This window comes from Elizabethkingia bruuniana (genome assembly GCF_002024805.1).
Lineage (GTDB): Bacteria > Bacteroidota > Bacteroidia > Flavobacteriales > Weeksellaceae > Elizabethkingia > Elizabethkingia bruuniana.
In genome coordinates this window covers 1,903,161-1,960,831 of the sequence record NZ_CP014337.1, presented here as the reverse complement: position 1 = coordinate 1,960,831, position 57,671 = coordinate 1,903,161, and the positions used below count along the sequence as shown (strand labels likewise).

The window sequence follows — 57,671 nt, the reverse complement described above, 5'->3', positions numbered from 1 at the left end:
GGTTTTTCCAGCCAATATAAGGTCTGGCTATTTCATTTAGTTTTTCTATAGTCAGTCCCAGGTTGTTAACATCCGGAGAAATGCCACCATGCATGCATAAGTTATCACCGATTTTTTCAATCAGGTTCTTACTTCTCAGCCACCGGCCCAGTTCTGTTTTTTCACTGTATAAGTCAGCGTATGAAAGATTTAGTTTTTCAGCATTCAGGAAATATTTCTGATCTACGTACTTAAAATTCCCTGCCAGATTCATAATGTCGTGATTGCCCAAAATAGTATGAACGTAGCCTCCCTTCAGTTTAGCTTCCTCTTCCAGTTTATAAAGCAGCCACATCGTAGCAGGTACTTCGGTTCCTCTGTCAAACAGATCTCCGCAAATCACCAGATGTCCGTCTCCATAGATCCATTCGTATTTTTTATTAATGACTTTGTTCGCTAGTAACAGATCTCTCAGTGCATCGAATTCACCTTCAATATCCGAGAGTACCAGCATTTTCTTAGGTTGTGCTGTTACAGAAGGTTCATTCGAAATATTTTGTTTTAGCTTTACTTCAAAGTTTTTCTCCGGTGCATCCGAAAAACTGATACGCAGTTTTATAGCTTTCTTATTTTTCTGAAGGTAATGCTCTTTTTTCTGGCTGCCAGCTTCAATTTGCTGCACAAGAATACTGTCGCCTTTATAGCTTACATATGGGCCATCGGAGGAATTGACTGGTTTTTTTTCCTGTCCCTGAATAAGGCTTATGCTGACTGAAAATAATAATATGGCTACAGATTTTACGGAAGAAAACATCATGATATAGTATTAATCGGAACAAATATAAGGGATAATGAGGAATTGGTTGTCAGTTCTTAGTCGTGAAATCGCGGAATTGTTTAATCGTGGAACCGTGAAATTAGTTAATCGTACAAACAAATTCACTTATTATAATTGTAAAATCGTTTAATCGTGTAACTGTTTAATCGTATAACCATATAAGCAAATTAACGATTACACGGTTTAATAAATTCACCCATTGACCCATTGACATATTGATTAATCTTTGTAAAATCGTGAAACTGTAAAACCGTATAAGCAAATTAACGAATTTACGATTACACGAATTCACCCATTCACCCATTCACCCATTCACATATTGCTACACTATTACATTATTAAATTGTTACATTAATTTTTTATTTTTATATTGAATTTGAACGGATGTCTATGACGGAAAAGAGTACAGAAGAATACCTGATTGATATATTTAAACTGAAAGAGGTTCCTCAGGATTTGGAATGGCGGGGATTGCTGGAAAATGCAGAGGTGAGAACCTATAAAAAAAATGAGGTTATTCTGAAGCAGCATCTGAGATTCACCGATGTCCTGTTTGTTGCGGAAGGTATACTGGCTTCGGAATTTACGATGAAGGATAAGACGGTTATCGGAAGGTTTTTTACGCCCGGAAATCTTTGTACCAATTTCGACAGCCTCCTTAATCAAACCGTTTCTCAATATCAGGTTATGAGTATGACAAGCTGCAGAGTAATTGCCATTTCAGCAGCACAGTTTATGGAATATTATTACAATGGTAATAGTGTAGGGAAAATACTCCGCAAAATTGTCCTGGAAATTATTACTGAAGATATCTGGATAACCAATGTAAAGCTGATGTACCAGAAACCAGAGATGATTGCTTTTATGCAACAATATTATCCCGAAGTTGTCCGCGATGTTCCGTATAAATATGTTGCCTTATTTCTGGGCATTACCCCTGAAGCCTACAGCCGAATTCTAAAGAAAGGACATAGTCGTATTCTGCCAAAGTCTTAACCATAGTTAAGTTTTTCTATTTGCTTTCGCTCCTACATTTGAGGTATAAATAACCCCAAAAAATAAAGTTATGATAGCGGAAGAAAAAGAAACTGAAACCTTGTTTTCAACGATTGATCAATTGCTTTCACCAAAGCCCATGATGCTGGAAACAGGAGTAAAAAGACTGGACAATGGGATGCTTCTGGTCTCAGTACGTACAGATTTGCATGGCTGCAAAAGCCGTATGCTGGACTGGTGGTTCAAATATTTTGAGACAACGGAGCATCTGAAATGGTGGCATCCGCATGATCATGTTTCGCATGGCGGCTGGGACGGCTTTTGGATAAAGAATAAAAATTATATCGGAGCTACAATACGGGCTACAGAGTCCTTGGGCGATATTCCGCCATTACCGGCGGTTATCAAATTCCACGACCCTGCAGAAATATTTAATCCGGTATTATTAGACCAGGCCTATGATAGCGAAGATGTAGGCGCTGTAGTATATGCACGAATTGGCTTTGGAACGAATGCACCTGTAGACCATAATGGTGATCCTGCAGATGGTTATATGTTTCATGTTGCCCGCGATACTCCATTTGGTTGTGTGCTCAGAAGTCAGTTTTATTTAGGCGCTACGGTAGCCGATACAGACAATCCTTTACCTGAAGAAATTGGATTGGGACTGATGCAGCATTGCTATTCAGAATTTACATACCTGTCTCATTTTCTGGCTTCTGTTTATTATGCTGAAAACCAGGATGGCGACAAGGCTCCGTTACCATGGTGAAAGCAAGTACGAAGTTAGAAGTTAGAAGTTAGAAGTTAGAAGTTAGAAATTGGAAAAAAGGAAATTGGCTACATGCACTAAGTGATTTCATATGATCAGTCAAAAACGCCCGACTATGTCGGGCGTTTTTGATGAGATCATTCAATGCATTTAAAATTATCCATTAGAAACTGCGCTTCATTATTTGAAATATTTTCAGAAATAACAAGTACTATCTTGTTCTTATTATTGCATTTTATGGTTTTTATAAAATCACTGTCAGGGTATTTTTTTTGACCTACGGAAATATCAAAGAAGTGTTCAAATACAGTAGCGTTATTATGATAAGTTGTAAAGGCATATAATAATTTGTTCCGACTCTTAAAAGGTATTTTATTGGTTATAGACTTATCATTCATTATCTTCTTGTATTGCTGCATATTTTGTGCATAAACAAAATCTCCAAACATAAGCATCGTAATTTTATAATATTCATTGGTATACCGATAGTAATTACCATTTGAATAAAATTCAGATTTTTCCGGGATAGAGTTATAGGAAGCGTATTTACTATACGATGTACAATTGGTTAAAAATAAAATTAAGGCAAACAGGAGATACCCTAATTTTTGTACACCTTTAGCGGGATAAAATTGTAATAACATATTGTCAATTTATTTAATTGTTATATCACTTCATTTTCAAATCTTCAAATTAGCAAATTTTCAAATAGCTATCCCTTCAATTTGAAATAATTTTATCTTATTTTTGCCCTGATATTCATTAATACGGGCATTCATGGAATTAAATTATAAGCTAGAGGAACAGGATTATTTACAATTGTATATGTATGCTGCATCTAAAAATCAAGTTATAAGGCAGCAGCGACAAAGGGTGTTATGGCTTCTGATTATAATCTACATCATTTGTTCGTTGCTTATGTTTAGTATGAGTATCATTTCTTTGTTTGTTTTTATAGCAGCAGCTATTACTGTTACACTTATTTATATATATTATTATGAACGTAAGCGCTATGAAAAGTTTTACCTAAAGAATATAAGAACTAATCTTAAAAACAGAATAGGCGTTAACTATAAGACTGTATTTGGCTCTCACGATGTTATTCTGACAGAGCCTAATGCCGAAGCAAAGTTTAAATATCCCAATATAGAACTTGTAGAGGAAATTAATACCTATTATTTCTTTAAAATGAAAACCGGAGAGCGATTCATTGTACCTAAAAGTGCTATTCAGAATTCTCAGGAATTTAATCAGGTAATCAGCAGATTGTCTAAAGATTATAATATTCAGTTACAACAGGAACTCAACTGGAAGTGGAGATAGGGTTGGTTGCTGGTTGTTAGTGGTTAGTTGCTAGCTAATTGTGAAACTGTAAAATTGTTTAACCGTGTAACCGCGTAACTGTTTAATCGTAAAAGCAAATTAACGATTACACGAATTCACTCATCTGTAAAATCGTTTAACCGCGTAATCGTTTAACTATTTAATCATATAATCAAATTAACGAATTAACGAATTAACGAATTCACAAATTCACAAATTCACGATTACACGAATTCACTCATCTGTAAAATTGTTTAACCGCGTAATCGTGAAACTGTAAAACCGTAAAAGCAAATTCACGATTACACGAATTCACAAATTAACATATCTGCCTGTCCATAAATCTTATTTTTTTTCTTTTGGCTTATAATTTGTAGTTGTTTTATTTTAAAATAAGAAATATTTACTTTATTTTAAATGATTGAAATAAAAATATACTGAAACTAACTTGTGAACATCATACGGGTTGACATCGAAAATAGGATTCTAATTAATATCAGCAACTTGTAATGGTTCGGATTAATAAAAACACTAATGAGATCTCAAGATGAAAAATTTAATTACAAGAAAGAGCGAAACCTGTCACCGGAGGATATATTAAAGGTCTTGCTGGATGCACTGAAAAATTACGAAACCTCGGGAGAGAAGTTTTACGATAGTGCCGATCTGAAGCGTCTGTTGAATATTAGTGACAGTACGCTTTACCGGTTGCGTAAAACCAAGAGTATTCCTTTTATACATTTTGGGAAAAAGTACTTTTACCCTAAATCGTTTTTTGATAAGAAGGCTGAGGGGTAGCTTTTTAAATTATTGAATTTTAAACGCAAAGAACGCAAAGCGTCATTTTCTATTTATGCTGCTTTAAAGGTTCGCAAAGCCGCTAGCGCTTAGCAAAGTATTTTATTTCAACACCAAGGCACAAGATCTGTTTATCTGCCTTGCTTTTTAAGGCACGGATTGCTTCGCAATATTCAGTTTTCAATTGTGGCAGTTCGAGTGAAATTATTAAAGTTTAACCGCAAAGAGCGCAAAGCTTCATTTTCTTTTGTGCTGTTTTTGAGTTTCGCGAAGCCATTAACGCTTAGCAATGACCACTAGAAACTTAACTATCTTAACTCCTTGTTTATTATATTTTCAGCGTCAGTTCGAGTGGAATTATTTGACGTGAAGCGGAGAATAATTGTGTATCGAGAACTCTTTTAAATTATTGAATTTTAAACGCAAAGGACGCAAAGCTTCATTTTCCTTTATGCTGTTTTTAAGGTTCGCGAAGCCGCTAACGCTTAGCAATGACCATTAGAAACTAAACTATCTTAACTCTTTGTTTATTATATTTTCAGCGTCAGTTCGAGTGGAATTATTTGACGTGAAGCGGAGAATAATTGTGTATCGAGAACTCTTTTAAATTATTGAATTTTAAACGCAAAGGACGCAAAGCTTCATTTTCCTTTATACTATTTTTAAGGTTCGCCAAGCCACTAACGCTTAGCAATGACCACTAGAAACTTAACTATCTTAACTCTTTGTTTATTACATTTTCAGCGTCAGTTCGAGTGGAATTATTTGACGTGAAGCGGAGAATAATTGTGTATCGAGAACTCTTTTAAATTATTGAATTTTAAACGCAAAGAACGTAAAGCGTCATTTTCTATTTATGCTGTTTTAGAGTTTCGCGAAGCCGCTAGCGCTTAGCAATGGACACTAAAAACTTAACTATTTTTTTATTCCGTAGAATCTTCGATTTATGCTTAAACAACTTCCCGCCAGGTTACGTACTAATGTACTTTAACAGCACTTTTGTCTCACTCTTGTTCGGGGTTTGTTCGGGAATACCCCCATTTTTAGGCAACATTCCCGAAGCATCCTCGAACGATCCTCGAACAAAACCATTAAAAAGCATGGAGCATATACTTTGTAAAAGCCTTTATGTATGGTGTTTTTTAGTGTTTTCAGACAGGGCATTGTATCACTTTTTAGAGGCTTATACCGGTCAAAACCAGTCAAATGCAGTCATAAGCTGTCAAAACCAGTCACGAAAACTGGAAAACGACTTTTGAAAGCATTAAGTCTATACCTTGGCTCTGAAACTAAAATTTTATTTATTATGGCAACAATTAGTAAAGGAATCCTTGGTGGATTCTCAGGAAAAGTAGGCACCGTAGTTGGTGTTAACTGGAGAGGGATGGACATCATCCGAAGTGTACCGAAGCGGTCGCGAAAACGGCCGACAGATAATCAGATGTTGCAACAGTACAAGTTTAAACTGGTCGTTAGCTTCCTACAGCCCCTGCGCAGTATTCAGGAGTTGTATTTCGGAAGCCCGCAGGGAAGCTTGTCGCGGGTAAACCTGGCAACATCGGAAATGCTGAATACAGCTCTGGAACTGGTGAACGATGTGCCGGAATTGGTATTCGAAAGAATACTGATTACCAAAGGCGAGCTTACCGGATTTCAGAATCTGAAAATTAGTCCGGAAGCGGGGAGTATCCTGAATCTGGAATGGGAGGACAACGGCACACAAGGCAATGCTAAAGAAGCGGATTTGGTGAACCTTATCTGTTATCTGGAAACTCAAAATGCTTTTGTCATCTTTGAAGGACTGGCAGCCCGTAAACTTATTAAAGCTACTGCAAAACTGCCAGACGTGTATAAGGGCAAGGAGGTGCATACCTGGGCTTTCCTGAACAACGAGAAGAAAACACAGGCCAGCACAAGTGCTTATCTTGGCAAAATTACCTTAACCTAAACAAAAGACCACCCGAAAGGGTGGTTTTGTATATCATTGTGAAAATAAGTTTCTTGTCTGATATTTTTGGTATAACTTATATAGCCTATTTTGTAAATGATATTTATTTAATATTAGCAATCCCAAATGGAATATGTACCAAAGGAATATTTTCGAGTTTAGGGTCTAAATGTGAAATTTGGTCATCAAAAAATAAATGAGGTTTTATAATATCTAAGATCCTCGCTTTATCAATTCCACCCAGTAAAAACATTTCATCAACAGAAACTCCCCAATCTTGTAATGTTTTTATTGCTCTTTCATGAGATGGAGCATTGCGTGCAGTAACAATAGCTGTCTTTACGATTTTCTTATAGTTGCTGTCTTCAATTTCTTTTTTTGTTTCTAATTGTTGAAAAAAAGAAAGTTTTTTAAAAAAATCAGCTAAGGGCCCGGGGTTATGAGTCTCTTCAACATGAGTTTGTTCGTGTTCATGGAATAAATCTAATTGACCAGTTTCTTTAAAAATTTTTTCTGCTTGATCATCGGCAATTACACCATCAAAGTCAAAGGCTACTCTAAGTTCCATATCATCATTATCGTCATTAACATTGGTTTTTAATATTCGCCCTGCTCCATAATTAGAATTAATAGCATTCTTAACATCAACTTCATTAGTTGATAGAAATAAAGAAATATTATAGGCAGGTATATATTTATATGGTGATTTTCCCGAGGTAAATGCTGCACGCGTGATATCTAAATTATGATCTTTAATAGCATTAAATATTCTTATTCCTGTTTCGGGACTATTTTTTGATAATAATACAACTTCTACTGGAGCTTCATTAGGATAAATATTATTTATATTTAAAAATCTTTTAATAAAAGGCATTGCAATGCCACTATTTAAGGGTTTTGTTTTGTTTGCTATTTGGTAGTTTCGATATTTCTCAATGCCTTCACTTACAAAAATATTATCCTCAGTCTCAAGATTAAAAAGAGCATTTGATGAAACTCCAACGACTAATTTTCGTTCAATAGGATAAGGCATAAGATTTAATTAATATTATTTAATAGTATATATATTCTATTTTGTATTAGAATGTTTGATAAAAAAATTAAAGTGGGCACGAATAAGTTATTCTATTCCTATCTCGTACCTTACTTTTAGTTGTTTTAAACATCCTGAGCATTTCCCACATGCTAAATTAGAAATATGGCATGAATGAGCAATTGTTAATAGATCAATAGGTACATTATATTTCGTCACTAGTTCATGACTATAGTATTCTAAAGTTGGGCAATATATGTTAATTGATCCTTCTTGATATGAAACAAGGTTATGTATCAATTGGTAAAATATAGATGTTCCATCTTTATGAAAATTATCAGATTTTACTGAGGCTAAAAATAATGAGCTAACTTTATCTTTAATTGCTTGCATAGAAGCGAAAGTTATTAAAAGTTGATTTCTATACGGCCACCATTCCTCAGATGGAGCTATATTTATATTTTCTGTACCTGCTAATGAACCTGTTCCTAAACTGCTACAATTAATATGAATAATTTTATGTTCTATACCTAATTTTTGACATATGTATTTAGAAACATAAATTTCTCTACCTGCTACTCTTTGACCATAATCTATCGTATAAGCTATATCTGGTTTTATACCATATGTTAAACATATCGAATCAATTCCTCCAGATAATAATACTGCCTGTTTCATAAACTCCATATAGTTTGATAAATAGCAGTAGTTAAATTCTCATAAACTTTAGCATTACCGGGTTTTATCATTAAAAGTTTATTTTCATCACAGGTTCTTTGATATCCAATTATTTTTTTATTTTTAGCAATTGAATACCCAGCTTCTACTAGTGTGCCAGAATCTAGTCCATCAAAAACGCAGAAAATAATATCAGAATTATTGATCGCATCAATGTCTTTATTAGCTATGGTTATGTCATTTCCTATACCGATATCATGGAACGGTGAAAATACATTTACATCGAACTCTAAGAAGGAATTTCTTATTTTATCCACTAATAATAATTCCGAAATAGAAAAAAACGGAGAAGCTAAATATATTTGTTTGTTATTTAAATTGCTAGGATGATATTCTTTATAAATTAAATTTTCAATGTTAGAAGTATCAATATATATTTTTTTGTCACAAAAATAAGACGTTGATTTTGAGGCGTTATATGCACAATCTTCCAAACTTATTTTTTTTTCCATCCAATAATAAGCAAAACTAGCTGTAAAAATATCACCAGAGCCTATTTTGTGTACATTTTCTGTGATGTATGATGGGATTTTTACTTCTTTATTATCATAAAGGAGAGTGGCTCCATGAGGACCATTTTTGATAATTAAAGCAGTAACTTTTTCCTCTTCAAAGAAGAACTTTTTTATATCTTCTAACTCAGTACATTTAGAAATGACTTTAGCTTCGCTGAAATTGATTATATATATAAGTTCATCTGCTACACCAAATTCACTAAATTTAATTGGATTAATAGAATTTTGAGTATCATAAACAACTCTACATCCTTCAACTTTAAAATCAGTTTCTAACATTCCATAACAGATAATATTATAATCTTTAAATTCAATATTTTTTGTCTTTCTTATTTTTAGAGGATTTGGTAATATATCTGGCTGGTCCAAGGCATAACTATATTTAAAAGTTATGAGCTCATTATAATCAATTCTTGAAAAAGAAAAACTTGGATAAACTTTTTTATATTCTTTTAAATAGTCTTCTATTTCAGAGTTTCCAGCAGTATGAAAAATTACATCACACTTGTTCTCTAATAAAAATTTGGTGCATCTAAGGCCAGAACCATATATTTCAGTAGATAAATCATCTAGATTGATTTCTCTATATACACCACCAATAACAGAAATCATGATTCTTGATTCTTGATTTTAATTTTACATGTATGAGAGTCGATATTCATTATTGTTGCAATGTATTTAGAGTTTCGTTCCATTATGCATTCAATAATTTGAGATGTATTTATATGTAATATTGATCCTAAAATTTCACCATTATTATTTTCAACAACTAAAGATGAATTTTTGCTAATAGTAATAGTTAAAATATCTCCTATTTTATGTTTTTTTAAAATTTCAATGTCTATAGAAGAAATATTAGTATTAATTATGCTTGTTTCACAATCGAAATCTGTTCGTTTAGGTGGGATATACCCACTACTGCCTGATCCACTCATTTTTTTATTTTAGTAAGTGCAATCTACTGTTTTTTTTTCTATTTAAATTACGGATTACCGTAAAAAAAACATTATTATTTATTATATATAGGTTTTATGAATTGTTTTTTTGAAATCCCCATTTCTTTCTTATAGCTTCCAATGAAATACTTTTCTTATCAACATTGATTTCTTTGTTATGATACTGTTCATACTCTGTTCCTTTGAGTTTATCGACAATAATAATTCTTAGATTTTCAGGATTTATTCCTAATAAGTTAAGATCAAACAGGGTATGTATATCAGCTCTTAACAATAGTCCGTTAGAGACATGGTTGTCCTGATTACCTTTGTAGGGATTAATATGGGCTGCTTCCAAGATGTCAGTAATTTTACAACCTGTAATTACGCAGGTATTGTTGTATTTTTTTAGTAGTTTTTTTCTGAAATTTTGTTGACCTCTTCTTAGTTTAATAGCTCTTTGTATTACTTCACGTTCATCTTGGTCACTTATTGTATATTGTTCAGCTTCTTTTTTTGTATAACCCTCATCAGGAGTGATGGAGGGAAGTATAGAGTCATCAGAAGAGATATTAAACAATGATAAAGCATCAATATCAAGTCTTTGCATTGACATATTCGGGTTGTAGTTACTGCTGTAGTACGGGCGAAGCTGTTTCAAATCTCGATTTTTACTGTTGATTGGATTGAAAGAGCCAAATACAGCACTATATTTGGTTACAGTTTTAGTTTCCTCAACAGGAATTTCAAACTCGTGCCCTTTGCTACAGCGATATTTAGGAAGCTTTCGCTTACGTATATCAATAGTTGTATTTGCACATATAGAACATTTTCTAATAATTTTTTCGCCTATACTTTCTTTGACTTGTGCAATAATAGCATATCCTAGTATTTGTTTCTTATCAATTATAATTGCTTGATCTCCGGCTTTTATTTGTTTAGAATTAGCAACATTACTGTCGTAATTATAATACTCGGTAAGACTGTCCTGATAACTGTCAATAAGTGATGTAATATGATCTTCATGGACAGTTTTAAGCACCCATAGATTTTCGGTCATTGTTATTTATTTGTTGCTCAAATATCTAAAAATATTTAACGAAGACAATGCAGATTTTTATTTTATCTCATAGGTGGGGGAAATATTAATGTCTTTTATAGTCATCATAATTTATGATGAGATAAAATTCTGCATCCTAAAATCGGAGTATACAAAGGATTTCACGTCTTTTTACTCCATAGAGTTTGATCCTATTTTCTCGACAAATGTCATTTAAACAAAAAACCTTTCAGTACTCCTGAAAGGTTTTTTGTATGGTTTAGGTTTTTAATTTTAATCATGCATTTCACTTTCGACATAGCCTTCATCTTCGATTTGGAAGGTAGTATGGCTAATTTTGAAATTACTGGTCGCCTGATCGGTGAGTATCCGAAGCATTTGATTATGCGGAATGCTCTGATCAGAGACAACATGGGCACTCATAGCATTGATACCCGAGGTTAGCGACCATACATGGAGATCGTGCAGGCTTTTAACACCCGGAACTTTTTCCATGGTACTGCGCAGCTCATTAATATCTACATCTTTGGGAGTACCCTCCAATAATACATGAATAGCTTCCATCAGGAGTCGCCATGTTCTTGGGAAGATTAGTAGACCAATACCCGCAGAGATCAGCGGATCGGCATAATACCAGCCGGTGGTAAGCATAACCACACCAGCAATCATTACCCCGACAGAGGTCAGCATATCCGATAATACTTCGAAATAGGCACCCTTCATATTCAGGCTGTCGCCAGAACTTTTCCTAAGGATCATCATCCCGGCAATGTTTACTAAAAGTCCGATTCCGGCTACGATAAGCATGGCTTTACTCTGTACTTCCGGCGGATTGAGAAAGCGCTGATAGGCTTCGTAAAGCACATAAATGGAAATTCCTAAAAGGACAACAGCATTGATTACTGCGGCTAATATCTCGGTACGGTAATAGCCAAAAGTTTTGGAGGATGTAGCTTTGCGTTCACCAATTCGGATGGCTATATAAGCCAGCAAAAGACCTACAACATCGGTAAGCATGTGGGCTGCATCGGCTAACAAGGCCAAACTGTTGGTGATAATTCCGCCAATGACTTCAGCGATAAGGTAAAGACCACTGAAGGAAAGTACAATCAGTAAGTTTTTTTTGTGCTTACTGGAGGCTGAGGCTGTTTGTATATTCGTTTCACTCATGGTATTGGGGATTACATTTCGTAGTATAACGGATTTCTCTTTTTCTGCGGCACGTTTTGTTCACCAATCATTTCCCTCAGGTTGATTTCTATGGTCTGTGCCAGAGAAGTCATCGGGGTGTCTACAGGAGTGTTTTCAAATGGATCCTGCATGATAATAGCTGTTTTTTCAATCGCGATAAAGAGGGTAGGGATCAGGATGGTGATTCCAATTTCTATGATTAACAAAGAAAGCTGAGAATCGTCGAATCCAAATGGCAGAATGGCAGCGAATACATAGATAAGGCTATGTACCAAAATGCTGTAAGAACGTGGAAATACCGTGTTTTTGATTCTTTCACATTTTCCCATGCTGTCGCATAAACGTGCTAATGTTTCATTCAGTTGTATGAGTCTGAACTCGCTAATCAGTCCTTTGTCCGCCAATTGCTTTAGCTGCAGGGAATGCTCATCCAGTAAAGCATTGGGAATATTAGTAGCTTCTATTCTGTGGTCGATAAGATAATCCTGAACACGATCCGAAAAAGGAAGCTTTCTGAGGGATTCCCCAAGAGCATAGTTCCAGATAATCTGACGCTGTGCAAATTCCTGAATAATAGTTTCGCTTCCTGACGGAAGTGCCTGGGTAATCTGGCGGATAAATGTGCGGGAATCATTGACAATGGCTCCCCATATCGTACGGGCTTCCCACCATCTTTCGTAGGATTGTGAAATCCTGAAAGCCAGCAGGAGAGAGACAGCTGTACCTACCAATGCCGGAATAGCAAGGGGAAGTGATATTTTCTGAAAGGCCGGAAGCTGATCTAAAATACCAATAGCGACAGCAAACATGGCGATCAGTAATAACTGGGATTTGATTAAATTAATGAAATACCAGATGGATATTTTCTTTTTTAGCAGCATAGTGTGTTTTGTTATTGTTTGTGATGTATAAAATGAAAAAGCGTTTTTTTATTAAAAAAATGTCAGTCCGGATGTTTAATGGAAATGACGATAAATGATAATTATAGCGTAATAATTAATAATACTAAACAATATAAAATTAAACTTTTGAAACCATATTCAATTATAAAAATGCTTCAAAATATTACACCTGGTTTATCCGGACTGACGTGTTTACATTAGCGTGTGTTTTTGGGTTAATGTAAATTTATTTTAATGTTCGTGCTCACCAACATTGGTAAGCTTAGCATTCACAAAGAAGGCTCCTTTTACAACAATTTTAGCATCAGGCGCAAGCTGCCCTACAGGCGTTATTGCCGTATAGCCCATGTCGGATGTTCCTTTTACGACCTCTACTTTTTCGAAGTTGATGGTTTTAGCATGTGACTTCTCGGCAGGAGCAGCTTCTTTTTTATCATCTGATGCTGCTTCTTCATGTGCTTCCGGCTTTTTATTCGTTTGTATAAAGACATAGAATTTACCATCAGCTTCTACAATCGCTTCGGTTGGAATAGCAGGAGTTGTGCTGTGATCCAGACTCACCACTCCGGTAATGTTCATACCATCGATAAGTCCGGTTTTGTTACCGATTACAGTACAGTGTACTGCAATTGTTTTGCTTTCGTTCTCAAAGGAAGACCCAATGCTGTATACCTTCGCATCGTATTCTGTTTCAGGATTGTTGGTGAGTTTGAAATGTACAATCTGACCAATACGCATTCTTGGGAGGTCTTTTTCAAATACCTGTAAATCCAGGTGAAGCGAAGTGTTGTCTATAATTTCGGCAACGGGAGCAGATACATCTACATAACTGCCAATCTGCGCTCTGATATTACTAATCGTCCCGCTGATAGGAGCGGTAATAGTCAAACCTGTTCTCATACTTGCGTTGGTAACAGAAGCCGGGTTGATACCCATCATTTGCAGTTGTCGGGCTAAAGAAGCCTTTTGGGTAGACAATGTTCTGAGTTCGGAAGAAGAACTCTGCAAATTCTTTTTGGTTCCCGCATCATTAGTATACAATTCATTTTGTCTTCTATATTCCTGTTCGGCAAAAGCTATTCTGCTGATAGTGGTAAGATACTGCTCCTGTACGCGGATGTATTCCGGATTGGCAATGGTGGCAATAACCTGACCTTTGCGAACATAGTCGCCTTCCAGGATATTAAGTGTTTTTACAACCCCGCTGAAAAGAGCTGCTACAGTTGCTTTATTGTTGTTGGGAACACGAAGCAGACCATTGGCTTTTACAGTAGCCGTTAGTTCCTTCATTTCTATTGGACCTGTAGTTACGCCTACTGACTGTATCTGGTCTTCGGTAAGGCTTGCAATAGTCGGCGCTGCCTCTTCATGGTCCTTAGCTTTTGCCGGCTGTTCGGTCTTAGCCTCGGGAGCAGCTTCTTTTTTGCCACAGCTGGTGAAGATTAAAGAAGCGGTTATCAGGTAAATTATGGTTTGTTTCAGTTTCATTTTATTGATTAATTATAGAATTAATAATAACCACAGATTGGTTTACTTGCTGTATGGATTCCAGATATTTTAGCTGGATATTGGTTGTTGTCTGCAGGGCGAAAAGATATTCTACATAAGAAATATCTCCGGTACGGTAACCGAGTTGTGCTGCTTTAGCAATTTTTTCGGCATTAGGAATGGCTTGTTGTACATAGTAATTGTACTGATCCACATCCTGTCGGTATTGGCGCATAGCGGTATCAAACTGTGTGGTCAGCTGTTGCTGCTGCAATTTGGCATTGTTTTCGGCAGCCTGTCTTTGGTATTCCAGTGATTGTATTCTGGCTTTGGTCGCACCAAAAGTAAGCGGAATGCTTACACCAACGTTTACCGAATTAAAACGGTTCCAGCCATTATAGTATTTTTCGCCGCCATTATTGGTAGGATGCATACCCGTAAGGGACTGGCTGGTAACACCTAATGTAAATTCCGGTAAGCCCTGAGCTTTTTCTATTTTTTTGTTTTTCTCAGCAATTTCCATTTCCTGATAAAAAGCTCTTACCGAAGGATTATTGGCAATTACACTACTGTCCAGCACATAGTCTATTTTTAAAGGGAGATACGCCTCTTTAGGAGCTACTTCTATAGACTCTGAAGTGTTCAGCAAGGTTTTCAGATTCTTGTAAGCATTGTCCAGATAGACCTGGTTCTGTTTAAGCAATAAGTTAATTTCTCCTTTTTGGGTTTCTGCAGTACTGATTTCAATTTTCTTGATATCGCCGGCATTATACCTTACAGTGGCAATACGGATGAAGTCCTGATAGAGATTGTCCAGGCTCTCCAGTTTGGTTTTGTTAAACTGCAGGTATTCAATCTGGTAATAATAAGATCTTACCTGTCTCAACAATTCATTTACAGAGACTTCTTTCTCAATCTGTCTGCTTTTGATATTGGACTCTATCAGCTCCTTTCTCGCCTTGAAGATCGTAGGGAAGGGCACAGTCTGAGAGATCGCAAATGAATTGTCGAACTTCGGACTGTTGTATTGCCCCAACTGTGCAGATACACTTAGTTGTGGCAGTTCTTTAGCCGTTGGCCTTAGTGCTTTGGAAGTCATAATATTCAGATCTTTGGACTTCATGAGCAGATTGTTTTCTACAGCCATTTGTGTGGCCTGCTGAATATCGATGGTTCTGGTCTGGGCTTTCAGACCTTGTCCTGCCAATCCTGATAACATAATGAATAGTACAATTACAGTTGCCTTAGGCTTCATCTTTAGAATACGGCCTTTTACTTTTTCACTGAAAATAATATATAACATAGGAAGTACAAATAGGGTAAGGAAGGTTGCTGTAATCAGTCCGCCGATAACTACTGTGGCCAGTGGTTTTTGTACTTCGGCACCTGCTCCTGTAGATATAGCCATTGGCAGGAAGCCTATAGAAGCCACGGTAGCGGTCATCAGAACCGGACGCAGTCTGGTTTTGGTGCCTTCAATAACTCTTTTCAGCACATCGGTTTCACCTTCTTTTTTCAGCTGATTAAAGGTGCCTATAAGGACAATACCATTAAGAACCGCAACACCAAACAGGGCGATAAATCCGATTCCGGCACTGATACTGAAAGGCATTCCCCGAACCAGAAGGGCAAATACACCTCCAATAGCACTCATCGGGATCGCTGTAAAAATTAAGGCAGCCTGTTTGAAGGAGTGAAAGGTGAAGTATAACAGCATGAAAATTAAAAGTAATGAGATGGGTACAGCAATCATCAGTCGGTCGCTGGCTTCTTTAAGGTTCTCGAACTGACCTCCATAGGTAAAGTAATAACCGGATGGCAGTTTTATTTCTTTATCCAGTTTTTGCTGAATATCTTTTACAACGCTGGCAACGTCGCGGCCACTTACATTGAATCCGATTACAATTCTTCGTTTTCCGCCCTCACGGCTTATCTGTGCTGCGCCTAATTTGTAATCGATATTGGCCACCTGCGAAAGCGGAATTTGTAAACCGGATTTGGTAGAGATCATCAGGTTGTTGACATCGTCTATATTGGTACGGCGAAGGCTGTCCAAACGTACGACAAGATCGAATCTTCTCTCGTTTTCATAAACCTGTCCTGCTGCTTTACCGGCAAAGGCGGTACTGAGGACATCGTTGACATCCTGAATGCTGAGTCCGTAGTTGGCCATACGAGTACGGTCGTATTGTACATTGATCTGTGGCAGGCCGCTTACTCTTTCGATTTGTGGTGCGGTAGCTCCGGGAACGGTCTGAATCACTTTGCCTACTTTATCGGCATATACAGCAAGGGAATCCAGATTCTCACCAAATATCTTTACCGCTACATCCTGGCGGATACCCGTCATGAGTTCGTTGAAACGCATCTGGATAGGCTGGTTCTTTTCGAAGAATACCCCCGGAATAGTTTCCAGTTTCTCACTGATCTCATCAGCCAGTTCATCATAAGATTTTTTAGTTTTCCATTCGCTTTGTGGTTTCAGGACCACAATCATATCTGTGGCCTCAGGCGGCATAGGGTCGGTAGGTACTTCGGCGGCACCGGTTTTTCCGACTACCATTTTTACTTCATCAAAGCTTTTGATAATTCGCGATGCCTGCATAGAGGTTTCGATACTCTGGCTGAGTGAACTTCCCTGCGGAAGAATGCAGTGGTAAGCAAAGTCACCTTCCTGCAGCTGAGGTATAAACTCGCCACCCATATTTTTAAATATGATGAGTGTACCAAAGAATATAAAAGCAGTACCTGCTACCAACCAGTATTTTATTTTAATTGCTTTCAATAGCAAAGGCTGATAAATACTTTGTAGTTTATTCATCATCTTATCCGAGAAAGTTTCCTTGTGAGAGATCTTCTTAGACAAGAACAAAGCACTCATCATCGGGATATACGTCAAAGAAAGGATCAAGGCTCCCAGAATAGCAAAACCTACTGTTTTAGCCATTGGTGTAAACATCTTGCCTTCCACACCTGCAAGGGTAAGGATCGGAATATATACGATAAGGATAATAATCTCACCAAAGGCAGCACTGCTTCTGATCTTGGAAGCCGAAAGGAATACCTCTTCGTCCATTTCTTTTTGGGTAAGCCTGTTGACGGACTTTCTGAGGCCGAGGTGGTGGAGTGTAGCCTCTACAATAATAACGGCACCATCTACAATAAGACCAAAGTCTATTGCTCCAAGGCTCATCAGGTTGGCACTAACGCCAAAAACATTCATCATTCCTAAAGCAAACAAAAGTGACAACGGAATAGCAGAAGCTACGATAAGGCCGGCTCTGAGGTTTCCAAGGAATACGACTAATACAAAAATTACGATAAGAGCACCTTCAATAAGATTCTTCTGTACGGTGCCTATTGCTCTTTCTACCAGATCTGTACGATCCAGGAATGGTTCTATAACAACGTCATCCGGAAGAGACTTCTGAATGGTCGGGATTTTAGCTTTTACATTGTTTACGACTTCGTTACTGTTAGCGCCTTTCAGCATCATAACAATACCACCCACAGCATCAACTTTTCCGTTGTAGGTAAGGGCACCATAACGTACAGCACTGCCAAAGCGTACATTGGCAACGTCTTTTATAAAGATCGGTACACTGCCGGTTTCGTCTTTTACTGCTATATTTTTAACATCATCCAGCGACGTAACAAGACCAATACCACGGATAAAATAGGCATTGGGTTTTTTGTCGATATAAGCACCTCCGGTGTTCTGGTTGTTCTTTTCCAGTGCATTGAAGATGTCGGTAACACTAATGCCCATTGCCCGCAAACGGTTAGGGTCTATTGCTACTTCATATTGCTTTAGTTCACCACCAAAGCTGTTGATTTCTGCTACCCCGGGTGTTCCGTTTAGCTGTCTGCGGACAATCCAGTCCTGCATCGTACGAAGGTCCTTGGCGCTGTATTTTTTCTCGCTTCCTTTTTTAGGGTGCAGGATATACTGGTATATTTCTCCCAGTCCTGTACTTACAGGTGCCAGTTCGGGTGTTCCCACACCTTTCGGAATCTCTTCGGAAGCTGTTTTTAGTCTTTCACCTATAAGCTGTCTGGCAAAATAGATGTCTACATTTTCGTTAAATACAACAGTAATAACAGACAGTCCGAAGCGCGAAATACTTCTGGTTTCATGTATGCCCGGTACATTGGCAATACTTTGTTCTATGGGGAAGGTTACAAGCTGTTCTACTTCCTGACCTGCAAGAGTAGGGCTTACAGTAATAATCTGTACCTGATTGTTGGTGATATCCGGTACGGCATCTATCGGAAGCTTTGTAGCGCTCCATACCCCCCAGATCACCAGTAAGAGTGTCATAATACCAATGACAATTTTGTTATTGATACTAAATTTGATGATTTTATCTAACACGGATTATAATTTAATTTTTAATGATTTAACGTCCACAGTATCAGTTCCAAACCTGAGTGTGGAAGTTGACTGATGGTACTGCAAAGATTCAACAGAATGACCGTGCAACACTATTGCAAAGTTTCTGTAGCAATTCCTGATGGCCACAAAATGCCATTAAATGATTAAAAATTAAATTTTGGGAGGCTGCCAGATTCCGTAGGTGATATCGAATGCTGACATAACAGGCGAACTGACGATTTTGTCGTAATATACCGGTGAAACGGTATTGATGCTGAGAGCAGCAAAATTGGTTGCTGTAATGTGCATGCCGCAGCATGAACATGTACAAAACGGTGAACATAAATCGCTATGGTAATCGTCCTGAGAATGTGAGTCTTTCTGGACTGTGGTTTGTGTATTGCCTGTATAGACAGATGCATCACTGCAGGATACAGTGAGCAGGAACATAAAAAATACAGCAAGTATAAGTCCTAAATGCTTCACGATACAAACTTACATACTTTTTTTGAAATTTTGTAAAGTGTATATGTTAATACTGTTATAAATCAGTTAATCTTATTTGCTTTCAATCTTATTGATAATGCTTTTAGCATTCTCATTTGCAGGGTCCAGCGCTACTGCACGTTTGTAGTTTTTTAGTGCATTGGGATGGTCTCCTTTTGTGAGGTAAGCTTCGCCCAGGCTATCGAATACATTGCCTGATTTTGGGAAAAGCCGGGTGTTGTACTGAAGAACCTCGATAGCATCATCTGTACGCTTTTTATTGAGCAGGTAATAGCCCAGTGTATTCAGGCTATCTTCGCTGTCAAATGCATAGCTGTCCTGATGTTGTTTTTTTAGCCGCAGATAGCGGGTAATGATCTCTTTGCCGTGCAACTGGTCTATATCGTTTTGCAATAATGGCATTACCTGCTTTTTGATCTGTTTGTAAGGTTTTCCGTCAAGGATATTCTGAATAGCTATGTTGAAATCAAACAGGTTATTTTGCTTGTTATTGGTCATCAGAATAACAGCTCTGCCTTCTTCCGGGCTGCATACAAGTAAAGCCTGATAATTTCGTGCAGTACCATCGTGCTCGTAATGAATAATCTTATTGCCTGCCATTTGGCCTTTAGAGCCCAGTCCGGATTGTTTGCTTGGCGAATAAGGTATCAGTAGGAAGCGGGTAGATTCCGGAGATATGATTTTGAAGTTAACTATGCTTTGAGACCATTGGTAGAAATCGTCGAGATTAACCGCTGTCCAGCCGGAAATAGGAAGATCCATAGGATCTTGCTGTCCTTTGTCGTCAAAAGCACGTGCTACCAATGGTTCTTTTTCTGTAGGGTCGATTACAGCATGGGTGATTTTGTTGGGAATAAGTAATTCTTTATATACGAAATTATTAAATGAAAGCCCTGTGATACGCTCGATAATCCTGCGCTGTAAGAATACATTATTGTTGTTGTAGGCGTACTGCGTACCCGGCTCAAAGTCCAGTTTTTCTGTTTTTATCAGATTGGCCATGTTTTCCTGATCGGATTTTACACTTTTCCACTGAACATCGGGAATACCGCTGGTATAACCCAGTAAATCTCTTATGGTAATGCTTTTGCTCCAGGCCGGAAGCTCAGGCAGATACTGAGATACGTTATCAGTGAGTTTCAGCTTGCCTCTGTCCTGTAGCAGCATAATGCCTACGGCATTGAATTCTTTGGCAATAGAACCTATGTGAAACCTGTAGTCGGTAGTTAATGGAGTATTTTTATGAGCATCGGTGTAGCCTATTGCTTTTTTGTAAACCACCTGATGATGGTCTACAACCAAAATATTACCATTAAAAAGTCCGTTAGCTGCTGCTTTTTCAAATACAGTTTGTATTTTTTGAGCTTTCTGCGTCTGGGAGAAAATAATTCCGGAGAATGTAAGACAAATAAGTAAGGCTGTTTTCATAAGGTAATTGCTGATGTTAAAAGTACTACAGCATGGGGCTGCAAATTTCTATAAGGAAACCGTCTATATCTCTGATATAAGTAACAGTCTGTCCCCAGGGCTTTTGTACAGGTTCCTGAACAAGTGTTGCTCCGTATTGCAAGGATTGCTGAACTGTATTTTCGGGATTATCGGTAATGAGCCCGATCTCTGTTGCAAATGGTTTGTTATTGAGGTTTGCTGGTGTAAAGCCATCAGCCAGATTAGTATTTGCCAGTTCTAAAGATGCGAAGGCAATGCTTGTTTCACCTGTATTGAGTTCGCCATAATCATTTTCCGGTGTTATAAATTTTCTTTCAAATCCAAATGACTTTTCATAGAATTCAATAGATTTAGTAACATTTTTAACATAAAAAATAGTATATCCGAACTTTATCATTATACTTTATATAGGTGTATTATTAATGTCGTAAAGTTAAGTAAAATTCTTTTAGATCAGAGTATCTGGCTGCAGATTATATAGTTGTGCCTGTATTAAATATATAGACTGTATCTATACTGTATCTCGTATATTTGAGCATTACATATATGAATTTTATCCTCCGTAAGACATCTAATTATGAAAAACTATAATATAGACCTTCACTGTGATCTGTTGTATTATCTGCTAAGACCCGGAACAAGAATTGATGACGGGGAAATTGGCTGTTCGTTGCCTTTTCTGAAAGAAGGCAATGTAATGCTGCAGGTAATGGCTTTGTACACGGCAACCGCGAAGGGGAGTAGGGGAGAGGGATTGAGGCAGAGTGAGATTTTTGCTGAGCTTACGCGGCAAGAAGGCTTTTATCTGTTTGATAAAGAGGCTTTAAATGACCCGGAAAACCAAAGAGGAGTAGGTATTATAGCATCATTGGAAAATGCTTCTAACTTCTGTGAAGAAGATATGGACCTGGATGAAGGCTTCAAAAACCTTGAAAAGATTATTGAGAATACAAAGGGAATTTTCTATATAGGAATCACGCATCACCACGAAAACCGCTTTGGTGGTGGTAACTTTTCCCAAGCAGGACTGAAGGACGATGGTAAAGTTCTGATAGATTATCTGTCGGATAAGAAAATAGCTATAGATCTGGCACATACAAGCGACCAGCTGGCACATGATATTTTTAATTATACGGCACAACGAAATTATAAGATTCCGATTCTGGCGAGCCATTCCAATTTCCGTTCTGTGTACCCTAATAACAGGAATCTTCCTGATGAATTGGCTAAAGAACTGATTGCCAGAAAAGGGCTGATCGGAATCAATTTCATTAAAGATTATATCCATAAAACCAATCCGGAGGTTATCTATGATCATATTGCCTGTGGTATGGAGTTAGGCGCTGAAGACAGTCTGGCGTACGGTGGTGATTTCTTTTACGATAAGGACCATCCGGATAAGTCGAGATATCCTTTTTTCTTTGAAGGAATGGATGATGCTACCGCTTATAACACAATCAATGAGAGGCTAATGAGAGTATATGAGCCGGAGGTTGTCAATAAAATCAGTCATCAGAATGCACTGCGTTTTATAAATGAATTGTGGAAGTAGCTTCTAGAAAACAGCCGGGTCCTCAGTTCTCTGCCGGACTATATTTTTATAATATTCGGATGGTGTCTCGCCGTTGATCTCTTTAAAATAACGGTTAAATGAGGACTTGGATTTGAATCCGGCTTCATAGGCAAAGGAAAGAAAGTTGATGTCTTCATCCTTTTCTATGGCTTTGTTAACGATCTGTTTAAAGTATTCTATTCTGTATTCATTGATGTAAGAATAGAAAGATTTGTGCTTGTATCCGTTGAGCATCTCGCTGATCTGATATTTGTTGATGCTGGTCTGTGCAGAGAGCATATCCAGTGTCAGGTCGTAATTTCTGAACAGCTGCTGTTTAACGACCAAGTCATCCAATTTTTCCCATAACTCCTGAAACCTGAATTCGTAATCTATTGTTTTGTTTTCTGTAACTGTTTCTGTTTGATTATTAGCTGATAAAACAGGGTTTCCGAATGTATTGCTAGAGGTATGAGAAGTGCTTTCCGGTACAAGGTTTTTTCTCAGAATAAGAAGACATATAACCAGGAGGAGTATATAAGCGGCACTTCTTACAATATCGTTAATAATCTGTGAGGCTTGAGGCTGAGTATAGAGTAGAACTTTAGAAATAATAATGATACAATCCATTAGAAGCAGACAGCCGGATATTCTTATAATAACGGAATAGTCACTGCTAAAAAGAGTTTTGTTGTGTGTCTTATTTGCAATGAATATACTTTTCAGAGGATAGTACAAATTGGTTGCAAACAGTACAATCATACTGGTATTATTATATAAATCAAGCAGCCTTTGATCCACCCTGTCAATAATGATGAAAACACCTGAAATCGTAAAATAACCAATCATCAGAACAAAGAACGGGATGAAAATATACCATTTGGTCGCAATATTAAAACCTTTTATAGATTTAGTCAGCGTGTAGAGGTATACCAAAGGTCCATAACATGCAGAAATAAAAGTATTCATTTGTTGCTTGATACTCTCGTCCGGTATGAATTTGAAGATGACAAACTTAATGATCAGATGGACAGCAATAGCCGAAAGAAGAATGATAAAAAGGTGGCTGGAGATAGCTTTCTTTTCTCCGGCTCTTAAAAACCAAAGTGATATTAATGCCTGAAAAGCGCCGATAATAACTATATATTGCATATTCTCCTTGCTCTGTTACAAAGGAAGTATATAAATGTTACACTATCATTATTTGATTATTATTTATCTATTAAAAATGCTACACTGGTGTTAATATTGAGTTCATAATTAAATAACAAATAATTAAAGCGATTTAACTTATTGATTTTTAGTATTGTATAGGTGTTTTTCCAACGAGTGATACTTCTGAAATCATGATTTTTTCTGAGGGACGAAATGAAGAGACAGGAACTTCAATTTTGCCTCAAAAAAAAATATGAAAGATTCTACTGGTTTTCACAAATGGGAAAGAGGAGCGATTAAAGTATCGGTGTTCTTCTTACTTGCATCTTTTGGAAGTATTCATGCACAGACGATTAAAGGAACTGTGGTTAGCAAGGTGAACGGAGCGCTTCCGGGTGCTAATATATCTATTATAGATGCTGATGCTAAGGCTGTTTCGTCTTTGGATGGTGATTTTAATTTGCTTTCACCAAGACTTGGAGAGGTTAAACTGAAAGTAGAATATATTGGTTATCAGACTCAAACCTTATCTATTGTCTTGAAGGAAGGAACAAACGACATAGGCTATGTTAGTATAGAACCTGAAGATAAGAAAAGCAAAGATAAAATAAGCAGTATTGAAGGGGTTGTTATCTCGACAAGAGCCAATGCTCTTACGCAGGCAAAAGCTTATGAAATAAAGAAAAATTCGAATGCCATTATGGAAGTTATCGCAGCAGATGCTATTGGTAAACTTCCGGACAGAAATGCTGCAGAAGCAGTACAAAGAGTTCAGGGAGTTGCTGTTGCCAGGTATCACGGTGAGGCAGATCAGGCTACCGTAAGAGGAACTCCTTTTGCGTGGACGTCTACATTGTTCAACGGAAATCGTCTTCCGAGTGCTAATGTATTAGGGAACAGATCTTTTGTGCTGGATGTTGTTCCTTCGGAGTTGATACAGTATGTGCAGGTTTCTAAAGCGGTTACACCAGATATGGACGGAGATGCTATAGGGGGCAGTATTAATTTTATTACAAGGACCGCTCCTGCTAAAAAAATGCTAAGTGTAAGTGGGGCTGGTGGTTATAATACATTTTCGCGCAACGGAACCTATAACGGGTCTATAGTATATGGGGACAGGTTTTTCAAGAACAAATTAGGTGTAATCTTATCTGGTGCAATATGGGACAGACAATGGGGTGCTGATTCATTTGATGCTTCTTACAATACAGGTGCAGCCAATGAAATCGAAAGAAAATCCATCAGTACAGTGATGATGAAGCGGTATATGGGGACAAGAAGAACTATTGGTCTGAATGGCGGGCTGGAGTATAAACTGAATGCAAATAATAAGATTTACTTCCGGGGAATGTTCAATAAGTTTGATGATATCCGTCCGGTTTATGAATCCTATGTAGATTATACCAATAACAGGTATCAGTACAATTTTAGGTATTCTCATTATCAGACTGAATTATATGGAATGGAGCTTGGTGGTGAGCATAGTCTGTCTTCAAAAATAAATCTGGACTGGATGCTAAGTAATTATAAAGCAGACTATTTTCTGAATACACCACCGACAAACGAAACAAAAGGACTTCCGATAGCAACATTCAGGCAGAAAATAACCAGTGGCTTTAACAATCTTACAAATGGTAAACGCTATTGGGGATTTGATTCCCCACAGGGAATTGGCGGAGAGTATATGGATTATAACTTTGATGTGAAAGATCAGAATGAAAAAATGAGTCCTGATAAGCTTTTGCTTTCTCAGCTGGTTATCGCAAAGCTGGATAACAGCGAGCGGGATAAAATTGCAAGGCTGAATTTAAAATATGATGTAAGTCCTAATGTTACATTGAGAATAGGGGCTAAATACAGGGAGAAAGACAGAAATAGCACCTATGGTTACAGTGCTGTATACCTGCCTGGTGCTTCGGTAGGTATTCCAAATGCACCGGCTTTGTTAGCGCTGTCTCAGTTGTCTACGACAGAACCGGCTAAAGGTGTTCGTTTCTTAAATGGGATGAATGGTGATTACAGCTCATATGTTATGAATCCGCCTACAAAAGATCAGTTATTTCAGATGTATTCGCCAGAGTTTTTGCAAAAGAACGGTTTCAGAGACTTCTCGAATACAGCAAGTAATGCAACAAGTGTATATACCGGTGAAGAATCTGTTTTTGCAACCTATGCAATGGCAGAAATTAAAGCAGGAGACAAACTTAAGATTATCGGTGGATTCAGAAATGAAACAACGAGGCTGACCTTAAACGGAGCAAAATCTACAAAAGAAGGAAATGCAACTGTCATCAGTCCGTCGGTTGTAGAGAGTAATTATAATGCGTTCCTCCCAATGCTTCACTTGCGGTATAATCTGTCTTCTCAGGCCAATCTGAGGTTTGCCTATACCAGATCTTTTATCCGTCCTAATTTTGGAGATATGTCGCCCGGATCCAGTATAGATAATACGACAAGTCCTTTTACCATTACAAGAGGAAATCCGGATCTGAGACCGACTTTCAGCCATAATCTGGATCTTATGGGGGAGTATTATTTTAAAAATATAGGAATTCTTTCCGGCGGTGTGTTTTATAAAAAGATCTCGGATATTGTTTTTTCAGATACTTCTGTAATGAATATCGGAGGTACAGACTACAGGGTAACTCAGTCCAAGAATTTACAAGATTCAAACTTATTAGGCTTTGAGGCCGGAATTAATAAGCGTTTTGATTTCCTGCCGGGGTTCTGGAATGGTTTCGGTGTTGAATTTAATTACACCTTTATCAACTCGAATGTAGAAGTGCCGAGAACAGACAAAAATGGTGTACAGTATTTTGATAAAACATCACTTCCTAATCAGTCCAAAAACCTCTTTAATGCTATTCTGTATTACGAAAACAAAAAACTAATGCTTCGTCTGGCCGGAAATTACAGAGGGAAATCGGTTGAGACAATTAATCAGAACCTTGGACCGCAGTACTATATCTGGTCAGATAAGAACTTTACAATCGATTTTTCAGCCAGTTATGATATTAGCAAGAGTGTCAAATTGTTTGTTGAGCTCAATAATTTAGGAAATGAAAGCCTTAGGCAGTATATGGGAGATAACAAAAAAAGAATTACCTCGCATGAGTGGTATGGAAGCAGAGGGCAATTAGGAATCCGTTGGCAAATATTTTAAAATTTATATATGAAAAAACTAATTTTAATAACTTCATTATCAGTATGTAGTATGAGTGTGTGTGCACAGATTAATGACAGTCTTCGTCGTGTTGTGAAAATGGAAGGAGCGTTTAACTTCCGGGATGCAGGAGGTTATAAAACCGCAGACGGTAAAGAAGTGGTTCTGGGGAAGATTTACCGTAGTGATGCAATTGATAAATTGTCGGATCGTGATCTGAAAACATTTAAAAACAAGAAGATAAGTACTGTTGTAGATTTTAGAGGAGTTGAAGAGGCGAAAAAAGCTCCGGACAGGCTTCCGGATCATACAAGCTATCTGCTTTGCCCTGCAGGAAGTAATGATCTGCCTAATGCACAAAGCATTGCAAACATGCTGAAAAACAAGAACTTTTTGTTCGATATGTATGGAGAAGGTGGATTACCTTACTTTGGGGAAAGATACAGACCGTTGTTTGTAAAGCTGTTGACTTTGCAGCCTGATGAGGCTCTTTTATACCATTGTACAGGAGGGCGAGACAGAACAGGAATGGCTTCCGCCTTATTTCTGAAAATACTGGGAGTTCCACAGGATGTTATTGAGAATGATTATGTTGCCTCTAACTTCTATCTGGCAAAGAATCCTACAATGAAGAATATGTATGCCGGTCTTTCCAAGATGTCAGGATTAAGCGATGCTGAAATAAAACAGCAGATGGAATTACGCCCTGAGCTTATCAGGAACTTCTTTAATAGTATTGATAAGAAGTACGGAAGTATAGAGAATTTCTTTCAGGTTGAGATGGGAATAGGTCCTAATGAAATTGCAATTCTAAAGAAGAAATATACCCGTTAATCTGACTGATTTTTGCACCCGATTAACAGCTAAGCATGTCAAGGTTTTATGTCCTGACATGCTTTTTTTGTTATAAATCTTGTGTGTTCTATAAGAGGATGGAGGTTGATATCTCAAAAGCATGTTGTTTTGTGAGGTGATTTTTTTAGTGAATTTGATATGTTTTTCAGTTTTTTTTATGACTTTAAATTGTGTCTAAAATAAGTTATTTTAGTCTTTTCAATTTTTTTGCAATAATAAAAATGACTTTACTTAATTATGTATAAATTATTATTAATGAGTATTTTATTGTAGTTCATTTATAATTGAGTTTATCATTCTATTTTGTATTTTTGTTTCTTATTTGAAACCCTGTTTTTAGGTCTGATTTTTTGGGATATGATGGCATTTAATGTTATTTACATTATTTAGAATAAATAAAAACAATATATTTGCCGGAAAATAACTCGCGCTATCAGTTGGTTTGAATGGGTCAGAGATTGTTGTTGCAAAAAAGCAAACCTGACAAATTTGAAGTATGCAGATCTGATAGTTTTTCCTAACCAAAAAATTATATTGATTCATGAAATCCCGATTGTTGTATGCACTAACATTATCTTTTTTTTCGGTGCTGAATTATGCCCAAACAGAAAACATTAATATAGGCGTCAAAATTCCACTGAAATCAGAAGTACTAAAGGAAGGTCGCTCTGTATGGGTATCGTTGCCGGAAGGCTATCAAAAAGACCAAAAAACAACCTATCCTGTAATCTATGTACTGGATGCAGAAAATAATTTCAATTATTTGTCATCTGTTTACCATTATCTGAGCAAAGAACCATTCGGAATATTACCACAGGGAATTCTTGTAGCCGTTGCCAATACAAACAGAACCCGTGATCTTACACCAACAAAATCTTCTAAGGAAATGGATCTGGGTGGTAAAAAGCAAGCTATGTTTACAGAAAGTGGTGGAAATGCAGCTTTTATGGAGTTCATTAAAGGGGAATTGTTTCCGCTCATTGAAAAAAACTACCGGACCAATGGTTACAAAGTATTTGTAGGTCACTCTTTTGGCGGGCTTACAGCTGTCAACAATCTGCTGACAGAACCTTTGTTCAATGCCTATATTGCAAATGACCCGAGTCTTTGGTGGGATAACGAACTCATGGTAAAGAAAGCAGAGGCTTCTACAAGAGATTTTAAGAATATCAAGTTCTTTTTGGCGCAGGCGAATAATGCTGAGGCAAGAAATGGAAAAGAGGACGAGCACGAAACTGCAATCGGAAAGTTTAAAAATCTGTTGGAGCAAGGAAAGCTAAAGAATCTTCAATGGAAATATGGTTTCTACGAGAAAGACGATCACGGAACAGTGCCGTTACCTGGAAATAATGATGGTTTACGTTTTATATTCAAATCTTATAAATGGAATTTCAGAGATGCTTTGAAGAATCCTGCACTTATCAGTGAACATTACCAAAAGGTATCCGAAGAGATGGGATATACTTTTAAACCTACAGAAACATTTTTCAGAAAGATTATTGATATTGCTAAAGAAAGAGCAACTCCTGCCGTTGTAAAGGAATTTGAAGCTTTGCAAAAGCAGTATTACCCTGATTCGAAATAAGTATTGTATTTTGAAAAGAATCCATGACAAATTGATTCAGTAGCCAAGTTAGAAGCTGCTTTTCATTGGGAAACTAAGCGATTTTGTTGATAATCATTCACTTTGTTTCCTTATTTTTTTATGCTGTTAAATCTTATAAAACCTGTTTTTACTTACGGATAAATGATATTTATCAATTATTTTAAATTAGTCTAAATAAAATTAGTGTAGCTTTACTCAACTTTTTACTTTTGCCGAAAGAATAATGTTAGATGGTAGGGAATGACAGGCAATTTACTTTAAGAACTCTTTTTTTTAATCTCCTCTTTTTTGTTGTTGGTATTGTAACAGTAAAGTCTCAGGACAGATCTGTTCATATCAGGTTTGAAATAACCAATACCGAATCCGTAGCTATTGGTGGGGCTATGCTTGTCTTATCGTCTGATGCTAACCACTATGAAGCCCATACTGATGTTAAGGGGATTGCTGTGCTAGATATTATTCCGGGAAAGTACAATATTCATGTTAAAAAACTTTCTTATCAGGAATATTCTACTGTACATGTATTTGCAAATGATGCTCACTTTAGTATCCGGATGGCTGAGAAAATCAGCAATATTGAAGAAGTCGTTATCACGGCCAAGGAAGGAAAGGGCTTAACTTCATCCACTATTATCGATCAACGGGCCATGCAGCATTTGCAACCCTCTAGTTTTACAGATTTACTGGAGCTGCTCCCTGGTGGTCGTTCTAGTGATCCGGCTCTGAACCAGATGAACCGAATACGACTTCGTGAGGCAGGCTCTGCAGGTAATGATTACAATACGTCTTCTATGGGAACTACGTTTTTAGTGAACGGAGCACCATTGAATTCTAATGCCAACCTGCAATATACCTATGACTTTTTAGATAAAACAAGAAACGGATTAAAGAGTAGACTTAATCTGACGAGTGGTGTGGACATGCGCAGCATTGCCACAGACCAGATTGAGAAAGTTGAAGTACTGCGCGGAATCCCTTCGGTTATATATGGTAACCTGACATCAGGGATAGTGAAGATTACTAACAAATCCGGTTATACAAGATGGAAATCCAGATTTAAAGCTGATGGTTACAGTAAGCTTTTTGCTTTGAGTAAAGGTTTTGAGGATAATGGACTAAAGATTAATACAGGAATTAACTACCTCGATGCTAAATCTGATCCCAGAGACCGGCTGGAAAGTTATAAAAGAATTACTGCTAATCTGGCTGTTGCAAAAGAATACACATCGGAAAAAGCAACAACAAGATGGCAAACCAATATAAGCTATACGGGTTCTCTGGACGGATCGAAAACAGATCCGGATGCTGATTTGTCCAATCTGAATTCGTATGAGGTCAATAACCATTTGGTGAGTTTTTCGAATCAGTTTACTTATACCAGAAAGCAACCGTCATTTTACAGAGAAACAGATATCCAGGTAACCGCTAATCAGAGATTTGATAAGATAAAACAGACCAAATTTGTCCAACTGGAGAATGCAATGGCTTTTCCTTTGTCCAGAGTTGAGGGAGAATACGATGGTTATTATCCCGAGGCTAAATATATTGCTGACTATACTGTAGATGGTAAGCCATTGGATGTTTTTGTAAAAATGGTCAACAATTTTCAGTTTAACTATAAAGCATATAAAAGTGAACTGAATGCGGGTTTTGACTGGCAGCTGAGTAAGAACTGGGGCAGAGGACAGGAATATGATATTTTCAGACCTATCGATCCCAAGTCTACTTTCAGACCACGCGCATATCGCGATGTACCTGCTTATGTAACCTCAGCATTGTTTCTGGAATCTATAAACTCAGTAGATGTTGGAAGGCACAAACTAACGCTGGCATTGGGAATCAGAGGAAATGCTATGATGAATCTTCCTTCTCATTTCAAAATGCACGGAAAAATATATGCAGATCCCAGAGCAAATTTTCAATGGGAGCTACCTGCATTCGAATTACTGAACAAAAAGACAAAAATAGATTTTACGCTGGGGTATGGTAAACAAAGCCTGTTTCCGGATCTAAATTTATTATATCCGGAGCTGTATTACAGAGATGTTCAGCAACTCAACTATTTTCACAACAATCCGGCCTACAGGAGGGTCAATTATAAAACTATGATTTATAATCCTCAGAATCCGGAGATAGAACCTGCTGTCAATGAAAAATTTGAAGCAAGAGCCGACTTAGCTTTCGGGCTGCATCAGCTATCAGTTACGGTATTTAAGGAGAAAATGAACAATGGATTCCGCTCTTTGAATCAGTATGCCGTTTACCAATACAAAAAATATAATACATCGGTACTGGATCACAATGCTATTACGGCGCCTCCCGATATCGGTACATTGCCTTATCAGACGGTTAATGAAAATCTGATCTATACAACTCAGCAAAATGGCAGCAGAATGGATAAAGAAGGTGTAGAGTTTCAGTATTCATCTAACAGAGTCCCAGTAATCAATACCCGGTTTACACTAAGTGGTGCCTGGTTCCGCACAAAATATGAAAACAGTCTTCCGCTATACAGAAGGAGCGATTATGCAACAGGAGACAGTCTATATCCATATATAGGCTTGTATGACGGGATAGAGCCCCGATCTGTAAATGAAGTCCTGAATACAAACCTGATGCTGGATACTTATATTCCGCGTTTGGATCTTATTTTTTCTTCCTCATTCCAGTTTTCATGGTATTCAGCCGGAAGAGTACTGCCAATGAATGGTGTACCAAGCCATTATGTAGACGGAGAAGGGAATATATTTCCTTTTGATCCGCAAGCAACGAAAGGAACTCCTCTGGATAAATTAATCATTGTTCAGAATAATGATTTATACAATGCTTCGAGAAGGCCTATGGAGATGAATCTTAACCTGAAGGTTACTAAAAGCTTCAGAAACAAAAGTATTGTAGTCTCCATGTTTGCAAGCCGGCTTTTCAGCTATTATGCGCCTTATTGGAAAAACGGAATCCGTATCAACAGAAAAGGAGCAAATGATCCGTACTTCGGTATGGAAGTCAATTTCAATTTATAAACCAATATAATTAAACATAAAATTATGCTAAAACATTTACTAAGAACACTATTGCTATTGTGTGCTGTAGCAGGTTTTACAGCCTGTTCTTCCGATCGTGATTTCTCAGAGCAGCAAACTACTCTGAAACTTGAATTAAAAGTACCTGAAAATATTAAAGTTAAAGAATATAAACAGCTTACAGTTAGTTTCAAAGAGTTGAATACAGGATTCTCCACCAGCAAAGAATTAAAGAATACCAACACTTTGCAGGTTGTGCTTCCTGCTGGAACTTATAACATAACGGTGGAAGGAACTATTTCTTATACAGATGATTCCGGAGTGGCTGAAACGAAGATAGGCGGAGTGCAATCAGGTCTTGTGATAAACGGAAATGAGCTGAGTAAATCTATTACTATTGCTCCGAAATCCACAAGTAATGATCTTATTTTAGAGGAGATATTCTTTACCGGAAGCAAAACACCAGAAGGACAATTCTATTTTGGAGATCAGTATTTTAAGATTACCAATAATACCGATCAGGTATTGTACGCAGACGGTATGCTTTTGATACAATCCAGCTTTATGACGAATGAAAAGCAAGATTATAAACCGAATCTTGTGGGGAGTTTCTTAACTGCCGGGGCAATCATTAAGATCCCAGGAAATGGTAATACCTATCCTGTACAGCCAGGAGAATCTATTGTTATTGCGGAAGACGCAATTAACCATAAAGAGTTCAATCCATTATCTATAGATCTTACTAAAGCAAATTTCCAAATATTTAAAGGAGGTGACGATATTGATAATCCACAGGTGCCGAAAATGATTAATGTAAACTATAAGTATACTGATAACGATATGGATAATGGGAATAAAATGGTTATTCATACACAGGGTTATTATGCTTATGCTTTAGCCCGTATGCCTAAAGGAATGACAGATGACGCACTGATTAGCCAGAATACTTATTCTTATACTTATAACGTTGCGGTTGGCGGAGATACCTATCCAATGGATGGCACCGGGATAAAAATTCCGAATGAATGGATAACAGATGCGGTAAACCTTAGTGTGAAAGATTCTTTCCAATGGATCGTAACATCTCCGGCTTTGGATATGGGGTGGACTTCTGTAGCAGCATTTGACGGAGACCAGAATCGTTTTGGTAAGTCTGTTCGCAGGAAGATTATCGGCAAGTCTGTAAATGGTAAGAACATTTATAAAGACACCAACAATTCTACTGTGGACTTTGACCACGGTGTAAAACCATCATTATTCAATTAAAATGAAATATTCTCTTTCTCTGCTTTTATTGTCTGTTTTTCTGATGGGAACAAAGCTCAGTGCTCAGAGTAATGATACCATTGTCCAAAAGGTGTATGAGGAATATAGCCCGGAAAGGCTGTTGAAAAATAGGGTGAATGTAAACCCTGCGAACTATTTGGAGGCACGGAAATACAATATTACCACTTTCAGCTTGTCCACAGAGAATGCTAATACACCTTATGAAATTCAGCAAAAAGGTAAGGGAAAGAGTATTTGGGGAGCAGAAACCCATACAACACAACTACTAGATCACAAAACACTGGTATGGGGTACTGCTTCCTATAATAATGGGAAATATAAAAATATGCTGTGGAATGAAAATGCAGATTATGATGTAATCTATCCTTATGTAGCAGCAGATAGCATAGGTGGTGATATGAAGTTTGAAAATTATACTTTTTCAGGGGGATATGCAAAAAAGCTTGGTGCCTATACTATCGGTGTTACCGGGAACTATAAAGCCAGTATGAGTTATAGGGATGTAGATCCCAGACCTAAAAATACTACGGCGAACATCGCCTTGGCAATGGGTGGTAATAAACTTATAATGGACAAATTTCGGATAGGAGCTTATCTGGAGGGAGAAAAATATACACAGAAACATTACCTGAGCTTTGTGAATAGTCAGGGATTTCCAATGATCTATAATATGAGCGGGCTGGGGAATTACAATGAACTGCTTTCCGGAAAACTCAGGCAGGCTTATTATGAAGGTTGGTCTTATGGCGGAGGAATACAAATATATGATGCCAACAACCGGAACTGGTATCTGAATCTGAGTATCAGGAAATTCCAATTGGACAAATACCTTACTGAGTATACAGATCTTAATGCTTCGAAAGTGGGCGAACAGCAGTTTGGCTTTTCTCTTGGGAAGTTCTTTACGGCCGGAAAACTTTTCTGGGGAATTATGGCCGAAGGAAATACAAAAGAAAGGAAAGGTACTGAAAATCTGTTTCTAAATGATAATTCCAGAAACTATATACAGATTGGATCTGCGGAAAGATACAATCACAGGATTAATAATTTACTGTTTAAAGGTTTTTTGCAAATAGAACAAGCAAATACAAGATCTTCACTAATTCCGTTTTTTGGAATAATCCAGGAAAAGGAAAAATACAACAATCCGTTATCAGCAGTTAATCTGAATAAAATGGTTTTTGGTGCCGATTATCAGTGGTGGAAGGATTTTAATAGTCAACTGGCATTTTCTGCCAATCTTGGGTTTTCTGTTACGGAGGTCTATAAAAAAGATGCACTTTTTAGTAATGTAGCAAAACCTGCGATCTATCAGATGCTTCAGGATAATTATAGTTTTCAGTCGTCAGATTTTTGGCAGGTAAAGCTGGATATTAATTTTCATTTCAGCTTACCTGTTATCCAAAATGCCTTTGTAGGTGGAAAAATGATATACAGTGGTTTTAAAAATGGCAATAATATGCTGTTCGCTGTTACTATAGGAAGTATGTTTTAAATTTAAATGAATGAAAAAGTTTTCAGATCTCAAATTAATATTGCTGATAGGAGGGTTGGCTTTCTTTTTTATGCAGCATACTATACAGCGGTATAGTGTAGATTATGGAGAGGTTGTGGAGCAGTATAAGCAGCCTTCAAAATACTGGCCCAAGCCGATAATAGATGCCAGCGTACAGTGGATGGAACTTGAAGCTATAGAGCAGGACTCTAATTATTACGAAACACAGGAGCTTCCGGAAGTAATGCTTGGAAAGAAGCTGTTTTTTGATCCTAAACTATCCGCTTCCAGTCAGATATCATGCAGCAGCTGCCACAATCCTGAAATGGGATGGGCAGACCGCCAGGAAGTAGCTTTAGGGCATGATCATCTACAAGGAAAGCGAAATACACAGTCGCTGTATAATATAGCAGAGCGAAAATCTTTCTTTTGGGACGGACGTGCAAAGACATTGGAGGAACAGTTGCTAGGGCCCATATCCGCTCATAATGAAATGAATATGAAACCTGAAAAACTAGCAGGGAAACTGGCTAAGTATACAGAATACAGGGAGCTGTTCAGGGATGTCTATCAGAGTGATAAAATTACATTTGATAAAATAGCCAAAGCATTGGCTACCTTTCAGCGAACAATAAGGAGTCAGCCCAGTAAACTGGATAAGTTTATTAAAGGAGATTATAAAGCACTATCTGATAAGGAAATTTACGGAATGCATGTGTTTCGAACCAAAGCCGGATGTATGAACTGCCATTATGGGAAATACATGACAGATGAATCCTTCCATAATATAGGATTAACGTACTATAAAAGGGAGTATGAAGATTTGGGCAGGTATAATATAACCAAGGATCCGAATGATACAGGGAAGTTTAAAACACCTTCTTTAAGAGATCTTGCTTATACAGCGCCGTGGATGCATAATGGTCTTATGGATGATCTCTATGGAATAGTCAGCCTGTACAATAGCGGAATGCAGATGATTAATCCGACAGTGGAGGAAAAGAGAGCAGATCCTAAATTTCCGGTAACGGATCACTTGATGAAACCTTTAAATCTTAATGAAAAGGAAGTAGATGCCCTTGTTGCATTTCTGGAAAGTATTTCTGGCAGTTATTACAAGATGCCGCGTCCGGAGATACCGAGGAAATAATGTTGAAAAAAACTATCGAAATACTAAATTAAGCTATATCTATAATTATGACTAAACCTCCCGATAAGGGAGGTTTAGCTTAATAATCAAACTGATTATTATGTATAATAACCAAAAAAAATCCTGTAAGCGGATTGTTCTTTATTTTACACGTTTCAGAACCACATGAGAGCTCTGACCGCCACCAAAGTCTATATCTACAGTACATGAATCTGTATAAGCCTTACCGGTATGAGGGTAATCAGTACCAGATACATTTACACTAAATGAAAAGTTGTTGTCTTTGACTTTACCATTTTCCAAAGTTATTTCGCCCATAGGAGAGCTGACTACACCTGTAAGTTTTTCGCCATCTACGTTGAAATTGTACACAGCATCCAGGGAATTGCCATCCGGAGTATGGATTACGCCGCTCCATTTACCATTCAGGTTAGCGATTGCTACTGCTGCCATGCACACTATAACGCAGCAGAATAGCAGGGCAGTTGTAAAGATCTTTTTTTTCATATCTATTTAAATTTATTGAATTATGTTGCGCCCAATTAAGTTTGATGTACAGAAGACATTAGCCAATTGTATCTTAGGGCTTATTTAAATTTTATAATTAATACTCTTCGACAAGCTCAGAGTGACATTGTTCGTCCATAATATCTTTCTTTTAGGGTGTCAGGTTGAGCCTGTCGAAACCTAATGTTTTTTTTGAATTCAAATTTAAACAGGTTCTTATTTAAAAAGCAGTTTTGTAAAATTCAGTTTTTTTGGAGAAATTTTAATGAATGCAATATGAATTTTTATTTAACATTCAGTTATAGACCACTCTAAAATATAAGAATTGCAGGTTGCAAACAAAATAAATAGGGGATATTTCTATCCAATTAAACAAATTGGATAGTGAAATGAACGCAGAAAAAATTGCTTATTATCCTTTCTTTTGGATGTGCATAATTTATTATTAGGATATCTGTATTTTAAATTCAGATATATACAATTTTAAGATATTTCTTTCGTTATATGATGTGAATATTTCCTCAGTGGGTGTAATACAGGAGTGACTTTAGTGCTGATCAGACATTATATAGTTTAAACAGTCCTGTTTTCTATTATATTTTAATTATAAAATAAAACGATATATGTTGTTGATATTTAAATGTTTGTTGATATGTTTTTTTATTCGGATTTAAAATCTCAATACCCAAACACTTTTTTTTCAATTGTCAGGGGCCTAATTTTAGACCAGAGATTCAATACCTGATTTGAGAAGATCCCAACGCTCTGCTATAATAAGTATTGATTGAGCAAACTTAGCCCGCACATAAACTTGATGATGATACTCAGTTATTTTTAACTAAAACTAAATTACTATGAAAGAAGAAAAAGAAATTAAAAAAACTTTCCAAAATAAGAAAGAATATATTCCTCCCAAATTAGAAGTTGTTATAATAAGAATGGGAGATGGTATAACATCTGGTCCGATACGTACTGTTAACGAAACAAAAGGATCGTATCAAAAGAGTATGAAGAACGTATCATAAACCGGAAACTTAAATAAAATATACTTATTTAGATTTTTATGATCGGACCATAGGCAGGACAATCTGCAATAATTATGGTGTATTAGTAATTAACAAGACTATTCTGTGTAGTACATTTTTATTCATTTTATCAGGGCAGCTATTATGCTGTTTTGCCTTCAGTATATCAGGATTAAACAAATCAGAAATATAAATAGACAGATCTGTGTATCTCTGTCGTGTAAAGAAAAAAACAATTTCTCATCATTTATTCATTTGTGAAATTTGTTATTTGTTTGTATTTGTAAAAGAACGGGCAATATATTTGCCCGTTCATTCTTAAAGTAAAAATATCTGATTTAATCCGATTATTCAATATGGTGATCTAAGATATAAAGAGATGAATATTTTATTTATTTAGTATTTGTAAATTAATATCAATTGATTTCTTTTTTGTGATTGTATTTAAAACCGGGTTTTTACTCTACATTTTACGTAAAATGATATTCGAGTTAAATCCTTTATTTATTCCCTGCAGACTTAGACGGCTTTTTACCAGTACATGTTTCTGCATATCATTTTTTTCCTACACCCAGTACACCGGTGAAGAACCCATACGTAAAGAAATTATGGATCTTTACATAACAAAAAACACCGATAAAGATGAATCCTACACCGTGGGTGAGAATATACTGCGCTTAGCTATAACCGATGAAGAGCGGGCAAAAGCTTATGCAAGAATGGGAAAGGCTATGTATGATAAAAATAGCTATGCAGAGGCCATTCAGTTACTGGAAAAAGGAGATTATTATGCACTGATAAGTGGTAATACCTACGAGCGCTTTTTTATTAATTTTTATTTATCAGATGCCTATGCCCAGGTTGGTTTTTCGGGAAAAGCACAGCGGAGCTGGCAGACGGCGAAAAAGGAGGCCGGAAAGCTAAAGAAATATATGCCTGCTGGTTTTATGATCGATCAGCGTTGTATAGCCAATCTGGAAGAAGATGAGGACTATTGTAAAGCAATACAGCAAAGATTAAAAATAATAGAGTCCATCAGTAAGGCAGATATAGACATCAGCATTAAGAGAATATATAATGCTGCAAATTATAGTGGTCTGGCCTATGATTACCTAAAATGTGGAGATATTATAAAAGCAAAGCAAGCATTGTCGGAAGCTAAATATATATATGAAAACCATTATGATACCGAACATCTGCTATCATTGCCCAGGTATTATTTGAGTAAGGCAATTATAGCTGTAAAAGAAGGAGGTAAGGCTGAAGGGAAGCATTGGTTTGATATGGCTTTTGAGACTGCAGTTAAAAAAAAACTCACAAATGATGAAGAACTTATTGTGAGGGAACGATTGTTGAGCAATATAGATACTAATAAGGAGCTTCAGCATCAGAACATAGATTATTATACCAAATTTTATAAGGATAAGGTTAAGCAGGCAAGGCGTGCTGCGAAGAATGAAATTGATAAAAAAGAGACTAAAGTTGTTAATCAGAATAAGAAAATTAATATTCTTCTCGTCATTGTAACGGTTCTGGTTCTTAGTTTTTTATATGTATATAAACGCAAGTTAAGATTAAAATCGAAGCTGCTTAATGCACTTTCCAGGTTACGGCAGTCCAAAGAACCCGTAACAGTTGCACATACAGAAAAGAAACGGAGGGTGGCTGAAATTCAGGCGGTTATAAAAGATCCCAATACAGAAGCTGTCTTACTCAGAAGGCTGGATAAATTTGAAAAAACAGAACAATATATAACCAAGGGTATTACACTTCCTAAAATGGCGGTTTTGTTAAAGACTAATACAACCTACCTTAGCTATATTATTAAAACACACAGAGATTCCGATTTTAGCCAGTATATCAACAGGAACCGAATTAATTATATCGTGGGAAAGCTAAAAAACCATCCGGAGTATCTGAATTATAAAATAGGATACCTGGCGGAAGAATGCGGGTTCCCTACCCACAGTCAGTTCGGCAGTGTATTCAAAACCGAAACAGGTATGTCGCCATCGCAGTTTATTAATAGCCTGAAGCAGGAAAAAAATACAGACCGAAGCAGGAAGTAAGAAAGAAATATTAGCTCAGGAATATAGTATAAATAAAGCCCCGCAAATTGCGGGGCTTCGGTTTGAAAACTAATAGTAGTTATAGCATGTATAACTGGCGTAATTTATGAATTTTTACGCTATTTTAAATTAAAAAAACGGAGAATTTATTAAGATCCTCCGGAAAACTGTCAACAGTTTTTTACAAACAAATGAACTATAATGCGTTTTGGGATTGTATAAATTATGGACATGTTGTCAATTGTTTTCCATAGCCCGTACCTTTAATTCGGGTTGGGCCGGAAGCTACCTGACTAATATAGACCTCGTTATAGCCAGTTGTCCAGGTTACTTTTTTTACACCACCATTTCCTGTATAGGTAAGTGGTTGAAGAACTAAATCTCCGGATTGTCTTTTGCCGTAGAATGTGGTATTACCGTTTTTGTCAATTACGACTCTTATTACCGGAGCGGTAGGAGAGTTTGCGGTAATATTATAAATAGCACCAATTCCTCCGGATCCCCACTTGGCTCCATCAGGAAATTGTATATTGATAGTCCCGCTTCCACTATCAAACTGAATTTCGTCAGCTGTTATTCTGGTGCCATTCACCATAAAGCTGAAAGAATTATCTACATAAGTAAAGTCTACAATAAACCTGTCAGGTATTCCATTGAAACCAAAATATTTACTATTATTTGGAAGCGAAGCGTCCTGGTCAAATGGTGTTGGGTTCATATTGAACTTGGTACACGGCGTAAGTTTTAGATTCAGATTATAATTAGATTTTGGTGTAATCTTAAGATTACTGAACAGAACATTGTTTTTAGAAGTTCCGTCAATAATAAGGGTGCCTATATTAAGTGATGCTCCATTTGATGTATTTCCTATTATAATAGCGGGATCGCTTGTAACTTTTGATTGATTAATATTGGGAAAATTAAAAGAAGTTGCATTGCTTCCGGTATAAGAAAGCTGAGCATCATTATTAAACTGAAGTTGTGCAGAAGTATTTCCTCCTGAAAAAACTGGACTATTTACCCCTGTAATAATTCCGGTACTCTCTACCTGACTGGCGTCTATATTGGTTGTAATTCTGGTAAACTGATGCTTTAAAACAACATCGAGAGTATTAGGAGCATTGCCGGTTACTGTTTTGACTATTTTATAATACATCAGGTCTTTACTGATGTTAGATAGCATAGCAGTAGATAGGTTATCGGGATTTGTTACCGTTGGAGTATCTGCAGCAGAAGTACTGTTTACAGAAAAGGCAACAAAAGTATAAGTCTGTCCGCCATTTAATAGAAAACCATCTGTTTCATTTTGCTTGTAGGCAAATTCCTTCTGATCTGTAAGTTTTCCGCTGCTGTCATATACCAGTATTTTGTATCTTATTCCGGTTTTTAATTCTGTAACTACAGCTGTGGGATTTAATGATGCTGTCGCGGAAAGAGAAGATTTAACAGGAACAAGGCTCGCGGTAATAGAATAAGTATCGTCATACGAAATAGTTTGTGTTTGTATCATTCCGGAAGTTACATTATTCTTGCCTGAAGATGCCTGTTTTACAAGTTCTTCTGCGTCATCTACAGCAGTTGAAAGATTAATTTTCACATTAACCTGTTTATTATTAGAAGTGCTGGTGTCCAGTGTATTATCAGTACTACGGCATGCAGTGGATATAAGGAGTATTACCAGCCCTGCAAAACCGACAGTTTGTGTTTTTGATTTCATATCATCTATGTTTGTTTGTTTGTTTGTTTGTTTGTTTGTTTGTTTGTTTGTTTGTTTGTTTGTTTGTGCTTTATTTGATGCAGGTTTACCAATCTAGGGTACGGTTATCATCAGTTCCGTTTTGCCATTCTTCCTGTACTTTTCCGCCTGCATCAGGAGGAATTACTTTGGCAGAACCTGCGGCGATTCCGTTTTCCATTTCAATAAAACTAAGGCTTAGAGTGGGAGAGGTATAATTTTCCCTGCAATCTGTTTTATCAGATTCTTTTTCTTTCATCATTTGTACGTGTTTTTAGTGTTTTTTTACTGAATTATTTTTCAGGATATTGTTTTTAAATCCTAAAATAAATTTTACAGTAAAGTTGTTTTTAGTGTTTTTAGATATCGTAAAAATCAGTAAATCAGATCTAAGTGTGCAAAAAAAATGTATTCTACATGAGTACTACATCTTTATATTTTCTTTTATAGAAGCTGTTTTGCCAGTGTCATCCGTCTGGAGGAAATATAAAAATATATTAAACAGATCATAGTGTAGTATGTATGTGGAGGTGTTGAAAATACCGATAATATAATATAAATAAATGATGAGACGATTAGTTGCAAGAAACAGCTTTTATGATAAAGAAAAAGAGTCCTGAAAAACAAGACTCTAATTTGAAAACTAATAGTAGTTATAGCATGTATAACTGACTATGTATATGAAATTTTAATGCCAATCTGTAGGTTATTACTATGATTTCTTACATAAACTATTATAAAAATTGATTTTCTCTATGATATAGAAAACAGACTGATCTGTTATAACTGGAATTTTAATGTGGCAGATATTATTTAAAGGTCTTATCTTTATTATATTAGTTTATATTTTTGTGTCGTGTCAACTGAACTGAACAGAATACAGAAAACCATTGCCTATATCGAAGAAAACTTCGACAGGGAGATTCCCTCCAGGGAGATAGAAGATATTGCCTGTTATTCTTACCGGAACTTTCAGCGGGTATTTATGAAGTTATTTGGGGAAACGCTTTCCGGATTCCAGAAGCGCCTTAGGTTGGAAAATGCTTATAAAAAACTACTTTATACTACAGATAAGGTTTCGTCTATTGCTTTAGAGGTCGGTTATTACAACTTGCAGTCTTTTTCAAAAGCTTTCCATAAAGAATATGGGATTTCCCCGGCAGTCGCCCGGAAAGAGCGAAACAAAATTTTTAGTTCCCTTACTAAGACCGATGACAGTGCTTTTGTCTATGATGTTGTATACAAGCAAAGTATTACAGTATATGCAAAGGGTATTAAAACCCGGAACTATAATAATAAGGATATTAATGCTTTGTGGGAAGGAATTGAAGAGGAAGTAGATTTTTCAACTGCCTATGGTATTATAACAGATCAGCCTCTTATTACTAACGAAGAATATTGCAGATATGAAGCCGCTATTGAAGAATCTGTTCCCGGGGACAATTACCAGAAAAAAACAATTTTCGGAAGAAAATATGCAAGATTTGTCCATTACGGAAACTTTGAGCATTTGCTGGATGCCTATGGTGCCTTCTACCGCTTCTGGCTTGCGGGTAACCCGTTTCCACTTGATAACTCTCCTGTAATTGAGGAATATCTGCTCTCAGAAACTGGAGAGCATACGACTTATATTTATTTTCCTTTATATATATAAGGTAATCTACTTCTTTTGTGTCTTTGGAGTAATCTAGACTGAAAATATTCAGGCTGCTAATTGAGATTGTCTTTTTAGGACAACTTTTATTGGTGACGAAGATCTAATTTTGCATAAGGAAACACAAGATTATCCGCATGAGAAAATTATTGACAATATTCGTTTTTTTAAGCTTTCAGTTCTGTATGACACAAACTTATCATTTTCCGGAAGAATCTGCACCACATGAGGGAACATGGCTGCAGTGGCCTCATCATCATCAGCACGGTATAACTTACCGAAACAGGGTCGAAAAAACCTGGATAGATATGACAAAAGCATTGCAGACAAATGAAAAAGTGCATATCATAGCTTATGATGAATCGGAAAAAGAGCATATCACAGGAGTATTGCAGAAAGCAGGTGTAAGTCTTAAGAATGTCGATTTCAAAATCTATCCTACAGATGATGTATGGGTAAGGGATAATGGTCCGCTTTTCGTAAAGGACAAAAATAATAATATTCTGATAGAGGATTGGGGATTCAATGGTTGGGGTGAGAAGTTTGATTTTGAAAACTGCGATGCTGTTCCTTCACAGATTGGAAGAGATCTGGGAATAAAAGTAATTAACCTGAATGATGAAATGGTAAATGAGGGCGGCTCTGTTGAAACCGATGGAAGAGGTGTTCTTATGGCCTGCAAAAGTTCAGTCATCAGTCAGAAAAAAGGATCGATCAGAAATAAAGATATTACCCAGCAGGAAGCCGAAGATTACTTTAAGAAATACTATGGTGTTTCCAAAGTGATATGGCTGGAAGGGATAACAGGTCTGGATATTACCGATATGCACATAGACGGATTTATGAAATTTATCAATTCCTCAACAATGCTTACAATGGGAAAAGATGATCTGTTGGATATGGGATTGTCCGAAAAAGACATAAATACCCTTTATGCTGCTACCAATACAAAGGGAGAGCAGTACAAAAAGGTTTATGTGCCTGCTACCAAAAATAATGTGAAAACAGCATACGGGAAACAACTGGATTATAAAGGATCGTATGTCAACTATTATGTCGCTAACGGAGTTGTATTGGTTCCCAATTACGGAGACGTTAATGATGAAGTCGCCAATAAAATTATTCAGAAACAATATCCGGATCGTAAAGTTATCGGGATAGATGTAAGAAACTTATATGAAAATGGCGGTATGGTCCATTGTGTAACTCAGCAACAGCCTGCAGGGAATACTGTAAAACAAAAAGCAAAAGCTGCAACGACTAAAAGTACAGATGAAGAGTATGAAGATGAAGAATGATATGAATTGCGAAGTTAGAAGTTAGAAGTTGGGCATTAAAAAGTAAATTATTCAGTTGCTTTAGAGGACTTCTTTTTGATGATAAAATAATATAGCTTTTCCAATACTATAGCTAATACAACAGCGAATAAAAAATTAAAAAACAAATGCCAGGGATAGAAACACTCAGATTCCTGCATGGTTTTATTAATCAGGCTAAACCCAACAGATTTTTTATAAAAACTAAAAGGAAAACCTATTGTATCATTCCCGTCATATGCCATTCCGTTGTGGTAGGAGAGTGTATTACAGATTACAAATACAATTAGAATTAAAATACACCTTAGCAGAAATGTTTTTAGTTTCATTGGAGTATTAATAACGATTATAGTTTTTTCATCAGGTATTTCGGAGATTCTTCATAGCCCTGTCTGTAGTAAAACAGATGGGCTTTCTCTCTTCTTGTATGACAATGAACTTCTATACGGTCACAGTTTCTTTCTGTTGCAACCTGTACACAATATTCCTCCAATATTTTTCCTGCACCCATGCTGCGGTAATTTTCATCTACGGCAAAATAACTTATTCTGGCAAAATCTCCTTCCAGTGCAATTTGTGGAATAATGTGTATTGAAATAAAGCCGAATACTTGTTGCGCATCATCTTCTATAACGACTAAGTATTCGTTAGGGTTTTGGAGTAAAGTCCCGATTTTATTTTGAATAAACTTTTCCGTATCAGAATATCCCAACTGGCCAAGCAATTTTGAAACTACTTCATGGTCGCTTTCCTTTATACTTCTAATCTTCATTTTAATCTTTTATCTCTTTCTGATAATAAGGCGGAATAATTTTTCCAGTCCAATAGCTAACCCGATAGCGAAAAGAAAATCGAAAACCAGATACCAAGGGTATAAGTTATCTGTTTTAGAGGCCATATCTACAGGATCAGGATTATTACGATAAAAGCTAAGCGGGAAACCCATTGTTTCGAAACCATCCTTGGGCATATCATTACGATAGGAGAGTGTAGCGCCTGTAACAAAGATAAGTATAGAGATAATGCTTCTCAGCAAAAATTTTTTTAACCCCATTTTGTAGTTTTTATCATTATATGGTGATTTGGATGATAAAATCCTTCCGGTTTTGCCAAGATAAGAAAAATAAGAATACGAATTTCATGGTATGTCACTTGTAGTGAAGCATACCAGATGTAAATAATAATTTAAATTCTTCATATTATAATTTTTTTTGAAATATCTAGTTTTATGTTTTTATGATGGAAATGAGTTTTATTGATTATTATATAGTATGTAAAATATCTATTTTAATCTATTTATTGTAATAAAATATTTATTTTATTATGTTAAATTAAAATATGGTTATTATTTGTATATTAGCAATGTAAAACCAAATTACAATAAAGATTATGAAAAAAGCAATTAAATCACAGTTGTTGGAATTCTTTCTGACAGCACAACTGCAGGTCCCCTGTATTGATAATAAAATTTCTCTATCATTTTTACTTAAATAACTAGAACGGCTCCGGTATTTTGGCGGCCACTGTAATCTTTTTTAGTATACCAGATATTCTGCTAATATTTAGCTGAACATAATAGTCAATTTTATTCAGGAGGTGTTTTTATTTTCAGTTTAAACTCCGACTATATTGATTGGTTATGTAATAATATACTTGTATACAATACGGTTACAGGAAATACCCGGCTTTCAGAGTGTCTGCATTATTATTACTGAGTAGTATTTTGTATTCGTTCTGATAGCCCGGGTATTTACAACAACTTTTAAAAAAATAAATAACATTAAACACTAAATTTTTTATTATGACACGTAAACTATTAATCTTATCAGGCTGCCTGATTCTGGCTCTGAATTCTTGTAAGTCGGATATGGAAACTACTCCTGCAAGTTCAGTTGATCATACAACAACCCAGCTGAACGGAACAACCATCCACAAATTACTAATTAACGGAGCTTATACTTATGTAAATGAAGTTAATGGCGAGTACTTTTACGCTGATGATATTACAATCACGGCGGAGCAGTTTAACCAGTTGAAGAGAATGGCCAATCCGGATATATCTACCGTTGAACGTAGTACAATTGTAAGTTCTTTTATTAAAACCTGGCCGAATGCAACAGTTTATTATACCTTACCAAGCCAGGGAAGTCTAAGTACTCAGGCTTACAATACATTCCTTACAAATATTAACAAGGCGTTTGATATGATCTCTTCAAAAACCAGTGTTAAGTTTGTTCAACGTACAAATCAGACAGAATATATAACATTTACTTATTCTACAGGAAATAGTTCCCCACTGGGTTGGGTAAAAAACAGAGTAAATGGTATTAAAATATACAATACAACTTATCCGGCAATTATTGCACACGAGATTATGCACTCAATGGGGATTATGCACGAGCAGTGTCGTCCCGACAGGGATCAGTATATTATAGTAGATACCAACAGAGCACAGGATGGTACCCGTCACAATTTCAATCTTTATAATGATTATGCAGGACACGGAGAATTCGATTTTGGTTCGGTGATGATGTATAAATCTACAGACTTTGCTATAGATCCTAATCTGCCTGTAATGACAAAACTGGATGGTTCTACATTTGGTAAGCAAAGAGATGGTCTTTCTGCAGGCGACTATGCAGGTATCAATCATTTGTATGGACCTGTAAACTCTACATCTGCTACTAACGGTACTTATACACTTACAACTTCTTTAGCAGGTGATAAAAATATTGATATTACCGGAAGCTCGACAGCTGATGGTACAGATGTAATCCTTTATTCTGCGACTACAGGAAACAATCAGAAATTTATCTTCCGCAAATCGGAACATGGTTATTTCACTATTAAGTCGATACTGGATTCTACAAAAGTATTAACGGTAAGAAATAATGGAACAGCAAACGGAACAGCCGTAGAGCTTAGAACCAATGCAGATACAGATGCCCAGAAATGGTTGCTATTTAATTTAGGAAATGAAGGTTTTGGCTTTGCTCCTAAAAATGCACCATCTTTAAGACTGGAAGTAAAAGACGGTCTGACAACTAATCTTACTCCGATTGTTATTGGTAGTACAGATCAGACACTTCAGCCCTATACAAAGCAGCGCTTTACACTTACAAAAGTAAACTAACTTAGACTTTCTTCATATCAAAGAGAAAGGCCGGGGATTTATTTCCTGGCCTTTTGTCATTATCTTATATAAGATTAATATTGTAAGAAAGTATAGAACAATCTTTTACTTTCGTACTTTCTTTGCTGTCTTTTTGCTTTTAGGTTTATTGGCTTCCTTAGCAGCGGCTTCTGCAGCGGCAACTGCCGTTTCCGATGCAGCATCAATAGCCTCTCCCGGGCCTGCTGCCTCAGCTCCTTCGGCAGCCTGAGAATCTTCATTATTCATGTTTTCAGACTGTACACGTTGCAAATCCATACGGTCACCTGTTATTTTGTAAGCATACGTACCTTCAATATTTTTAGGCTCTTTACAGTCAGATGATGAACCCGAAATGCCTGAATAAAGTTCGATCTTGTTACTTTCTTCATACAGATTATAGCTTGCATCCGTTTGGAAACAAGAGTTACCAGTTTTATATTTTTTACTATCTGTAAATTGTAAGTAATTAAATTTTGGTTCCTCTGCAAGGAGATTAATATGCTTTGTTTTTTTCAATACGATGCTGCCATCAGTAGCAATGTTTTCTATTTTCCAGGTTGTTTTGGCTAATAGTTTCGACTGAGCCATAAGCATAGTGGTAAAAGCTGAAGTTAGCAGGGCTGTACCCAGAATAAATTTTTTCATATAGAGTTTATTGATCATAAATAAGGAAGCAAAAGTATATTAAATCACTATATAGTGAACGGTAAATTTGTTTATTTATTTTAAAAATTCTTTTCTGTATAGAAGGGGAGAACGCTGCGTGTACCTTCGAAAGGTATGAATAAACCTGGAAGGCGTTTCGTAGCCTAGTGCATAAGCTATTTCTGAAACCGACCAGTTGGTAACTTTTAATAAAATCATAGCCTCCTGCATGATTCTTTCTGTTATAATTTCTGTTGTTGTTTTTTTATAAATGCTTTTTACAGCTTTATTCAGGTGATTTATAGATATTGCCAGTTTATCAGCAAAATCCACAGGCTTTTTTAATCGGATAAGATCTGCTGAAGAATGTAATGGAAACTGCTGGGATAGTAATTCTTCAAACAATGCAGCAATTCTATGATCTGCGGTATTACCTTTATTTTTTGAAGATTGAATTTTATTCTCCTTCAGAACTTTGTGTATTAACTGGTATACCAGGTTTCGTATTATATCTGTACGATATTCATATTCAGATGTAGCTTCCTTTTTTATATCGTCCAATAAAATTTCGAATTCTGAATATTCATTTTCGGATAAGTTAAAAATGCTATGTTCAGGATCCTGAAAAACCGGATAAGAGTTTATTGTACCATAGTTATTGAAAAAGTATTCGTTGAAGACGATAAAATATTCATCAACCATACCATTCACTTCTTCCAGTATAAAAGGATTGGCAGGGGCTACAAATATTAAAGCAAATCCTTTCACATCAATACTTCTGTTTGCATAATGGCATTTACATTGCCCTTTTATAAGTTTTATTTTATATAGATTCTTTCTGTAGAAACTAAACTCTGAGATTAGAGATTCTCTTTGTAGAGATGAGGTGATTTTTATAATATCAAAATATCCAGACTGCCAGTCTATATCTGAAGGAGCTTTGAGGTTCTTATCTCTGTAAAAATCTTCTATGTTATCTGGTAGTTTCATTCAGGAAATTTACAACATCTGCTTTATAAAGACTATGATCTGATTGATTTTCGATATTGTCTAAGTGATTTTATATATCCTGAGCTGTGAATGCTCCGTAGTTTTGATTCATAAAAATATACAAATGAAAAGGTTTGAAAATAAAAGAATACTGATTACTGGCGGAAGTAGTGGTATTGGCTTAGCAGGAGCAAAAAGATTGACAGAAGAGGGTGCAAAGGTTATTGTTACGGGAAAAACCGAAAGCCATTTAAGCAATGCAGCAAAAACATTGGGAGAAGAGGCTGTCATTGTTTACAATGATGCAGAAGATGAGAATTCTGCCGAAAAGTTGGCAAAGTTGATAAATGAAACAGGTCATATAGATGGCTTATGGCTTAATTCGGCCATTGCTTTAGGGGGGAAGATAGAAGATATGGAAACAGAAATGTTGAAAAAGATTTTTCAGATCAATGTTTTTACACCAATGTTACAAATGGCTTTGTTGGCACCGTACATAAGAGAAGGAGGATCAGTTTTGGTTACTTCTTCAAGTTCGGTTTATGAAGGGCAGCCTGGCGTATCGTTATATTCTGCCAGCAAGGCGGCAATACTTTCTGCAGCCCGCTGTTGGGCAAGTGAATTAGCACCCCGTGGTATAAGAGTGAATACATTGGTACCCGGACCTTTTGAAACAAATCTAAGAGCCAAGCTTCCTGCAGAGCTTCGTAAACAATTTGAAGAAGAACTGGCAAAGACCGTTCTGCTCAAACGTATTGGACGCCCGGATGAAGCTGCCTCCGTCGCCGCTTTCTTATTATCGGATGATGCAGGTTATATAACCGGAAGCTCTTATTCTGTGGACGGAGGCCTGTTAATGATGTGAAAAATTAAAAGCCTGTTTAAAATTTATTGCTAATACTCTTCGACAGGCTCAGAGTGACATTGTTCGTTCAAGATATCTTGCTTTTAGGATTGTCAGACTGAGCCTGTCGAAGTCTAATATTTTTTTTAATTGAAATTTAAACAGGCTCTAAATATTTCTTGGGAATGGGTCAGCAAATCTGCCATGCTCATAAAATTCGAGTTCATTATCCTGAAGGAGACAAGCATTAAGTTCGGCTGTTATTTTTTCTGCATCAATGTCCTGACCGATAAAGACAAGTTCATTCTGTCGGTCACCCCATTGTTTACTCCAGCGGGCTTCGATGATGTCTTTGTTATGTACAAAAGAAGTATATCGTATTCTGTCTGCATATGGCATACTGCACCACCATACACCTGCTTTTTCCAGACGGGAAGAGCCTCCGGCCTGAGAAAAATTCAGGGCATCATTCCGGCGCGAGGCCAGCCAGAATAATCCTTTGGCTCTGATTATATTCTGAGGATAGTCGATGTTCAGGTAATTCCAGAAGCGCTCAGGGTGAAATGGTTTCTGACTCCGGAATACGAAAGATCCGATGCCATATTCTTCAGTTTCCGGAGTATGGCCGTCTGATTCCAGTTCCTTTTGCCAGCCTGCAGAGTTTTGTGCTTCTTCAAAATCAAATAATCCCGTATTCAGAATTTCTTCTGATTTTACCCGGCCAAATTCAGAAGTAATAATTCTGGCACCAGGATTCAATCTATGGATTGTAGCTTTTAGCAGACCAACTGTGTCTGAATCTACCATATCGGTTTTGTTCAGGATAATAACATTGGCAAACTCTATCTGATCGGTTAAAAGGTTGACAATGGTTCTGTAATCGCCTTCCATATCTGTCAATTCTCTGTCAGTTAGCAATTCATGAGTACCGAAGTCTTTGAAAAAATTAAAACAGTCTACTACCGTAACCATCGTGTCGATATAACTAAAGCGTGAAAGATCGGTTCCTGTTTCTTCATCAGTAAAAGAGAATGTCTGAGCTACAGGAACTGGCTCGCTGATACCGGTACTTTCTATAATGAGGTAATCGAAACGTTTTTCCTTTGCCAGTTTCTCTACTTCAATCATCAGATCTTCCCGAAGGGTACAGCAAATGCAGCCATTGCTCATCTCTACAAGCTTTTCCTCGGTACGGGAAAGCGTGTTTTCATTTTCTACCAAACGGGCATCTACATTGATCTCGCTCATGTCATTTACGATAACAGCTACTTTCAATCCCTCTTTGTTATGGAGGATATGGTTGAGTAACGTTGTTTTTCCGGCTCCAAGAAAGCCGCTAAGAACTGTAACCGGTAATTTGTTCACTAATGTCTGCATAAGGTTTTGCTATAAAAATTGATGCTGATGATTAAATTGACTATTGCAATTAAGTCGCAAATATAGCATATTTCATTTTAACGCAACTTTGTTGCAATTAAAATATTTATAAAATAAAACAGCTCCTTTGGGGCTGTTATTACAAATCCGGGTTTGAGATTCTATATGTTACTAAGGAATTACAGTATGTACAGCTGTGATTTTTAGATTGCCATATTTGGTGATTGCCTCCTTCATACTCAAATCTTCACTTCCTTTATCATCAGATATCTCCACTGGTTTATTGGGATTTTGTTCTGTGTAGACAACAATGTGGGCAGGATTTTTGTTTAGATTGGCCTCCTGATTAAAGTCTTTGTCTTTTAAAAACGCAATTCTGAGACTTGTGATTCCTTTTTGCGGAAAGTCTTTAAAAGTACTTACAGACCTCATATCAGGGAGCTGCTTCAATAGTTCAGATAAATCCTGAGTCTTATAATTTTGTTCCTGGTTCTTTATCCTTGTCAGAGTTCCTTGTTGCGTCTGCTTCGAACCAATACAGGCCATGACAGAGCTCATAACCAATAGTGATAAAGCAATTTTAGAAAATAATTTCATGTCAATATTTTAAATGATGTGTAATGTCTTCTGCAATTTTGCTGCCAGTTGGGTATAATTTTCCTACAGGCTTAAAAATGGATAGAGAAATCAGGATAGTGGAATGGACCTATAATTTTAATTAGAAACTGGCGGTATGGAAATGTGTATATTTATTTTTTGATAAATTGATTTCTATATAAACATTACATGTACCACCATCATGCATTTCAATAGGCGCTAAACGAAATTCTTTTTTGATAAAATTATCTAATTTACAATAACAATGTACGAATAGAATAATTTCATTTTGCTTATTCTTTACAGCATTAATTTGTTTTACATAATCCGAATATTTAGTTAATTTGTCTTTATTATCACTGAAGCATTGTTTTAGAATGTCTTCTGCTTTATAAAGATCATCATTGTTTATCTCATAGTTTTTATAATGTTCTGAATTTTCTTTTTCTATAAATTTGAAAACAGCGATATCGGGGAATCTTGAGTAATTTATATAGTTCGGTGATTGTATTTTTGTTTTCTCAATTCTCATCCTGAAAGGAAATTCACCTCCTTCGAAATCAATATAATTATTTTTTAGTTCTGCATTTTGAGATTTATTATAGTCTAATTCAAATGGAAAGAAGTCTAGATGATTGTTTTTAATCTTAACTAATCCTTTAAATTCCTCTGTCTTATTATAATTTGGACGTTCAACAATATTTGTGAAAATGAATGAACTATCAGCTAAAACAGTAAAACTCATTATTGATTTACTGATATTGTCAGAATCATATATAGCGTATAATAGGGTGTCTTTTTTCTTTAATTTACGGGTCGCATCTTGTGAATTATAATTACAGCTAATAATGGATAACAATGCTAAAACTTTAAATGTTTGCTTTAATTTGCTTTGCATATATATCTTATTAAAGCTTAAACCCTTTTGGTAATGAAGATATATCCAAGTCTTCGGGGTTTGCCCCTTCTAATAAAGCCATAATAATTTCATCTTTTTTTAAAGTTTCAAATTCATCATAACTTAGATCAAAAAGTCCCTGTAGTTGTACACTTTGTATAGCTTCATCATGACTAATATAATTATCAGAATATAATCGTAAAAATTGCTGTTGTAAAATTTCCCGTATTGCGAAATTTTTATGTTGCATAAATTCACCCTCATTAATTCTAAAAATCTTTTTTAAAAAACTAAAATCATAATATTCACTATCTGTAATAATATTGTCATCAAGAATATTATTGGCGTAAGATAATAGATAGTCCATTGCATAAAGCTTTAGTTGTTCAATGCTTTCAATATTGTATGAAGCAAGTATTTTATTTATTTGTACGCCGTCATAGTTATTATGTAGACAACTTTCTATAATATCCTTTATACATTTCTGATTGGTATTTTCAAAAGATTGCTCTTTATTGAAGTCATTTAGATTTGATGATAATTTATACATGATTTGATGAATATTCTGTTTAGATAATTTATTTTACTATTATATCTTTAGTGTGCGTGCAATATACTCCAATTTTCCTTTTATAGATTGATGTTTTCCATAATTAGACATTATTAAAATAAATCATAGTGTCTTTATTTATAGTTTTTAGCAATTGATAATTTTATTACTAATAGTTTTACTCTATTGAAACTATAAAAATTGATTATTCGTTTTTATGCTCTTGGTGCAAATGATCTGATTAGATTTGTAACAAGAATTCTCGCTCTTGTGTATTCAGGAGTTCAAAATATTTTGGTAACTTTATAGAAATCAGTAACGAATAACTTAAAGAATTATGGAAAACCAATCCAACGACATCAGCAAATGCCCTTTTCACAATGGGACACTAGAGAAACAAAATGTAAGCAGTAATGGTACCCAGAACAAAGACTGGTGGCCTAAGCAATTAACACTGGATATCCTGCGTCAGCATTCTTCATTGACAGATCCGATGGATGAGGGATTCAATTATGCAGAAGAATTTAAAAAACTGGATCTGGCTGCAGTAAAAAAGGATCTTACTGATCTGATGACTGACTCACAGGATTGGTGGCCAGCAGACTTTGGCCATTATGGACCTTTATTTATCCGTATGGCATGGCACAGTGCCGGAACTTACAGAGTTCAGGATGGTCGTGGCGGCGGTGGAAGAGGGCAACAGCGTTTTGCCCCGCTTAACAGCTGGCCGGATAATGTAAGCTTAGATAAAGCTCGTCGTTTACTATGGCCTATCAAGCAAAAATATGGAAAGAAAATCTCATGGGCAGATTTACTAATCCTTACGGGTAACGTTGCTTTGGAATCTATGGGATTACAAACCAAAGGATTTGGCGGTGGTCGTACAGATGTATGGGAAGCCGATAAAGACGTATACTGGGGAGATGAGAAAACCTGGCTGGGAACAGATAAAAGATATACAGGAGATCGTGATCTTGAAGATCCGCTGGCGGCAACTACAATGGGACTTATCTATGTAAACCCTGAAGGGCCGGAAGGAAAACCAGATCCGCTGGCAGCTGCTAAAGATATCCGTGATACATTTGGCCGTATGGGAATGAATGATGAAGAAACTGTAGCCTTAATCGCTGGTGGACATACATTTGGAAAAACCCATGGTGCCGGAGATGCAGCACTAGTAGGTGCTGAGCCTGAAGGATCCGGAATTGAAGCTCAGGGATTAGGTTGGGCTAGTAAATTTGGAACAGGTTCCGGAGCAGATGCTATTACCAGCGGTCTGGAAGTTACCTGGACGAAAACTCCTACGAAGTGGAGCAATGACTTCTTCGATCACTTATTCCGTTATGAATGGGAACTAACAAAAAGTCCGGCGGGTGCACACCAGTGGATTGCAAAAGATGCAGGAGATATTATCCCGAATGCTTTTGATGCTGAGAAAAAAGGTCCGGCTTATATGCTTACAACTGACCTTTCATTAAGATTTGATCCTATTTATGAGAAAATATCCAGACGTTTCTATGAAAATCCGGATGAGCTGGCAGAAGCTTTTGCTAAAGCATGGTTCAAACTGGTTCACCGTGATATGGGGCCAAAATCAAGATACCTTGGACCAGAAGTTCCTACAGAAGATGAAATCTGGCAGGATCCTATTCCGGCAGTAGATCATCAGCTGATCGATGCTCAGGATGAGGCACAATTAAAAAATAAAATATCAGAATCCGGATTATCAGTTTCCGAACTGGTATCTACAGCATGGGCATCAGCTTCCACATTCCGCGGATCAGATAAAAGAGGAGGTGCAAATGGTGCACGTATCCGTCTGGAGCCACAAAGAAGCTGGGCGGTAAACAATCCGGAACAGTTATCCAAAGTCCTGGAAGTCCTGGAAGGTATTCAGAAAGAGTTTAATGCAGCACAAACTGGTGGTAAAAAAGTTTCATTAGCAGACCTTATTGTTCTGGCTGGAAATGCTGGTGTAGAAAAAGCAGCGCAAAATGCAGGTGTGACAGTAAATGTTCCGTTTACTGCGGGACGTATGGATGCATCACAAGAGCAGACTGATGTAGAATCTTTCTCCTATTTAGAGCCTTATGCAGATGGATTCCGTAATTACAGAAGAGGGAAGTCCACGACTTCAACAGAGGAGTTTTTGGTAGACAGAGCACAATTACTAACGCTTACTGCACCTGAACTTGCTGTATTAGTAGGAGGATTGCGCGTACTGAATACCAACTATAATGCTTCGAATTATGGCGTATTTACAGATAAAGAAGGTGCATTAACCAATGATTTCTTTATCAACCTTTTGGATATGGATATAGTATGGAATGCAACAGGTGATGCTCAGGAAGTATATGAGGGCAGAGACCGCAAGACCGGCAATGCAAAATGGAGTGCTACACGTGCCGATCTTGTTTTTGGATCTCATTCAGAACTAAGAGCTATTGCTGAAGTTTATGCCAGCCAGGATGCTCATGAGAAATTCCTGAAAGATTTTGTCTCTGCTTGGAGTAAAGTAATGAATCTTGACCGTTTCGACTTGAAGTAATATTTGATAAAGATTTCAATAAAACACTACTTCAGATTAAATCTGAAGTAGGTATTTATATAAACCCCATAGGCTTTTAAAACCTATGGGGTTTTATTGTATCACCGGAACTATCCGAAATGAGTTGATGATAATTCCACATCGATCAACCAACTTAAATCTCTTAATATCTAAATGGTAAAATGATTTTCTTCTTTAACTTTTGGCATTTAAAATTTATTATTCTATAAACCTATGAGGTTTTATTGTATCGCCGGAACTATCCGAAATGAGTTGATGATAATTCCACATCGATCAACCAACTTAAATCTCTTAATACCTAAATGGTAAAATGATTTTCTTCTTTAACTTTTTGACATTTAAAATTTATCATTCTATAAACCTATGAGGTTTTATTATATCAGTTGAACTATCCGGGATGATACGAGGATAATTCCGTATCTGTCAATCAGCTTAAATCTCTTAATACCTAAATGGTAAAATTAATTTTTTGTGGCCTTAAAAACATTAGTTAAGTTCCAAAGCTTTTGTCACTTTTATGGTTATTAAATCAAGTTGATTTTTTCTTTTTCTTGAACCACCAGACCAGAAACCCTGTAACAGGAAGTGATGCTCCGATAATGGTAATAAAAAAATACAATATCCGACCCCATATTCCGCCCAATGCAGATCCGACATGCAGATCATAATTGAGTTTCCTTACCTTGGTTGCAAAGTCAGCTTTTTCAAATAACTGTGCATGGGTTGAACTTCCTGATAATGCAGCTCCTGAATTGCGGTCGTAGCTATAATTCTGAAGGTTGTAAAACTGGCGGTGCGAAGGATACAAAAACAAACTTATAGTCTCAGTAGAGTCTTGTGGTATAGAAAGATAATAACCTTTAGCTTTGGTCTTCTTAGCCGCATCTTCCCAGGCTGTATGCACAGATTCGGATAATTTCTCAGGTTGAAAGGGAGCTGTATTTTTCAGTTCCCGCCGCTCTTTTTTCTGTGTCTTCCCAAGTGAGGTTGTAAAATACAGGAATTTGTTGAACCATGGAAGTCCATAATACATTCCCGTCATCGCAACAACTAGTAAAATAACCATAGCATAAAACCCAAATACATTGTGCAGATCATAGTTCAGTCGCTTGGTTTTGGCATCCCATTTTACCAAAAAGCTTTGCTTGCGCATAGCTTTAGTCCATTTTCTTGGCCACCAGAGTACCAATCCGGTAAACAGTGTAATGAAAAATATGAAAGTAGAGTAGTTGATAATCGGACGGCCAATTTCCGAGGGCAGCCATAGATAGCGATGTCCGTTTAATGTCCATTCGAAGAAATCAAATTCTTCTTTAAAGCTAGGCTTCTGAACAACAGCTCCGGTATAGGGATCCAGATAAAGTACATAGCCTGGGTTTCTCTTTCCATAACCTACCATTACAGCTTTTCCTGTAGGACGCCAGATATAGGAAGGTTCCTGATCAGGGTAGAGTTTTTTTGCCTTTTGATAGAGTGCCGAAGGATTCAACATTGCTTTTCCTTCTATATAGTCCGACTGTAATTCGGGATGCAGCCAGTCTGTTATTTCATCCTTGAAAGACCAGGTAAGTCCGGTCAGACAAATAATGACAATAACAATACCAGAAGCCA

The 57,671-nt window shown here is 36.6% G+C and carries 48 protein-coding genes (2 of these 48 cut by a window edge); 20 read left to right on the top strand and 28 right to left on the bottom strand.

The window, feature by feature from the left end; genetic code table 11:
• A protein-coding gene (locus AYC65_RS09130; RefSeq protein ID WP_234300277.1) for a metallophosphoesterase crosses the window boundary here: on the bottom strand, positions 1-796 show its 5' portion. 308 nt of this gene lie to the left of the window's left edge; the window shows 796 of its 1,104 coding nt (coding positions 1-796); the start codon lies at positions 794-796; the stop codon falls past the left edge of the window.
• Positions 797-1,207: 411 nt separating this feature from the next.
• Between AYC65_RS09130 and AYC65_RS09125 the strand changes: the two genes are divergently transcribed.
• Positions 1,208-1,813, top strand: a complete 606-nt coding sequence (locus AYC65_RS09125; protein WP_059333755.1) for a Crp/Fnr family transcriptional regulator — start codon at positions 1,208-1,210, stop codon at positions 1,811-1,813.
• A gap of 70 nt (positions 1,814-1,883) precedes the next feature.
• Positions 1,884-2,585 (top strand): DAPG hydrolase family protein, encoded by a 702-nt coding sequence (locus AYC65_RS09120; RefSeq protein WP_052114732.1) that lies wholly within the window; start codon positions 1,884-1,886, stop codon positions 2,583-2,585.
• 137 nt (positions 2,586-2,722) lie between these two features.
• On the opposite strand, the gene AYC65_RS09115 is transcribed toward AYC65_RS09120, so the two are convergent.
• On the bottom strand, positions 2,723-3,229 hold the full coding sequence (locus AYC65_RS09115; RefSeq protein ID WP_034870430.1) for an HAD family hydrolase: 507 nt from the start codon (positions 3,227-3,229) through the stop codon (positions 2,723-2,725).
• Positions 3,230-3,362: 133 nt separating this feature from the next.
• Here AYC65_RS09115 and AYC65_RS09110 point away from each other — a divergent pair, with 133 nt between their 5' ends.
• The 3 genes from AYC65_RS09110 (at position 3,363) to AYC65_RS09100 (ending at position 6,654) form a co-directional block, all read left to right on the top strand.
• Complete coding sequence (locus AYC65_RS09110) at positions 3,363-3,908, top strand: YcxB family protein (protein ID WP_034870429.1); 546 nt, start codon at positions 3,363-3,365, stop codon at positions 3,906-3,908.
• 534 nt (positions 3,909-4,442) lie between these two features.
• Positions 4,443-4,706, top strand: coding sequence for a helix-turn-helix domain-containing protein (locus AYC65_RS09105; RefSeq protein WP_034870428.1), 264 nt, complete (start codon positions 4,443-4,445; stop codon positions 4,704-4,706).
• Positions 4,707-6,012: 1,306 nt separating this feature from the next.
• Positions 6,013-6,654, top strand: a complete 642-nt coding sequence (locus AYC65_RS09100; RefSeq protein WP_034867538.1) for a DUF6266 family protein — start codon at positions 6,013-6,015, stop codon at positions 6,652-6,654.
• Between the two features lie 103 nt (positions 6,655-6,757).
• On the opposite strand, the gene AYC65_RS09095 is transcribed toward AYC65_RS09100, so the two are convergent.
• From AYC65_RS09095 to AYC65_RS09040, 12 genes are all read right to left on the bottom strand, one after another.
• Positions 6,758-7,687 (bottom strand): 5'-nucleotidase, encoded by a 930-nt coding sequence (locus tag AYC65_RS09095; protein ID WP_034867537.1) that lies wholly within the window; start codon positions 7,685-7,687, stop codon positions 6,758-6,760.
• A gap of 87 nt (positions 7,688-7,774) precedes the next feature.
• Positions 7,775-8,365, bottom strand: a complete 591-nt coding sequence (locus AYC65_RS09090) for a 7-cyano-7-deazaguanine synthase (protein ID WP_034867586.1) — start codon at positions 8,363-8,365, stop codon at positions 7,775-7,777.
• Complete coding sequence (locus AYC65_RS09085; RefSeq protein ID WP_059333756.1) at positions 8,362-9,552, bottom strand: PfkB family carbohydrate kinase; 1,191 nt, start codon at positions 9,550-9,552, stop codon at positions 8,362-8,364. The genes AYC65_RS09090 and AYC65_RS09085 overlap by 4 nt, the downstream gene beginning before the upstream one ends.
• On the bottom strand, positions 9,549-9,875 hold the full coding sequence (locus AYC65_RS09080; protein WP_034867534.1) for a hypothetical protein: 327 nt from the start codon (positions 9,873-9,875) through the stop codon (positions 9,549-9,551). The genes AYC65_RS09085 and AYC65_RS09080 overlap by 4 nt, the downstream gene beginning before the upstream one ends.
• A 94-nt stretch (positions 9,876-9,969) precedes the next feature.
• Positions 9,970-10,935, bottom strand: coding sequence for an HNH endonuclease (locus AYC65_RS09075; protein WP_052114620.1), 966 nt, complete (start codon positions 10,933-10,935; stop codon positions 9,970-9,972).
• Positions 10,936-11,208: 273 nt separating this feature from the next.
• Positions 11,209-12,105: a cation diffusion facilitator family transporter gene (locus AYC65_RS09070; protein WP_034867532.1), complete on the bottom strand. Its 897-nt coding sequence runs from the start codon at positions 12,103-12,105 to the stop codon at positions 11,209-11,211.
• An 11-nt stretch (positions 12,106-12,116) separates the two neighbouring features.
• Positions 12,117-13,007 carry a bestrophin family protein gene (locus AYC65_RS09065; protein WP_034867531.1) on the bottom strand — a complete coding sequence of 297 codons (891 nt, stop codon included), beginning with the start codon at positions 13,005-13,007 and terminating at the stop codon, positions 12,117-12,119.
• 252 nt (positions 13,008-13,259) lie between these two features.
• On the bottom strand, positions 13,260-14,516 hold the full coding sequence (locus AYC65_RS09060; protein ID WP_034867530.1) for an efflux RND transporter periplasmic adaptor subunit: 1,257 nt from the start codon (positions 14,514-14,516) through the stop codon (positions 13,260-13,262).
• 1 nt (position 14,517) lies between these two features.
• Entirely contained in the window at positions 14,518-18,891 is a 4,374-nt protein-coding gene (locus tag AYC65_RS09055) for a CusA/CzcA family heavy metal efflux RND transporter (protein ID WP_078674535.1), read from the bottom strand.
• A 171-nt stretch (positions 18,892-19,062) separates the two neighbouring features.
• Positions 19,063-19,377, bottom strand: coding sequence for a DUF6660 family protein (locus AYC65_RS21235; protein WP_034867528.1), 315 nt, complete (start codon positions 19,375-19,377; stop codon positions 19,063-19,065).
• A gap of 72 nt (positions 19,378-19,449) precedes the next feature.
• Entirely contained in the window at positions 19,450-20,826 is a 1,377-nt protein-coding gene (locus AYC65_RS09045) for a serine hydrolase domain-containing protein (protein WP_034867527.1), read from the bottom strand.
• 25 nt (positions 20,827-20,851) lie between these two features.
• The gene (locus AYC65_RS09040; RefSeq protein WP_034867526.1) at positions 20,852-21,244 is read right to left on the bottom strand and encodes a VOC family protein; all 393 of its coding nucleotides are present in this window, start codon (positions 21,242-21,244) and stop codon (positions 20,852-20,854) included.
• A 180-nt stretch (positions 21,245-21,424) separates the two neighbouring features.
• Here AYC65_RS09040 and AYC65_RS09035 point away from each other — a divergent pair, with 180 nt between their 5' ends.
• Positions 21,425-22,399, top strand: coding sequence for a dipeptidase (locus AYC65_RS09035; RefSeq protein WP_034867525.1), 975 nt, complete (start codon positions 21,425-21,427; stop codon positions 22,397-22,399).
• 3 nt (positions 22,400-22,402) lie between these two features.
• Here AYC65_RS09035 and AYC65_RS09030 read toward each other — a convergent pair whose 3' ends face one another.
• Positions 22,403-23,551, bottom strand: a complete 1,149-nt coding sequence (locus AYC65_RS09030) for a helix-turn-helix domain-containing protein (RefSeq protein WP_034867524.1) — start codon at positions 23,549-23,551, stop codon at positions 22,403-22,405.
• Between the two features lie 256 nt (positions 23,552-23,807).
• On the opposite strand from AYC65_RS09030, the gene AYC65_RS09025 reads away from it, so the two are divergent.
• From AYC65_RS09025 to AYC65_RS08995, 7 genes are all read left to right on the top strand, one after another.
• Positions 23,808-26,717 carry a TonB-dependent receptor gene (locus AYC65_RS09025; RefSeq protein ID WP_034867523.1) on the top strand — a complete coding sequence of 970 codons (2,910 nt, stop codon included), beginning with the start codon at positions 23,808-23,810 and terminating at the stop codon, positions 26,715-26,717.
• Positions 26,718-26,726: 9 nt separating this feature from the next.
• Positions 26,727-27,551, top strand: a complete 825-nt coding sequence (locus AYC65_RS09020; RefSeq protein ID WP_078674536.1) for a tyrosine-protein phosphatase — start codon at positions 26,727-26,729, stop codon at positions 27,549-27,551.
• Between the two features lie 562 nt (positions 27,552-28,113).
• Entirely contained in the window at positions 28,114-29,157 is a 1,044-nt protein-coding gene (locus AYC65_RS09015; RefSeq protein WP_034867522.1) for an alpha/beta hydrolase, read from the top strand.
• A gap of 251 nt (positions 29,158-29,408) precedes the next feature.
• Positions 29,409-32,198 (top strand): TonB-dependent receptor plug domain-containing protein, encoded by a 2,790-nt coding sequence (locus AYC65_RS09010; protein WP_034867521.1) that lies wholly within the window; start codon positions 29,409-29,411, stop codon positions 32,196-32,198.
• Positions 32,199-32,222: 24 nt separating this feature from the next.
• Positions 32,223-33,464, top strand: coding sequence for a DUF4876 domain-containing protein (locus AYC65_RS09005; RefSeq protein ID WP_034867520.1), 1,242 nt, complete (start codon positions 32,223-32,225; stop codon positions 33,462-33,464).
• Position 33,465: 1 nt separating this feature from the next.
• Positions 33,466-34,980: a DUF6850 family outer membrane beta-barrel protein gene (locus AYC65_RS09000; protein WP_034867519.1), complete on the top strand. Its 1,515-nt coding sequence runs from the start codon at positions 33,466-33,468 to the stop codon at positions 34,978-34,980.
• Between the two features lie 10 nt (positions 34,981-34,990).
• Entirely contained in the window at positions 34,991-36,130 is a 1,140-nt protein-coding gene (locus AYC65_RS08995; protein WP_034867518.1) for a cytochrome-c peroxidase, read from the top strand.
• A 141-nt stretch (positions 36,131-36,271) separates the two neighbouring features.
• Here AYC65_RS08995 and AYC65_RS08990 read toward each other — a convergent pair whose 3' ends face one another.
• Entirely contained in the window at positions 36,272-36,637 is a 366-nt protein-coding gene (locus tag AYC65_RS08990; RefSeq protein ID WP_034867516.1) for a hypothetical protein, read from the bottom strand.
• Between the two features lie 854 nt (positions 36,638-37,491).
• On the opposite strand from AYC65_RS08990, the gene AYC65_RS20750 reads away from it, so the two are divergent.
• Positions 37,492-37,662, top strand: a complete 171-nt coding sequence (locus tag AYC65_RS20750; protein ID WP_157757785.1) for a hypothetical protein — start codon at positions 37,492-37,494, stop codon at positions 37,660-37,662.
• A 608-nt stretch (positions 37,663-38,270) separates the two neighbouring features.
• Positions 38,271-39,731, top strand: a complete 1,461-nt coding sequence (locus tag AYC65_RS08985) for a helix-turn-helix domain-containing protein (RefSeq protein ID WP_034867578.1) — start codon at positions 38,271-38,273, stop codon at positions 39,729-39,731.
• A gap of 223 nt (positions 39,732-39,954) precedes the next feature.
• On the opposite strand, the gene AYC65_RS08980 is transcribed toward AYC65_RS08985, so the two are convergent.
• The gene (locus AYC65_RS08980) at positions 39,955-41,448 is read right to left on the bottom strand and encodes a hypothetical protein (RefSeq protein WP_034867514.1); all 1,494 of its coding nucleotides are present in this window, start codon (positions 41,446-41,448) and stop codon (positions 39,955-39,957) included.
• An 85-nt stretch (positions 41,449-41,533) separates the two neighbouring features.
• Entirely contained in the window at positions 41,534-41,728 is a 195-nt protein-coding gene (locus AYC65_RS08975) for a hypothetical protein (protein WP_052114619.1), read from the bottom strand.
• Between the two features lie 594 nt (positions 41,729-42,322).
• Here AYC65_RS08975 and AYC65_RS08970 point away from each other — a divergent pair.
• Positions 42,323-43,120, top strand: coding sequence for an AraC family transcriptional regulator (locus AYC65_RS08970; RefSeq protein ID WP_034867510.1), 798 nt, complete (start codon positions 42,323-42,325; stop codon positions 43,118-43,120).
• Positions 43,121-43,257: 137 nt separating this feature from the next.
• Positions 43,258-44,418, top strand: a complete 1,161-nt coding sequence (locus AYC65_RS08965) for an agmatine deiminase family protein (protein ID WP_034867508.1) — start codon at positions 43,258-43,260, stop codon at positions 44,416-44,418.
• A 47-nt stretch (positions 44,419-44,465) separates the two neighbouring features.
• Here AYC65_RS08965 and AYC65_RS08960 read toward each other — a convergent pair whose 3' ends face one another.
• The 3 genes from AYC65_RS08960 to AYC65_RS08950 are packed head-to-tail and all read right to left on the bottom strand — an operon-like array spanning position 44,466 to position 45,490.
• Positions 44,466-44,765 carry a hypothetical protein gene (locus AYC65_RS08960; RefSeq protein ID WP_234300275.1) on the bottom strand — a complete coding sequence of 100 codons (300 nt, stop codon included), beginning with the start codon at positions 44,763-44,765 and terminating at the stop codon, positions 44,466-44,468.
• A gap of 17 nt (positions 44,766-44,782) precedes the next feature.
• Positions 44,783-45,208, bottom strand: a complete 426-nt coding sequence (locus AYC65_RS08955) for a GNAT family N-acetyltransferase (RefSeq protein ID WP_034867505.1) — start codon at positions 45,206-45,208, stop codon at positions 44,783-44,785.
• Positions 45,209-45,217: 9 nt separating this feature from the next.
• The gene (locus AYC65_RS08950) at positions 45,218-45,490 is read right to left on the bottom strand and encodes a hypothetical protein (RefSeq protein ID WP_078674537.1); all 273 of its coding nucleotides are present in this window, start codon (positions 45,488-45,490) and stop codon (positions 45,218-45,220) included.
• A gap of 747 nt (positions 45,491-46,237) precedes the next feature.
• On the opposite strand from AYC65_RS08950, the gene AYC65_RS08945 reads away from it, so the two are divergent.
• Positions 46,238-47,569, top strand: a complete 1,332-nt coding sequence (locus AYC65_RS08945; protein ID WP_034867501.1) for a M12 family metallopeptidase — start codon at positions 46,238-46,240, stop codon at positions 47,567-47,569.
• 105 nt (positions 47,570-47,674) lie between these two features.
• Here the strand turns inward: AYC65_RS08945 and AYC65_RS08940 are convergent, their stop codons facing one another.
• Positions 47,675-48,235: a hypothetical protein gene (locus AYC65_RS08940; protein ID WP_034867498.1), complete on the bottom strand. Its 561-nt coding sequence runs from the start codon at positions 48,233-48,235 to the stop codon at positions 47,675-47,677.
• A 75-nt stretch (positions 48,236-48,310) separates the two neighbouring features.
• Complete coding sequence (locus AYC65_RS08935; protein WP_034867496.1) at positions 48,311-49,225, bottom strand: helix-turn-helix domain-containing protein; 915 nt, start codon at positions 49,223-49,225, stop codon at positions 48,311-48,313.
• 124 nt (positions 49,226-49,349) lie between these two features.
• On the opposite strand from AYC65_RS08935, the gene AYC65_RS08930 reads away from it, so the two are divergent.
• Positions 49,350-50,090: an SDR family NAD(P)-dependent oxidoreductase gene (locus tag AYC65_RS08930; RefSeq protein WP_034867495.1), complete on the top strand. Its 741-nt coding sequence runs from the start codon at positions 49,350-49,352 to the stop codon at positions 50,088-50,090.
• Positions 50,091-50,237: 147 nt separating this feature from the next.
• Here AYC65_RS08930 and AYC65_RS08925 read toward each other — a convergent pair whose 3' ends face one another.
• The 4 genes from AYC65_RS08925 to AYC65_RS08910 all read right to left on the bottom strand — a co-directional run bounded on the left by AYC65_RS08925 (position 50,238) and on the right by AYC65_RS08910 (position 53,491).
• Complete coding sequence (locus AYC65_RS08925) at positions 50,238-51,446, bottom strand: GTP-binding protein (protein WP_078674538.1); 1,209 nt, start codon at positions 51,444-51,446, stop codon at positions 50,238-50,240.
• A 171-nt stretch (positions 51,447-51,617) separates the two neighbouring features.
• Positions 51,618-52,043, bottom strand: a complete 426-nt coding sequence (locus AYC65_RS08920; RefSeq protein ID WP_034867494.1) for a hypothetical protein — start codon at positions 52,041-52,043, stop codon at positions 51,618-51,620.
• Positions 52,044-52,164: 121 nt separating this feature from the next.
• Entirely contained in the window at positions 52,165-52,941 is a 777-nt protein-coding gene (locus AYC65_RS08915; RefSeq protein WP_034867492.1) for a hypothetical protein, read from the bottom strand.
• Positions 52,942-52,951: 10 nt separating this feature from the next.
• Positions 52,952-53,491, bottom strand: a complete 540-nt coding sequence (locus AYC65_RS08910; RefSeq protein ID WP_045179847.1) for a hypothetical protein — start codon at positions 53,489-53,491, stop codon at positions 52,952-52,954.
• A 337-nt stretch (positions 53,492-53,828) separates the two neighbouring features.
• Between AYC65_RS08910 and katG the strand changes: the two genes are divergently transcribed.
• On the top strand, positions 53,829-56,039 hold the full coding sequence (katG, locus tag AYC65_RS08905; protein WP_034867490.1) for a catalase/peroxidase HPI: 2,211 nt from the start codon (positions 53,829-53,831) through the stop codon (positions 56,037-56,039).
• A 550-nt stretch (positions 56,040-56,589) separates the two neighbouring features.
• Here the strand turns inward: katG and AYC65_RS08900 are convergent.
• Positions 56,590-57,671 carry the 3' portion of a PepSY-associated TM helix domain-containing protein gene (locus AYC65_RS08900; RefSeq protein WP_034867488.1) on the bottom strand. It continues 88 nt past the right edge of the window, so 1,082 of the gene's 1,170 nt are visible here — the last part of the coding sequence; the start codon falls outside the window, past its right edge — the gene reads right to left on this strand; its stop codon occupies positions 56,590-56,592.

Excerpts from the sequence above, each read along its gene's own strand:
- AYC65_RS09125 (WP_059333755.1), top strand. The coding sequence starts at position 1,208 with ATGACGGAAAAGAGTACAGAAGAATACCTGATTGATATATTTAAACTG.
- AYC65_RS09120 (WP_052114732.1), top strand. The coding sequence starts at position 1,884 with ATGATAGCGGAAGAAAAAGAAACTGAAACCTTGTTTTCAACGATTGAT.
- AYC65_RS09115 (WP_034870430.1), bottom strand. The coding sequence starts at position 3,229 with ATGTTATTACAATTTTATCCCGCTAAAGGTGTACAAAAATTAGGGTAT.
- AYC65_RS09110 (WP_034870429.1), top strand. The coding sequence starts at position 3,363 with ATGGAATTAAATTATAAGCTAGAGGAACAGGATTATTTACAATTGTAT.
- AYC65_RS09105 (WP_034870428.1), top strand. The coding sequence starts at position 4,443 with ATGAGATCTCAAGATGAAAAATTTAATTACAAGAAAGAGCGAAACCTG.
- AYC65_RS09100 (WP_034867538.1), top strand. The coding sequence starts at position 6,013 with ATGGCAACAATTAGTAAAGGAATCCTTGGTGGATTCTCAGGAAAAGTA.
- AYC65_RS09095 (WP_034867537.1), bottom strand. The coding sequence starts at position 7,687 with ATGCCTTATCCTATTGAACGAAAATTAGTCGTTGGAGTTTCATCAAAT.
- AYC65_RS09090 (WP_034867586.1), bottom strand. The coding sequence starts at position 8,365 with ATGAAACAGGCAGTATTATTATCTGGAGGAATTGATTCGATATGTTTA.
- AYC65_RS09085 (WP_059333756.1), bottom strand. The coding sequence starts at position 9,552 with ATGATTTCTGTTATTGGTGGTGTATATAGAGAAATCAATCTAGATGAT.
- AYC65_RS09080 (WP_034867534.1), bottom strand. The coding sequence starts at position 9,875 with ATGAGTGGATCAGGCAGTAGTGGGTATATCCCACCTAAACGAACAGAT.
- AYC65_RS09075 (WP_052114620.1), bottom strand. The coding sequence starts at position 10,935 with ATGACCGAAAATCTATGGGTGCTTAAAACTGTCCATGAAGATCATATT.
- AYC65_RS09070 (WP_034867532.1), bottom strand. The coding sequence starts at position 12,105 with ATGAGTGAAACGAATATACAAACAGCCTCAGCCTCCAGTAAGCACAAA.
- AYC65_RS09065 (WP_034867531.1), bottom strand. The coding sequence starts at position 13,007 with ATGCTGCTAAAAAAGAAAATATCCATCTGGTATTTCATTAATTTAATC.
- AYC65_RS09060 (WP_034867530.1), bottom strand. The coding sequence starts at position 14,516 with ATGAAACTGAAACAAACCATAATTTACCTGATAACCGCTTCTTTAATC.
- AYC65_RS09045 (WP_034867527.1), bottom strand. The coding sequence starts at position 20,826 with ATGAAAACAGCCTTACTTATTTGTCTTACATTCTCCGGAATTATTTTC.
- AYC65_RS09040 (WP_034867526.1), bottom strand. The coding sequence starts at position 21,244 with ATGATAAAGTTCGGATATACTATTTTTTATGTTAAAAATGTTACTAAA.
- AYC65_RS09035 (WP_034867525.1), top strand. The coding sequence starts at position 21,425 with ATGAAAAACTATAATATAGACCTTCACTGTGATCTGTTGTATTATCTG.
- AYC65_RS09030 (WP_034867524.1), bottom strand. The coding sequence starts at position 23,551 with ATGCAATATATAGTTATTATCGGCGCTTTTCAGGCATTAATATCACTT.
- AYC65_RS09025 (WP_034867523.1), top strand. The coding sequence starts at position 23,808 with ATGAAAGATTCTACTGGTTTTCACAAATGGGAAAGAGGAGCGATTAAA.
- AYC65_RS09020 (WP_078674536.1), top strand. The coding sequence starts at position 26,727 with ATGAAAAAACTAATTTTAATAACTTCATTATCAGTATGTAGTATGAGT.
- AYC65_RS09015 (WP_034867522.1), top strand. The coding sequence starts at position 28,114 with ATGAAATCCCGATTGTTGTATGCACTAACATTATCTTTTTTTTCGGTG.
- AYC65_RS09010 (WP_034867521.1), top strand. The coding sequence starts at position 29,409 with ATGGTAGGGAATGACAGGCAATTTACTTTAAGAACTCTTTTTTTTAAT.
- AYC65_RS09005 (WP_034867520.1), top strand. The coding sequence starts at position 32,223 with ATGCTAAAACATTTACTAAGAACACTATTGCTATTGTGTGCTGTAGCA.
- AYC65_RS09000 (WP_034867519.1), top strand. The coding sequence starts at position 33,466 with ATGAAATATTCTCTTTCTCTGCTTTTATTGTCTGTTTTTCTGATGGGA.
- AYC65_RS08995 (WP_034867518.1), top strand. The coding sequence starts at position 34,991 with ATGAAAAAGTTTTCAGATCTCAAATTAATATTGCTGATAGGAGGGTTG.
- AYC65_RS08990 (WP_034867516.1), bottom strand. The coding sequence starts at position 36,637 with ATGAAAAAAAAGATCTTTACAACTGCCCTGCTATTCTGCTGCGTTATA.
- AYC65_RS20750 (WP_157757785.1), top strand. The coding sequence starts at position 37,492 with ATGAAAGAAGAAAAAGAAATTAAAAAAACTTTCCAAAATAAGAAAGAA.
- AYC65_RS08985 (WP_034867578.1), top strand. The coding sequence starts at position 38,271 with ATGGATCTTTACATAACAAAAAACACCGATAAAGATGAATCCTACACC.
- AYC65_RS08980 (WP_034867514.1), bottom strand. The coding sequence starts at position 41,448 with ATGAAATCAAAAACACAAACTGTCGGTTTTGCAGGGCTGGTAATACTC.
- AYC65_RS08975 (WP_052114619.1), bottom strand. The coding sequence starts at position 41,728 with ATGATGAAAGAAAAAGAATCTGATAAAACAGATTGCAGGGAAAATTAT.
- AYC65_RS08965 (WP_034867508.1), top strand. The coding sequence starts at position 43,258 with ATGAGAAAATTATTGACAATATTCGTTTTTTTAAGCTTTCAGTTCTGT.
- AYC65_RS08960 (WP_234300275.1), bottom strand. The coding sequence starts at position 44,765 with ATGAAACTAAAAACATTTCTGCTAAGGTGTATTTTAATTCTAATTGTA.
- AYC65_RS08955 (WP_034867505.1), bottom strand. The coding sequence starts at position 45,208 with ATGAAGATTAGAAGTATAAAGGAAAGCGACCATGAAGTAGTTTCAAAA.
- AYC65_RS08950 (WP_078674537.1), bottom strand. The coding sequence starts at position 45,490 with ATGGGGTTAAAAAAATTTTTGCTGAGAAGCATTATCTCTATACTTATC.
- AYC65_RS08945 (WP_034867501.1), top strand. The coding sequence starts at position 46,238 with ATGACACGTAAACTATTAATCTTATCAGGCTGCCTGATTCTGGCTCTG.
- AYC65_RS08940 (WP_034867498.1), bottom strand. The coding sequence starts at position 48,235 with ATGAAAAAATTTATTCTGGGTACAGCCCTGCTAACTTCAGCTTTTACC.
- AYC65_RS08935 (WP_034867496.1), bottom strand. The coding sequence starts at position 49,225 with ATGAAACTACCAGATAACATAGAAGATTTTTACAGAGATAAGAACCTC.
- AYC65_RS08930 (WP_034867495.1), top strand. The coding sequence starts at position 49,350 with ATGAAAAGGTTTGAAAATAAAAGAATACTGATTACTGGCGGAAGTAGT.
- AYC65_RS08925 (WP_078674538.1), bottom strand. The coding sequence starts at position 51,446 with ATGCAGACATTAGTGAACAAATTACCGGTTACAGTTCTTAGCGGCTTT.
- AYC65_RS08920 (WP_034867494.1), bottom strand. The coding sequence starts at position 52,043 with ATGAAATTATTTTCTAAAATTGCTTTATCACTATTGGTTATGAGCTCT.
- AYC65_RS08915 (WP_034867492.1), bottom strand. The coding sequence starts at position 52,941 with ATGCAAAGCAAATTAAAGCAAACATTTAAAGTTTTAGCATTGTTATCC.
- AYC65_RS08910 (WP_045179847.1), bottom strand. The coding sequence starts at position 53,491 with ATGTATAAATTATCATCAAATCTAAATGACTTCAATAAAGAGCAATCT.
- katG (WP_034867490.1), top strand. The coding sequence starts at position 53,829 with ATGGAAAACCAATCCAACGACATCAGCAAATGCCCTTTTCACAATGGG.